Genomic DNA, 57,671 nt, shown 5'->3' on the forward strand with positions numbered 1-57,671 from the left:
CTCAAACAATTTATCATTGATACGATCGTAAGTGGAGATGGAGACGTACCATTATATCTCAAAATAGATGACGGAAATGCCGATGATAAAAGTGTCTTTGTAGAGAGATTAAAAGAATTTAAAAACCAGTGGACATTTGACGGAATCTGTGTAGCAGACAGTGCCTTGTACACAGCAGAAAATTTGTCAGCAATGGCAGGAATGAAATGGATAACAAGAGTACCATTAAGCATCAAATCAGCTCAAAATAAAATCTGCAACATTGAAGATAGTGACTGGGAAGACTCTCAAATAAAAGGCTATAAAATAGCAGCCCAAACGAGTGAGTATGCTGGCATCAAGCAAAGATGGCTAGTAATAGAAAGTGAAATCAGAAAGCAAGCAGATCTCAAAAAAATAGTAAAGCAAGTAGAGAAACAGTTAGAATCAGCCAAAGCCAAACTGCGTAAGCTATCCAGGCAAAAATTTGCTTGTATTTCCGATGCGGAAGCTGCCATAAAAAAGTTGTCAGAATCATGGAAATATCACCAGATAACAGAAATTAAATCCCAAGAAAAAACAGTTAAAGCAACAAAAAGCAATCTGAAAAAACTCGCTCGGACACAGACAAAAGTTTATCAAATTACGGGTGAAATAGAACCCCGAAATTCAGCGATTGAAGCGGAAAAAGTCAAAGCCGGGAGATTCATATTAGCCACAAATATCTTAGATGCTGAAGCAGTAACCAATCCACAGGTATTATCGGAATATAAAGCGCAGCAAAGTAATGAGAGAGGATTTAGATTTATCAAAGATCCGTTATTTTTTACTTCCAGCGTATTCGTGAAAAAGCCGGAGCGAGTTGAAGCAATCGGAATGATAATGGGACTGTGTTTGTTAGTATATAACCTGGCGCAAAGGAAATTGAGACAACAATTATCAGCTACCAACGAACGAGTGAAAAATCAGGTAAAGAAATTGACCGATAAGCCGACAATGCGCTGGATATTTCAGATGTTTCAGGCGGTACATTTAGTGACGATAAATGGAGCGAAGCAGGTCAGTAATTTAACCCAAGAGCGTCAAGATATCTTGCGGCATTTAGGAGAGTATTGCTGTCAATACTATTTAATATTTTCAAGTGAATAACGATTGAGATCGAGGTGTAGATATTTGTGAATAATTTTCATTAATTAGTCAAGACAATTTGCTCTTGACATAAGTTTTCTTGCTTCAAAATATGAGTGCTCAGGATAAAATAGCAACATGAATATATGAGAAAAAGTCAATTATTTCAACTAACTTAGTTTAGGTAAATTTGACAAGCTTCTGTAATGCTAAAACTGCATAATTTCATCCCAAAAGCGCTTCGCTTCCAAGTTTTCACAACTGATAAAAAAATCCGACCCACATCTGCGGAATGTGGGTTATAAGCTGCTGGCCCGTCGATCGTAGCATCTGCTTCGGCAATGAATTCGTCTAGGAAAAATAGGTAAGCCCACCAAGAAACTCTGGTTTCGGTACTGGTTCCGGTTTAGACGAGCGATCGCATTTTGCTATTTATCGCGCTACTAAAATTGCTTTGCTGCTATTCTTATCACTAAAAAAGCGACAGGTCAAAACCTGCCGCTAGCTGTATAAAGTCCGCCATGGCAGACTCTTAATTGCTATTTTTTACCGATCAGCAGAGCTCCGGGAAAGTAACTCAGAGCTTCACCAATTGCCAACGTACCGTTACTTTCTACCGCCTGATTTGTAATCGCATCTTTCCAAACCGACGGCATTTCCTCGGACAATTTCAAATTAGTATCTTTCCAGACTTCTTTGCCGAGCGGCATTTCTTCCGGTTTGACAATTCCCGCCAAAAACCGGGGAGCAATGACAATAGCTGTAGTATCTTCAAAGTTCCTGGCAAAGGCAACAATATTATCTTTTAACATACCCGCTGCTTGCAGGGGTCGATAGTCGCCTGATTTAAAAACTTGCAAGTATTTTTTTCTTGCTTCTAGCACTCTTGCCGTCAAAAACAACTTAATTCTAGCATCTTCCCGCGTCGCAATCAAATCTTCAACCAGTTGCAAAATATCCGTCTGAGCTTGCTCTTTAATTTCCTGCAAAACCTCGATTCTGCGAGCAAAATCAACGGGACGGCGGTTGTCCGGATCGACGTGACTTAAATCCCAGAATTCCGTGCCTTGATAAATGTCGGGAACGCCCGGAGCAGTAATTTTCAGCAGCGTTTGAGATAAAGAATTAAAAATTCCGTAAAGAGCTACTTTTTTCCAGAAAGGTGTAAATTTCTGGAGAAACTGATTTTGTTCGGAAGGTTCGAGAACGCTATCGACAAAGGTCATAAAACCAGTTTCGTAGTCGTTATCCGGTCTCAGCCAAGCTGTATAAACTTTGGCTTCGCGGACAGCTTTAATGACATAATCTTTCAGGCGATCGACATAATCCGTGTTTTCTATTCCCTCAAATGGAAAACTGCCGATCATAGTTTGGTACAAGAAGTATTCGTCATTAGTATCGGGAACCATTCGATTCACAAAGTTGACTTTCTTAGAAGAGTTTACCTCTCTCCAAGACCTGACTTGCTGTTCCCATTCATCGGGAAGTTCTGACAAAACGTTAATTCTAGCTCGCACATCTTCGCCGCGTTTGGTATCGTGGGTAGCTGTAGCATTCATTTTGTGCGGCCAAGCTGCTTGCTGCTGTTGGTTGAACTCGTGAAAATCCGCCAGCGGAACGCCGAACTGACTGGGGTTTCCTCCCACTTCGTTGAGGGATAAAAGGCGATAGTAGACGTATAAAAGCGTGTCTTCAACGCCTTTTGCCATCAAAGGCCCTGTCAACTGCTGGAGTTTCATGACAAAGTGCCGGCGCTGCTCTTTTTGTTCGGTTGTTAGGGTTTCTTCTTCTTCGAGCAACAGCACCGTTTCGATAAATTTAAGTTCCTTGAGGAGTCGCGGTACTTGTTCTTTGGCATGGGCGATCGCATATTTTACGTAAGTGCGATCGGACTCTCTCAAACCCTCTTGATTGATGTAAGTTCGGTACACTGGAAAAATTGTTAAAACAGCAGCCAGTGCTTTTTCCAAACCGGGACGAGTAAAGTCGTTTCCCTGTCTGGATTGACCGGAGATATTCTTCAATAGTTGAGCCAGATTGTCTACATCTCCCGCCAAATTTTTCTCAACAATCAGCCCTTTTTTATCTAAAAACAACTGTTCGTAGGGAACATTCAAGCGAGTAAATCTCTGATATATTTCGCTAAATTGCTGTTCGCGATCGCAGCGACAAAAAACGCCGTTTACGTAGTTCAAAAAGTCGTAGCCGCTCGTTCCCTCAATTGGCCAATATGAAGGCAAATCTTCTTCGTGTTCCAGAATCTTTTCAACAGTGATGTAAGTGTCTCCGGTTCTCTCCCGGAGGCGTTTCAAATATTCTGTCGGGTCGTACAGTCCGTCGATGTGGTCGATTCTCAATCCGGTAAACTTTCCCTCTTCAACCATGTCGAATATCAGAGCGTGGTTTTTGTGAAAAACTTTAATCTCTTCAACTTTTACGGAAATCAGTTCGTTGACTGTAAAAAACCTTCGGTAGTTAATTTCTTCGGCCCCCACTTTCCAGAAAGCCAGACGGTAAAACTGCTCGGAAAGCAACTCGTCCAGGAAATTAAAACTTTCGGCATTGCCCTTTTCTCCGTTAAAAAAATTGATATTTTCATCGATAAATTCCTGCACCATGGGATTTTGATTGTAGAGTTCCCACAGCAGTCCTTTGACAAAAGCTATCTGATCGTATCTGGCTTTACCTTTTGTTTCTGAAGGTGTATTTTTAATCAAATAAAGAATTCCCAAAAACTTGATAAAATCTGGATGGCGTCGGCCTAATTCTCTGGCTAAATGCCCCAAGTTATGACTGATAAATTTAGCATAAGATTCAATTTTTACTGGCAATTGTAAGCTATAATAATTGATAGTCAGCCCTATTTCGCTGTATTTGAGTTGAATCTCGCCATTTTCCAGACACTCTCCATAAAAATTCCCCAGCAACGGAGCCAGCACTCGACCTCTGAGATGTTCGTAAGCGTGATTCCATTCAATATCGAAGTAATCGAAATAGTCGGAATCCGGCCCGTGTTCCAATACGTCTAACAGCAGCAAGTTTTGAGTGTCGTAAGCCATGTGGTTGGGGACAATATCTTGCAGCCATCCCATGTTCCGTTTGTTGATTTCGTATGTGAGCGCTTCAAAGTTTTCTGATGTTCCCAATTCGGGATTGAGCTGATTTGAGTCAACGACATCGTATCCGTGACTGCTGCCTTTTCTGGCTTTAAATATCGGTGAAGCGTAAATGTCGGTAATTCCTAATTCTTCCAAATAGCTAAGAATTTGTTTGGCGGCTTCAAAGTTAAAACCTGCATGAAATTGAATCCGATAAGTTGCTGTGGGAATTCGCATCATGTTAATTTTACTCCTGGTTTTTTTTGTTTTCTCTTTTAATATAGGATGCAGAGCCTCCTGAACTGCATTCCCAGGCAGAGCCTGGGAACGAGAGAGGCTCTGCCTCCCGTTTCTTGTTCCTAGACTCTGCCTGGGAACGCGTGTATTTGAGGCTCTGCCTCGCGTTTTAATTACTGTAATTCATAGAGTGCGAAACTCTGCGGTTTAACGGTCAATTTTTGCTGTGAATTTATCTTTTCAGGCAAGCTAGAACCTGAACCCATCCATTTTTCATCAGCAGAGTCTAAAATTTTGTGACCGTTGCCTTGGGGAAGTGCAGCCGTAAAAGCTACATCTTGCCTGTTGAAGTTTAGAATGCAGAATATCTGGCTGTCATCTATCCAGCGACGTAGAAATAAGATTTTTTCCGCTTCAATGCTGGACACTTCTAGACTGTTTTTGTCGAGTTTTTTAAGGGCGGGTATTGTCCGCCGCAGTTGAATCAAATGTTGGTGCCATTCCCAAAGGATTTTGTGTTTGCCTTCGGTTTGTTTTTCCCAGTTTAACTTGCACTTTTGGAAACTATCAGGACTCTGGGGGTCTTGAAACTCGCCTCGCCCTTCAAAGATTTTAAATTCTTGTTGTTTGTCTTTGCGGATAGCTTCAATTAAGTTAGCGTCTGAGTGGGAAACGAAGTAAAAAAACGGTGCTTCTTCTCCGTATTCTTCTCCCATAAAAAAGAAGGGAATGTAGGGAGAAATTAAGACGGTGCCGGCTGCGAGTTTCAATCCTTCAAAGTCAACTATTTTGGATAGCCTGTCTCCCAAAATGCGGTTGCCGATTTGGTCGTGGGTTTGGGCAAACACCAGAAATTTATGGCCCGGTTCATCCTTAACAGAATTGCCGTGTTTCCGCTTTCTGTGGGGGGCGTACTGGCCGGAGTAAACAAAGCTTTCTTTGAAGGCTTTTTCTAAGTGTTCGCACTTGCCGAAATCTTGGTAGTATCGGTCGTTTTCTCCGGTGAGCAAGGCGTGCAGTGCATGGTGGAAATCATCGCACCATTGGGCGTCTAGTCCGAAGCCACCGAGTTCTTTGGGACGTACAGTGCGGACATCATTTAAGTCACTTTCGGCTATTAAGTAAAGTTTCCGTCCTAGTTCTTGGGAAATATCGGCTGTGGCATCAGATAATTCTTGTAAAAACGGTCTTGCACCTACTTCAAAGATTGCTTGAATTGCATCTAATCTCAGAGCGTCGATGTGATAGTCTCGAAACCAGTATAGGGCGTTTTCAAGAAAGTAGTTGCGCACGCCGTCGCTGTATGCGTCGTCGAAGTTGAGGGGATCTCCCCAAACTGAGCCGTATTTGGAGGTAAAGTAGGGGCCGAAGTCCCTGAGATAATTTCCTTCGGGGCCGAGGTGGTTGTAAACTACATCGAGAATTACTGAAATGCCGTGTTCGTGGCAAGCATTGACGAGTGTTTTGAAGCCTTCGGGACCGCCGTATGAGTTTTGAACGGCGTAGGGATATACGCCGTCGTATCCCCAGTTTCGCTCGCCGGGAAATTGGGCTACTGGCATTATTTCGATGGCGTTAATTCCCAATTCTTTGAGTCGGTTGAGCTGGGGAATTATTGCTTCAAATGTTCCGGCTTGGGTGAATGTGCCGACGTGCAGTTCGTAAATAATTATTTCGGCTAGCGGCACGCCTTGCCAATTTGTGTCAGTCCAAGTAAAGATATTTTCATCTATTACTTGCGACGGAGCGTGTACGCCTTGGGGTTGATATTTTGAGGCTGGGTCTGGTCGGTCGGTTTTTCCTTCGAGTTGGTAGGTGTAAAGGGTTCCTGGTTCGATGTCTGTAGCTGTGGTTTGCCAATAACCTTCTGCCGATTGTTGCAGGGGTATCAGGCGTTTTTTTGGGGAAACAATTTGGACTGCGATTTGTTTGAGGGTGGGCGCCCAAACGGTAAATTCACATTGGTTGTTGCCGAGGTAATTTGCTCCTATCTTCACTTTGAGTTGTTCTCCTTATAAAATAGGTTGGTGGTTCGATCGCCCGACGCGCTATCAAATGCTTTGCCTTTAACGTTCAGCGCCTGTTTAGACGGTAATATTACTTAATATAAGAAACAACTAACTTTAGATAGAGCCATCAAAGGCTAGAATTGTGTATGTGGCAAAAGTAGCGGTTGGTTATGTCTAAATTAGAGCCTGAATCTGCACGGGGGCGATCGCCAAATTAACGGCCTGCAAGCGTTAATATTTCTGGTTGATATCATGTCAAAAATCTACCTAAAGGTAGGTCAAAAATCAGCGCGAGTGTGGATTTTATGGTTATGGCTTTTGGACGGGAAATCTGCTGCAATCTCGACTCGGCGGAGTCTCGCGAGTGGTTGGTCACAAACGGGATCGGCGGTTACGCTAGCGGGACGATCGCCAATCTCCTCACCCGCCGCTATCACGGCTTGCTGGTAGCCGCCCTCAAACCCCCGCTGGGACGCACTTTGATGCTCGCCAAGCTGGACGAGACGGCTGTGTATAACGATCGCCCCTATCCGCTTTATACAAACCGCTGGGCCGACGGTACGATCGGACCTCACGGCTACAAATACGTCGAAAGCTTTCACCTCGAAGGCACGACGCCAGTTTGGAGGTTTGCTCTCGCCGACGCTATCCTGGAAAAGCGGATTTGGATGCAGCAAGGTGCTAACACAACATATATTCAATACCGCTTGCACCGCGCCTCACAACCGATCGCCCTCGCTGTCAAAGCCCTAGTCAACTACCGCGACTACCACCACACGACGAGCGCCGGCGACTGGCAGATGAGCCTAGAAACCTTGGAACGCGGGGTTTGCGTGACTGCATTTCCCAAGGCTGCACCCCTGTACCTGCTGACAGATGCCACACCAGAGGCCAAATTTCGAGTCTCTGCGCCCTTATACAATTGGCATTACGGATTGGATCTAGCAGCCGAAAAGCGCCGCGGATTGGATTGCTGCGAGGATCACTTGCACGCGGCGACTTTTCACATGACGATCGCACCGGGAAGTTCTCTCACATTGATAGCCAGCACCGAGAAAAATACCGAACTCAACGGCGGTAAAGCTTTAGAAGTGCGCCGCGCTTATGAGAGAGAACTGCTGCAAAACTGGTCAAAAGTGAGCGAATCTCCCGACTGGATCAATACCTTAGTGCTCGCCGCCGACCAATTTATCGTCAGCCGCCCGCTACCGGAGGAACCCGAAGGCAAAACGATCGTCGCCGGATATCCCTGGTTCAGTGACTGGGGACGGGATACGATGATTAGCTTGCCCGGTCTCACAATCTGTACCGGGCGATCGGAAATCGCGCGATCGATTTTGCGGACATTTGCGCGGTATGTCGATCGGGGGATGTTGCCAAACCGCTTTCCCGATGCCGGCGGCGCACCGGAATACAACACCGCAGACGCGACACTGTGGTACTTTGAGGCAATTCGCGCTTACTGCAAAGCCACCGGGGACGATCGACTTTTGAGCGAACTCTGGCCTGCGTTATGTGAGATTGTCGATTGGCACATCAAGGGAACTCGGTATAACATCCGCCTCGATCCCGATGACGGTTTAGTCTACGCGGGCGAAACCGGCGTGCAACTGACTTGGATGGACGCGAAAATCGGCGATTGGGTGGTGACGCCCCGGATTGGTAAGCCGATCGAACTCAGCGCGCTTTGGTACAATGCTATACAAGCAATGGCAAGTTTTGCTCGAAAATTGGGCAAGCCTCACTATGAATACGAGCAATTGGGCGATCGAACGGCCGCCGGATTTCCTCGCTTCTGGAACGCCTCAACCGGTTACTGTTACGACGTTCTCGACGGCCCCGACGGACAAGATAGCTCCCTGCGGCCCAACCAGATATTCGCCGTATCCCTGCCCCTAAACTCGATTTCTCCTCACTCCGCCAACTCCTTGTCAGCGGGGATGCGCCAGGAAACCCGCTATACACCGTTACTGACGCCCATCCAGCAGCGCGGCGTGGTTGACGCCTGCGCCCAACAGCTTCTAACTTCTGTCGGCCTCCGCAGCCTCTCGCCGCAGCACCCGCAGTATCGCGGCGCATACGGAGGCGACCAATTGCAGCGCGACAGCGCCTACCACCAGGGCACAGCTTGGGGCTGGCTGATTGGCCCGTTTGTCTTGGCGCACTTGCACGTATACAAAGACCCAGCACAAGCTCGCCAATTCCTTGAACCGATGGCACATCATATAATGGCCGGCGGAGTTGGCAGTCTGAGCGAAATTTTTGAGGGCGACGCCCCCCACTCGCCCCGAGGCTGCACGGCTCAAGCTTGGACTGTGGCTGAGGTGCTGCGTGCTTGGTTGGCAATTAATACTGTGGGTGTTTAAATGGGGAATGTTATGTTTGGTGGAAAAAGAGATTTATGGCATTATTATTAGCGGGCGATATTGGCGGAACTAAGACTATTTTACGCTTGGTGGAAAGGACTGTTAAGGGTGAAATGAACGCTCTTTACGAGTTTCGCTATCCGAGCGGGGAGTTCCCTGATTTAGTACCGATGGTGCGGCAGTTTTTGACGGAAGCTGCTATTAAGTTAAATTTTGCACCAGAACCTGAAAAAGCTTGTTTTGCGATCGCAGGCCCGGTGGTTAACAACACTGCAAAACTGACTAATTTGCCTTGGGTGCTGGATGCGAAGCGTCTGGAACAGGAATTAGGAATATCCCGCGTAAGTTTAATTAATGATTTTGTTGCGGTTGGCTACGGCGTTTGGGGTTTGGACGATCGAGATTTGCACACTTTGCAAGTAGGAAAACCCCGCGAACACGATCCAATTGCTGTGATTGGTGCGGGTACTGGTTTGGGAAATTGTTTTGCAATTCCCGAGGCAAATGGCATCAGAGTTTTTTCTTCGGAAGGGGGACACGGTGACTTTGCACCTCGCTCGGAGTTGGATTTTGAATTGCTGAAATATTTGTTAGCAAAACACGACATTCAAAGAATATCGATCGAGCGTGTGGTTTCGGGACAAGGGATTGTTTCAATTTACCAGTTTTTGCGGGACAGAAAGTTTGCTCCTGAATCATCGGAGGTAGGGGAAGTTATCAAAAAATGGGAGTCAGAAATCGGTAAAAGCGAGAAGACTGTCGATCCGGGGGCGACAATTGCACAGGCGGCACTCAAAAAGTGCGATCGGCTTTCGGAACAAACAATGCAAATGTTTGTAGAAGCCTACGGTGCAGTGGCAGGAAATCTGGCTGTGACACTTTTACCTTACGGCGGTTTGTACATAGCAGGCGGCATCGCTGCTAAAATTTTGCCGCTGATTATAGAAGGGGGTTTTATGCGAGCTTTTAGGCACAAAGGCCGGATGGATTCGCTGTTAGAAATGATGCCTGTTCGTCTTGTTTTGAATGATAATGTAGGGTTAATTGGAGCCGCAGTTTGTGCGGCCGGTCTTTAGGGGATTTCAAATATTTGGGGCGGGCAAGATGCCCACCCCACAAGCAATTTGTGCCACAGGCATCTTGCCTGTGGTATTAATTCCAGTTGCACTCAGACATGATAGGCAAGGACGGACACGGCAATGCCGTTTCCCTACCCCAAAATAATCATGAGCACGACCTGAGAGATGTAACCATCGCCAGATTAATTGTAGGGAAACGGCACTGCCGTGTCCTGACTGTGGGTAATATCAAATCTGTTGGCATCGGAATTATTCATCTCTCTTTTTTCTGACTCTGTGCTCTCTGCGTTCTCTGCGGTTTAATCATTAGATTCTCTCATCTTCAAAATCTTCTGTGCCGCACTTTCAGACACCGGCATCACCGATAACCGATTGCCTTTCCTCACCAGCAAAATCTCATCAGCGCTAAACTTTTGTTTCAGTTCATCCAAAGATATTAACTTAGCAAACTCCTCAACAAACTCCACTTTCACAGTTTGCCAGCGAGGCGCATCAAACTGCGATTTAGCATCATAATATTCGCTATTCATATCGAACTGAGTCGGGTCAGCAATCCCAGTTTCAACGACGCGCACCAACCCGACAATTCCGGGAATTTTAGTATTAGAATTGTAAAAAAATACTAAATCTCCCCGACTCATTTCTCGCAGAAAATTGCGAGCTTGATAGTTGCGAACGCCGTCCCAAGTACAAGTGCGATCGCCCTTCAAGTCCGCAATACTGTAAACATCCGGTTCCGACTTCATCAGCCAATAATTCATAGAATATCTTTCCGCTTCTGCAACCACAGAGTCAACATCAAATAAACGCAAATATGCACGCACAAAATACCCCAGTTCAAACCCAAGTTCTCCCACGTTGGATCGTAAACAGGAGTAGGCTCAAAGGGCTGAGGAAGTATGCTGCCGTCCGGTAATGTAGTAGGTGCGGGAACCATCCCATTCACATTAACTAAAGAGCCGTAAGCACCCACAGACCAGCGGCTTAACATCAACCAAGAAAACTTGCTCGCCGCACCTTCCATCTTAAACAACACTCCAGAAAAAATAATCTGAGGCAGCAATAATAGAGGCAAAGCGCTGTTAGCTTGAGAGCTATTTTTAACAATCGCGGAAACGACTAATCCGAGACTTATGCAGCTCATTAAAGTTAGGAATGTGGTAATACTTGCTCCCACAGGCCAGGAAATAAAACTCGGTTCGGGGGATTTAAAGGCACTCAGAATAACTCCTACTATTAACAGCGTTTGCAATACTGCCAAACCAGAAAGTATGAAAAACTTTGAACCCAAATAAGCAAACAATCCTAAATTTACCAAACGTTCGCGCAAATAAATAGCAGATTCTTTAACAATTTCTTGCAGAGAAGTTGCCAGTCCCACCCAAATAGCCGCGCAGGTAAATACAAACAAAACTCTGAGCGCCAAAGGTGCTAAAGTTGCCTCCGGCGCTCCAATTAACGGGTCTTTATCTCTGACGGCCAGCCGCAGCAAACTAATGCCGATCGGAGCCGTTAAAAGAGCTAAACTCAAGTTAACTAAGTCCCGCGAAATAAGCTGAAAATAGCGCTGGGCGAGCAAAAGGAGTTGTTTGACAAAAGATACAGATTTTGGCACAGAAGGTGCAGAGGGTGTTTTTCCACCGGGGTTGCCGATGCTGAAGTGGTTGACAATATAGCGCTGATAGTAGGGAGATTGTTTAAACTTTTCCGCCCAGATTAAAACGTTGTTTTCTCCTGTTTCTAATTCGTTGTAAATGTCTGCAAAATCGCCAGTTTTGACATCGAAAAAATCGAGCGCTTCCCTAGGCGGGCCGAAGTAACAGAGGCGTCCGCCGCGACCCATAAAAACGATACGATCGCACATCGTGATATTTGCCGTCGCGTGAGTCACCAGAATCACCGTCCGACCTTGATTTGCCAACTTTCGCAGCAGTTGCATCATCTTCTTATCCAAACCCGGATCGAGTCCTGAAGTCGGTTCGTCTAAAAAGAAAAGTTTCGGGTCTGCTAACAGTTCAACTCCGATACTGACCCGCTTCCGCTGTCCGCCGCTAAGTTGTTTTACTAAAGCCTTGCGGCGGTGAGTCATTTCAATATCTTCTAAAGTTTTTGCGACTACCTGATTGACATCTGTATCGGGAGGTAATCGCAATTTAGCTGCATAACTCAAGACTTCTTCTACTGTTAAATCTGCGTGAACAATATCATCTTGAGGCACGTAACCAATTTGATTGCGGTAAATATTGAAATTTTGGCGCAGGTTGTCGCCGTTGAGAAACACAGCGCCGTTAGTAGTTTTTTCAATACCTAAAAGCGTCCGCATTAAAGTAGATTTGCCAGCGCCGCTACCGCCGACTAAAGCTACAAACTGCCCCGGTTCGATCGCCAAAGTGATGCCATCCAAACGCTTCGGAATCACCAGACTGTCAGCATCCAAACGAATTTGATTGCCGGAGTCTTGCATCTCCAACTCACCGCTGCGGTAAGTTAGAGTAAACGGGCCGATCCGAATTGCATCTCCATCGGACAATTGTACGGAATTTGTGACTCGCTGACCGTTCACAAAAACCCCGTTAACGCTGTAGTCTCGCAAAATATAATTGCCGCGACTGTCTTGGTCAATTGTGGCGTGGCGTCTAGAAACAAGCGGCGCATCTAATTGCAGCGAAGCGTTTGGATCGCGACCCAACAAAACCGACCGATTCTTAAGAAGAATTGACTGCTTGCTAGGGACAGCAACCTGATTCGCCAGCGGATTAAAATAAGTCAGCAAAACTTGATTTTGAGGATCGAGACCGATTTTAATTTCTGTACCGTCTTTCAGACAATAACCGTCATTGGGAGTGATGCGAGTGCGATCGACAAATAAGCCATTAGTGCTCGGCCGCTGCCCGTCACCGTCGTAAATCCAGTAATTATCCCCAATTTGGCGCAAAACAGCGTGAACGCCCGAAACTGCGCGCCAGGGTTCGGGAATGACTAAATCAGCACGAGTGCGATCGCGCCCCAATACGTGCTGCTGCTGTTTTAACTCTAACTGTAAAACCTCCCCTTGATTGCTTAATACTAAATACGGTCGATCGCTTAAAGCAGTTATTTGTCCTATATTGCCGGTCATACTTCAATCGCGGTTTTTGCACTCACTTTTGTCAGCATATCAAAAGTAGGACAACAATACACTTATATTAAGCAAGTCTATTTAGCAACAACCGACAAACTACGAAGCCGATTAATTGCCGCCGCCAATTCAAACCGTCGAAACATGGCAAAATCGCCTTCAGGAAAAGGCGATAAAATATCCATCCCCTGCGCGTCAATATCTGCCATCACCAAATCTATGATTTCCGACAAAGTGCGTTTCCCGTCCATGTATTGCTGCTTAGCATAAACCATTGCCGCAGCGATCGCCCTTAACTGTCCGCTGTCCACAATTTGCTCAACAGCACCCAAATCAATCTCCTCATTTCCGAAAGCCAATTCATCAACATCCCGCACCTTCACCCGCACATCTCGCCGTCCCCGACTCGGATCTAAACTAGCAGGAACCGGCACTCTTTGACTAATCTCACCAAAATTTTCTCCCCCTTCAGCAGCACGGCTAATCAAGTAATTTTTAGCAATTTTTTTAGCTTTTTCCGTCACATTATATGCGTAAAAATTATCCATTGCAATCACAGTATCTGCCACATCAAAATAATCGCCGCTTCCGCCCATGACTAAAATAGTCGATACGCCATAATCTGCATACAATTGTCTCACTTTATCAATAAACGGCGTAATCGGTTCCTTATCGTTAGCGATGAGTTCCTGCATTCGGCGATCGCGAATCATGAAATTAGTAGCCGCCGTATCCTCATCAACTAATAAAACAGGCATTCTCCCCACTTCCAAAGCCTCAATAATATTAGCAGCTTGCGACGTGCTACCGCTCGCATTTTCAGTATAAAATTGTGCAGTATCTCTACCTTGCGGCAAGTGGTTAATAAAAGGCGAAATATCAACTCCCGCCACACTTCTCCCATCTTCCGCTCTAATTTTAACCGCCGCCGGATTAGTCACCACAAATTCCCGACCATCGCCCGGAATTCGGTTGTAAACTCCCAACTCGATCGCCCTGAGTAAAGTAGATTTGCCGTGATAGCCGCCGCCAACAATCAAAGTAATGCCAGCGGGAATACCCATACCGAAAATCCAACCGCCATTCGGACAATTAGCCGCAACTTGTAACGACGGGTGCGAGTGAAAAGCCACAGCATTATTTAACAAAGGGCGATGGTCAACACCGCTGCGGCGGGGTAAAATAGAACCGTCAGCCACAAACGCAACTAATCCGTTTTCAGCTAACTGCTGCCGCAGCCAGTCAGCATCGTCTACAGTTTCAACGTGACGGCGACATTCAGCAGCATTTAAGTTAGCATACTTCAGAGATTTGCTGACAATTTGCGGAATATCTTCGCACAGCATTTCAGCAGCTTGTCGCCCTAAGATACTGCGTCCGCCCGCTGGAAGTCCGACGGCAAATCGCAGTTCAACTCCTCCTAAATCTTCGATATCGGATGTATTTGAGGAAATGATAAATGCGGAAGTTCGCTCTAAAACTTCTTGTCCAAAACCAGTCACTGCAATCAAACCGCTTTTCCCAGTGCCGCGTTTGCTGCTGATGCTGTGTGCGGCTTTGTCAAACTGGCGAGTTAGGTAATCTCGCAAGGCTATTTCTCGACTGCGATAGTTGAAAAGTTCGCGGGGAATTTGAGCAATGTTGGGGGGAACTATGACTCTAAATTTACTGGGAGAAGCAAAGGGATCTCCCTGCACGTAATCAATAATTAATGTGAATTCAGAAAAGTCGTAGTTACCTTGAATGTCTTTGTAGGCTTTGTAGCCTCGATTGTCTAATTGCAGTAAATGCCGTTGCAGGCTTTCTTTGTTAGTCATTTGTTATTACTTATTAGTTATTTAGCTGGTTCCTAGGCTCTGCCTAGGAACCGATTTCCAGAGGCTCTGCCTCGCTTGCTTGGCGTGGGAAAATTTGAGGCAGAGCCTCCGGATATGCGTTACCAGGCAGAGCCTGGTAACGAGTAGAATTACCGATTATCAATTAGCTAATTTCCAATAATTTAGCCACGGCATTAACAACAATTTGAGCAGAACCGGCGAAAAAAGGTCGATCGATAGTTGCTAATGTATCGCTAGATTGGTGATAGTGGGGCGATCGCAAATTTGCAGTATCCGTCACCAACACAGCACCAATTCCTTTATACCAGAAAGGCGCGTGGTCGCTGCGTAAAACATCGGGAGTCAGCAACCCTTTGAGGGGAACCGGCAGCGCCACCACCGCAGGTAAATCGGCTTTTCCCGACTCCGCAAAACTTTTCAACAGCAGCGGATGTTCCGCATCCCCAATCACAGCGATAAACTCGCCTTTATCGGGAGATTTTACCCCCGATGCTTCTAGAAAAGGTTGCGCTGTCAATCCTTCGGGATATTGCTGGCATCCGGGCGTGCGGCAGGCATAACCTACCATATCCAGGACGATCGCTCCCTGCAAATTTTTTAACCGCGCCTCGCTACCGGTGAATGCTAAACTGCCTAAAAGTCCGATTTCTTCCCTGTCGAAAAATGCTATTTGCAATGTCCGAGGCGTGGGGCTGGAACCCAGCAATCTTGCTACTTCTAAAACTACAGCAACTCCCGTCGCATTGTCGTCAGCCCCGGGCGAGTTGGGTACAGTATCGTAGTGTGCTGCCACTAAAATTGCACCGGCGTTTGAGTCAGTACCTTTTCTCTCAGCGAAGACGTTGATTCCTCGATCGAACGGCTGCAAATCCGGGGAAAATCCTAATGTTTGCAGTTGTTGGGAAATGTAGTCTCTAGTAAAAGAGCGAGCTCGTTCTCCCTCGCGTTCTCCTGCTAAAGTTTCGACGTGTTTCCACAACCGGGACTGGTCAATTTGGGGCAAAGAAAAAGGATCTTTTTCAGCAGGAAGCGGTAAGGGAAAAGGGTTTTGGGAAGTGTGGATATTGCGATCGATCGAAACTTCGGGTACAGCCGACAACCGTTGCCACGAGTGAGAACCCCAACCCGCAGCCGTCACCGCAACCAGAATAAATAGCGCTATCCAAATCAATTGTTTCATCAGTAAGTCTATTTGAGATTTTAGACAAAGCTCACGCACTCCTCACTCTCATAAACCGCGTTTTTTAGAGTGAGCCAGGGCTGCAACGAAGTTTTTTCGTAGAACCCAGTTGATGCGTCCAGGACTGTTAGATTTTATATTTTATATTGACACCCTAGTTAAAAATAAACCTGTTTCAAAAAATGAGACTCAAGTTTTTTAACATTAGCTACAGCTAAGGCAGAACCAGGTTGTATACTTTTTGATTACAAGATAATAACCTAGGTAAAAACCTTTGAATTTCGCCGCCGCCTATCTTGCTTATTGGAGCCTTCGACGGCGACATCCAACCCTACTAATTCACCTTTAAAATTTACAGTTTAACACTACTTGTTTTCCCACTCAATCTCCTTATTTTCCAATATCAACCCGCTGCTGCTGGGGAAAGCATAAGGAATAGTTTTTGCAGAAAATTCAACTATTTGAGTGGGTTGTTGAAACCACTCGGAATAACTGGGATTGAGTTGATCGTACAGTGCTTTTAAAGCTTGGATCTCTGCCTCTAGCTGCGCTGCTGCTTGATTGATTCTGCGAGCTTGTGCTTGCAATCGTTTTTCCCCAGTTTGAACGTCGTTTTCTACTTCTTGCCAGTGCTGTCCAGCCAGCAAGTTTTCTAATTCACCTTGTTTGTAATTTAGTACAGCCTGTTTTTGTTGCAGTTGCTTTTCAATAATTTTAGTCTCTAGGTCAATCTCCTGGATTTGCTGCAACCACTGCTCCCCAAAAGCAGCATTTTGCTGGTGGAACTCGGCAATGGCCTCAGGAGTATTATTCTTGGGAAAACTGACTGCCACTCGGCACTCAGAGCGCTGTACGCTAAGTTGGTCCCGCGACTCTTGCAGGGCGGCAACTTCTGCTTGCAGCGCGCGGACTTCTTTTTGGAGTTCTGGGATCGTCTGACTCATTGGTTCAATTAGTGGGTGTCTGCATCGATTTTAAGCTAATTGTTTATTTTTATAACCAATCCCAGCCGCTTTCTTGCAGGAATTATATAATTTTAGCGCGCTCAGGGCCGGTGTCTAAGCATAATGGCTGAGAATTTGTGGCACAATGGCTGGTGACACATTTTAAATTAAGATTAAAATGATAATTATTTACGAAAACCAATATTTTGTTGTAAAATCAAATTAACCGCATAACCTTGGATATGTTTTGTTGTTTACCTCAAGTTAAGAGCGAGTTTTTTCAGATTTTTTACAGCGCAAAAGCATCTATTTAACATTAGGAACAGGAGCAAATGAAAATTAGATATCGATTAATTATGGGATATTTAACTGCTGCTATTTTTTGTGTGGAATGTTCCATTAATGCCAAAATATTGCTGCCAAGTGTAGGGGATAGAGACGGCCGCGCTCTAGGAGAAAGTTTGGTTGCGCCTGAGAAATTTAGCTATTTGCGATCGGCATCTCGCCCTCCTGCTTCTGTAAGCGCCGACTTATTTGTGGATAAATTATCCCACCCAGAACCAGTAAATTTACCCAGCCACAATTTTATACAATCTGAGGAAATTCCTGAAAAAGAACGTAGTTTTAGGTTAAAAATAATCGCTTATCTGGCTTTTATTTCTGTAGTAATCTCCTTATTAATCAGGAAGAATAGAGTAAATATCTTATCCAAGGCGATCGGGTTAGTCAAAACGAAGTCTGAAACAGGGAAGGACAGGTTACCAGAAGGAGAAAAACTGTTGCCTCCAAAAAAAGAACAGGATATCTGGGATACTATTACCACAATGACCCAAGATGTGCAGCAAACTGCCGAATATGCCCTCGATATTTGCGAGGAAATGAACGTCTCGATAATTGCGACTACCCCGGGCGGTCATATTCTGTCGTTAAACCAAGCTACCTGTAAACTTTTGGGATACTCTAAAAAAGAGTTGTTAGGCAAACCAATAGCCGGACTTTTTAATAAAACTGAATCACCTGCGCCCGAGTTAGAAGTAACAAATTTAACAACCGCAATTTCTGTCTGCAACATCGAAAAAGTCTACCTTTCCAAACATGGAAAAAAAATAATTGTACTGCTTTCTATTTCAACTATTCGCAATGGCAAAGGCGAGGTCAGCGGCAAGTTGTACATAGCACAAGATCTTACCGACAGCAAGCGGGCTGAAAGAAATTTGCGGCGCAGTGAAAAAAAGTTTCGGCAACTGATAGAAACTGTTAATGCAGCAGCATTGATCTATCACTGCAGACAGTTGCGCTATGTCAATTCTCAGACAGAAGCTCTGACTGGATATACTCGCAAAGAATTGCTAGGGTTGGATTTATACGACTTAATTCATCTAGATTTTATAGAAATAGTTAAAAACTGGGGTAAATCCAGCCAGCCACCAGCAAGCGCCGGCTCAAAATATGAAATAAAAATTCTCACTAAAACCGGAGAAGCCCGCTGGATTGAAGCAACTGTAGATATTATCAAATTTGAGAGAAAAGCGTCAATATTAATCACAGCGTTTGACATCAGCGATCGCAAATTAGCAAAGTTAGAACTAGAAACATCTATTTCCTTGCTTCAGGCAACCATTGAATCAACAGCAGACGGCATTCTGGCGGTTGACGGCCAAGGAAAAGTTGTCAGCTTTAACCGTAAGTTTGCCCAAATGTGGCGGTTGCCAGATTTCCTACTCGATTTGAGAGATAACAACCAAATTTTGGGTTTCGGAATCAACCAGTTAAAATATCCGGAAATCTTTCTCAACCGCGCTAAAGAATTGTCCGATCGCCCGGCAGCAGAAAGTTTCGATATCATCGAGTTTAAAGATGGCAGAATCTTGGAACGCTACTCGCTGCCACAGCGCACGGGAGACAAAATTACTGGTCGAGTATTCAGCTTTCGGGATGTAACGGAACGCTTGCAATCCGAAGAAAAGCTGCGCAAAAGCGAAGAACGCTTTCACTTGCTGACGCGAGCGACAAATGATGCTGTATGGGATTTTGATTTGTTAAAAAATGAGTATTGGTTGAGTAAAGAGTTTGAAAACGTTTTTGGATATAAACTCAACGAAACTCAGACGATAGAATTAGAATCCTGGTGGCTAAATATTCATTCTGAAGAACGAGAAAAAGTGATGTTAAGCTTCAACGAAGCAATGAACTCAGACGCTCAATGTTGGTCAGAGGAATACAGCTTCCACCGTGCAGGCGGGGGATATGTTTTTGTGCTCGATCGCGGGTATATCATCCGCAATGAAAGTGGCAAAGCAGTAAGGGCGATCGGCACGATGATGGACATCACTCAGCGCAAGCAAGCTGAAGAAATTATCCGCTATCAAGCTGTTTACGACCAACTCACCGGTTTACCGAACCGGATACTTTTTAACGAACGGCTGCTGGTGTCATTAAAAAAAGCTAAAACAACAAAAAAAATGCTAGCTGTGATGTTTTTAGACTTGGACAGATTCAAAAAGATTAATGATACACTAGGTCACGCTGCGGGCGATCGCCTGTTAGAAGGTTTTGCCGGACGCATCAGCGACACTTTGCGATCGACTGACACGGTTGCCCGCTGGGGAGGCGACGAATTTACCGTACTGCTTCCCGACATCAATTGCTTAGAAGATGCAGTTAAAACAGCTCAAAGAATACTCAACAATTTAAAGCCAGCATTTAAACTAGAAGAACAGGCGTTTCACGTCAGCAGCAGCATCGGCATAGCCCTTTATCCCGATGATGGTGAAGATGCCGAAACTTTAGTCAAAAATGCCGATGCCGCCTTGTACCGCGCTAAAGAAAAGGGAAGAAATAACTATCAGTTATATACTTCAACAATTAATCCCCAAGGCAGCCAGTTGCTAACTATAGAACACAGGCTGCACGAGGCTCTAGAAAAGGGAGAATTCGAGGTTTTCTACCAGCCAAAAGTCAACATCAGTACTTGGAAAATTCAGGGTATGGAAGCCCTGCTGCGCTGGCAACATCCAGAATTAGGTTTAGTTACTCCCGCTACATTTATCCCGATCGCCGAAGAGAACGGACTAATTGTATCCATTGGGGAATGGGTGCTGCAAACTGCCTGCACTCAAAATAAAGCTTGGCAGGATGCTTTGCAGCCAGATTTGCGGGTAGCCGTCAACGTTTCGGCTCGGCAGTTCCAGCAATTTAATTTATTAGAAATGGTAGCGAACTGCTTGGAAAAAACTGGTTTAGCACCCAAGTATTTAGAGTTAGAAATTACCGAAACTACAGCAATGCAAGATGTGGATTATACCACAACAGTTCTGAGGGAGTTGCAGAATATGGGAGTGCAGATTGCGCTGGACGATTTCGGCACGGGTTATTGTTCTCTAAATTATCTCAAAAAGTTTCCCTTGAATATCTTAAAAATAGACAGGTCGTTTGTCAGCGAACTGACGACCGATCCGTGCGAACGGGCGATCGCCAATGCTGTAGCGACCCTGGGGCGAGATTTGAACTTGAGTGTTGTAGCCGAAGGAGTAGAAACTAAAGAGCAGTTGGAGTGTTTGCGATCGCTCCACTGTCAAGAAATCCAGGGTTATTATTTCAGCCCTGCACTATCAGCCAATGATGCTAGCAAGCTATTGGTAAATTCTCAGTTGCGACAAGTAAAAACTGCTTAATTAGTCATTAGTCATTAGTCATTAGTCAATTGTAGGGTGGGTGAGGCGCGGTTCAAGATTTATGTATTGCTGACAAGAGTTAATCTGCGCCCCTCACCCACAAATAGGGATCGTGTGCTTCGTGCGCACCCGAAAGTTATAGTTCTTGACCGCGAATCTTAGTCTCCCGACTTGTTTTCCTTCGCTGCACCCCCAACATCATCACTGCTAGAGCGCTTCGGCGGGCCTAAGTTGTCGGGCAATTCGTTAAGATTCTTGCCCAAAGCGTGATACAGCGCTTTAACTTGAGGAATTGTCAGCTCAGGGGCCTCAAGTCCTCGCTCGGGCCACCGCAGTTAAAAGCTTAGCTGGGGTAGGGACACGGCACGGCGTCGTTTCGATACAGATGGTCGCCCGCGCTTGTTAAAACTTAAAATAGTGTGCAGAATAACGGACTTGTACCTAAAGACAGAGGAAAATATCGCTACTCCAACATAAAAGCTTTGTCTATGCAGCCGATTCGCACATTTAACGTTTCCCCCTCGCTACCGACAATTCTCGAACCCCTGCGCAAGCTTGCCTACAATTTGCACTGGGACTGGAACGTCGATACCAAAGACCTCTTCCGCCGCCTCGATCGAGACCTGTGGGACTCCAGCAACCAAAACCCGGTGCTGATGCTCGGAACCATATCTCAAGAGCGACTGCAAGAAATGGCAGAAGACGAAGGCTTCATTGCCCAAATGAACCGAGCAGCCCAGCAGTTAGACGATTATCTCAAAAATCGCCCCTGGTACCGCAAACAGCGCGGTACAGAGCAGCAAGAATGCTACGCTTACTTTTCGATGGAATTCGGCTTAGTTAAAGCCCTACCGATCTATTCCGGCGGTTTGGGCGTGCTCGCGGGCGACCACCTCAAATCAGCTAGCGATTTGGGCTTGCCCTTAGTCGGTGTCGGCCTGCTTTACCAAGAAGGCTATTTTTCGCAGTATCTCAACGCCGACGGCTGGCAGCAAGAACGCTATCCGCTCAACGATTTCTACAATATGCCGCTGCACCCAGAACGCAATCCCGACGGTTCGGAATTGCGGATTGAGGTAGACTATCCCGGCCGCAAGGTGTATGCCCGGATTTGGCGGGTACAAGTGGGAACGGTTCCTTTGTACCTGATGGATACAAATATTGAACCTAACAGCCGCTACGACCAAGATATTAGCGACCAACTGTACGGCGGTGACAAAACTCTGCGGATGCACCAAGAAATCATGCTGGGCATCGGCGGCGTGAAAATGCTCAAGGCATTGGGGCTGACAGTTACGGCTTATCACATGAATGAAGGCCACGCGGCTTTCATGGCTTTGGAACGCATTCGGATGCTGATGGAGGAATATCACCTGAGTTTCGTGGAAGCGGAACAGGTGGTGGTTTCGAGCAGTATGTTTACGACTCACACGCCGGTGCCTGCTGGGTTTGACTTGTTCGAGCCCGATATGGTGATGCACTATCTCGGTCAATATCCCAAGATGTTTGGCTTGTCGCAAGATGAGTTTCTGGGATTGGGCCGGGAGAATACTCGCGATTTGTCCGGGCCTCTGAATATGGCAATTTTGGCTATTAAAATGTCGAGTTTTGTCAACGGGGTGGCGGCTTTGCACGGTGTGGTGTCGCGCCCCATGTTTCAGGGATTGTGGCCGGGTTTGCCACAGGAAGAAGTGCCGATTACTTCCATTACCAACGGGGTTCACGCTCGCAGTTGTGTGGCGAAGTCTACTCAGGAGTTGTACGATCGATACCTCGGCCCGGACTGGGAAATGACCGGTAAGGACGATCGTCTCTGGGACAGGCTTTCGTCGATTCCTGATGAGGAACTGTGGCGCAATCACGAACGCTGTCGATCGGAGTTGGTGGTGTTCGCACGGGAGTGGCTGCAAAAGACTTTGCGCGAGCGCGGTGCGGCCCAAACGGAAATCGAACACGCGCGGGAAGCTCTCAATCCCAAGGTGCTGACGATCGGGTTTGCACGCCGCTTTGCTACTTACAAGCGGGCGACGCTGTTTTTGCGCGATGTCGATCGAATTATGCGGATCATGCGGGATCAAAATCGCCCGGTGCAGTTTGTGATTGCTGGGAAGGCTCACCCGATGGATATTCCGGGTAAGGAATTGATTCGGGATATCGTTCACTTCATCCGCGAGCACGAGACGATGAGTTCGATGGTGTTTTTGCCGAACTACGACATTAACGTCGCTCGGATGATGGTGTCGGGCTGCGATGTGTGGCTGAATACGCCGCGCCGCCCGCGTGAGGCTTCCGGTACTTCCGGGATGAAAGCTTCGATGAACGGTTTGCCGAATCTGAGCATTCTTGACGGATGGTGGGATGAGGCTGATTATGTTCGTACCGGTTGGCCGATCGGACATGGGGAGTTTTACGAAGATACTAAGTATCAGGATGAGGTCGAGGCGAATGCTTTGTACGACTTGATGGAAAAGGAAGTTGTACCGCTGTTTTACAACCGGGATGATGACGGCATTCCCCGCGGTTGGACGGCGAAAATGAAGGATTCTATTCGCTTGAATTGTCCTTTGTTCAATACTGCTCGCATGGTGAAGGATTACGCGCGGCGGGCATATTTCCCGGTGAGCGATCGATTCCACACCATGACTTCGGATAATTGCGCTCCGGCGAAGGAGTTGTCTCACTGGAAGAAGCACGTTCTCGCGAAGTGGCAGGATATTAAGATTGAGGCTGTTGATATTTCCCAGGATAAGGAAGTTAAGGTCAATCAGTCGATCGCTGTTAAATCTCGCATTAATCTGATGGGATTGACGCCTGCGGACGTGCAAGTCGAACTTTATCAAGGTTCGGTTGATGCTAACGGAAATATTGTCGGCGGCGTGCCGGTGGTGATGGAGTATTTGGGAGAAGATTCTCACAATGCCAGTCTTTATACGGCTGACATTACTTATACTTCTAGCGGTTTGCAAGGTTTGTCGTTGCGGGTTTTGCCCAAGCACGATAATCTCAGCAGTCCTTATGAAGCTGGCGTGATTCTTTGGGCACATTAGTCAGTTGACTGTTGACTGTTGACTGTTGACTGTTGACTGTTGTCATGCCCTATTCTGTCATTCTTCCTCTCGTGTTATCGAAGTTGGGGAATGACGATGTAGCCGGTTGTGCGATCGCCCAAAACCAAATTTCGCTCTATTCCCCAGTACCACCAGTGAGCGCCGATATAAGCGCAGAGCAAAGCATCTAGCTGGTCTTCTAAGGCTTTGAGGGTGGCGATGCTGGTGGGAATTTCTAAGGGAATTAAACCGCCGAGACTCACAGGCATCTTGCCTGTGCCACAAGACAGATTTAGAGAGGGTTCAAGGCTCGGTAAAATATCTATAATATACTGGCAGAGTTTCATCAATTCTAGTTGACGTTCTGCCAGTTTTCCTTTTTTGTATTTGATGATTTTGTCTAATTTAAATAAGTTTATTGTGGCTGGATGAGGATAGACTTCTATTTGATATCTGCCTAGTTTTTGAGATTCTATTATCGGTGCGTGGACAAATCCTCTGGCTTCTAAACTGAGGCCGAATTCGATTGTTTTTTGGGCGAAGGGGCGGGAAAGATTGGCGGGATAGCAGCCTGCGTGGTAGCGCCCGAAGTGTTTGTGGGTGAGTTTGTCGGCCGCGCGCATTCCGGTTAGGTTAGCGATGATTGTGGGGGCGTCTACGGCGACGATCGCACTTTCGGTTGGGGAGACTTGGGTATCGATCCAGGTGAGGATGTCGTTCAGGGATTGTTGGCGATCGCACTCTATTAATTGCAGTCGATCGTTTTCCCAATTTAAGCAGCACAAACCGCTTGCTCCTGAACTCCAACCTAAGTCTATGCCGATAAATTTCATTTAGTATTATTGAACCGCGAAGACGCGAAGGACACGAAGGAAGAAGAGGGAAGAAGAAGGAAGAAGTAGATAATGTTCTACCGGGAAGGGAGTAAAAGATCGATCGCACGAACCGCACTCAACTCTTCTCCTGCTTCTCATCCGATGGCGGGGGCTGTTGTTTCATTTCCTTTTGACGTTCTCTGGCTGCTTGCTCCAAAATGAATGCTGACAAGCTGCTGACTGAACGGCGTTCATCTTTTGCCCACTCTTCAAGGATGTCATAGATTCCATCGGCTAAATAGGTCGCTAAGCGTTTGGTCATCAGAGATTGATTATTTTTTAGTTTAAGCCGATCGTAATTGTGCTGTATCTGGACCATCCTGTCGAGTTTGGCTCATTTAAAGCATTTATGTGTGCTATATCTATGCTATAGTTTCAAAAAGTCAAAGGACTTTAGTCCTCCCTCTTTTTGAGAGATCGCACGAACGAACAGCACTCAACTCTTCTCCTGCTTCTCATCCGATGGCTGGGGCTGTTGTTTCATTTCCTTTTGGCGTTCTCTGGCTGCTTGCTCCAAAATGAATGCTGACAAGCTGCTGACTGAACGGCGTTCTTGACTTGCCCACTCTTCAAGGATGTCATGGATTCCATCAGCCAAATAAGTGGTTAAGCGTTTGGTCATCAGAGGCTCAGTATTTTCTTGTCTACGGCGATCGTCATTGTGCTGTATCTGGGCTATCTTGTCGAGTTCACGTCATTTACGACACATATATGTAGCGCTTAAGTGGTATAATCTGAGAAAGTCAAAAGCCAGCGAGATCCCTAGGAAAGTTCGTCGCTGGCTGATGGCTCCCTAAATACGTAAGGAGACTATTTCTATGGTAAAGCCTGTGAGCGACGGGAAGGAATATAACCGCGGCTATCAACAAGCTTTAGATGATTTTGGTATCACGCAACTGCTGTCGGGTATCCGCAGCTACTCTGATGAGGATTTTGAGGCCGATGGCGCGCGCATGACTGGGCCAGAGCTCGAAAGCTTGGCGGTGTTTCTGATTCTGCGCGTCGGGGCGAATCTCAAAGGAAGTACGATCGCCCGCTACCTCAACACTCTCAGAAAAGCCAATTCTCCGACGATTTCCGATCGCAGGGCGATCGAACTCAACTCAAATTCGCGAGGGAAAACACCTGAAAACTCAAAGCAGGGCGATCGCAATTCTTGGGCGATCGTCCGAATTTTACCGAATGCTGAGCACTATACGATCGCGCGTTTTGTCAATCGCCAAGATGCGGACGATCGCCGGAGGGCTTTGTGTCGGTTTATTCCAGGGGGTGTGTTTGAAGTTGTGTGCGATCGACCCTAATCAATAAACACAAATGACGATAACAATTGTAGCGACTCCGTATTAAGTCCGTCGGGGGTTTTAACCTCCGCTTAATAGCAAAAGTCCGTCGGGGGTTAAAACCCCCGCCTCATAGCAAAAGTCCTCTTAAGAGGACTATAAATGACTCTTTCAGTCGTCTGAAGACGACTTCAGCTATGAGACAGGGGTTTCAACCCCTGGCAGGCTTCTGGCGGGCTTCGGGAGAATGAAACAGCCCTGAGGGTTTAGGGGGATATACACTTGGATACAAACGAGAGATACAGATAAGTTGACACCAATGAATACTCTTATCTCCCGATCGCACATTTTCACCTAAACTCTCTGCCATAAAGCCAATCCGCCGCCCCTGCCCCTAGCCGCAATTATCCCACTTTCTACCAGAAAATATGCAAAAAATGCCTGCTTCCCCACACTCAAACTAAAAAATTCCGCCTCCCGCCCTTCTCCACCGCGAATAACTCCTTGATACACAGTTTTACCCAACAATTTCACAGTAAGTCTGGTAAAATCAAAAGCTAAAATATTTTTATTAACCAAAAACTTAGTCGGCCCCGAAAGAGTTAGTGCGATCGCCCCAACTTGCACCGAATTCTCCACCCTGCCGATTTCGCTATTCTCTTCCCCTTCAGCAACAGGTTCGACCGAATAAGCAATTTGAATTTTCGCAATCCACTGAGGGATGTAACGTCCAGCACCCAAGACAATCCCCGCTTTTTGTCGAGTCTTTTTGGTGCCGGTGATAAAGCAGAGTTGCCAGTTGCCGATTAATTGCTCGAAAGAATAGCGAATTTTATTTTGTTTCGCGTTTTTCTCGGCTTCTAGGAGAGCTGTAACTACGGCGGCGGGAGATGGTTTAGTATTCGATTTAGTGGCTTGTTCTAGAACAGATATGTTTTCCATTTAACTAACAATAACATACGAATAGGTGCAGCAGACTCGCTTTTTACTGGATTTTTTTGATGAATTGTACCGCAGAGGGCGCAGAGGGCGCAGAGGGAGATGGAAAGAGAGGGGTTCGATCGTAATATTAGGTAGGGACACAACATTGTTGTGTCCTGTATTTAAAAGTTGTGTCCTGTATTTGAAAGTTGTGTCCTATATTTGCAAGTTGTGTCCTGTATTTGAAAGTTGTATCCTATATTTGCAAGGTACGATCGCACATTAGCAGCCCGGATTTCCAATCAGCGGATTTTCAACCGATTTTCAAATTCGCTTTCAAAACTTTGATACAATCGGTCAAATACGACCGATATCTGTCAGCATAGAAATAGATAGTTCGATCGCAAAGAGGCCACCGTGCAACCCGTAGACTTTACAACTTTAACCGCAGCTTGCAGCGAACTGCGAGCCCAATGGCTGCCAGCGCGCTTAGAACAAGTCTACCAGCGCGATCGATTTACCGTTTCCCTGGCCCTCCGTACCATGAAAGGGCGCGGCTGGATTGACCTTTCCTGGCATCCTGTCGCCGCCCGCATCTGCGTCGGCGACCCCCCGCCCCGCATTCCCGACACCTTCACCTTCAGCGAACAACTGCGGCACCAACTCAGCGGTTTAGCCTTAGTTTCCATCGCCCCCGTTGCATCCTGGGAAAGAGTCATCGACTTGCAATTCGCCAAACGCCCCGGAGAACCCCCCCTCTGGCACCTCTTTGCCGAAATCATGGGCAAGTACAGCAACGTCATCCTCACCGCCCAAGACAACCTCGTTGTCACCTGCGCCCACCAAGTCAGCGCCAAACAGTCCACCGTTCGTCCCATCCAAACCGGGCAACCCTACGAAATGCCCCCGTCTTTGACCGATGCAGTCCCGAGTCTGAGCGAATCTCAAAACCGCTGGCAATCGCGAATTAGCCTGGTTCCCGGTCAATTAAAGGGCAATCTGCTGAAGAATTACCGAGGAATGAGTAAAGCCTTAGTTTTGTCAATGATTCGATCGGCAAATTTAGACCCCGAACAATCCACCGACAGCCTCAATCCCGACGACTGGCAGCAACTATTCCAGCGCTGGCTATACTGGCTGCAATGCCTAGAAAATTCCAAATTTCACCCGAGTTTTACCGCCGAAGGCTACACCGTCATCGATTGGCCGACACCGGATATAAAAGAGGCAGAATCTCGAAACGAATCTAACTCCTCTGTTCCTTCTTCCTTCTCTTCCGTTCAAGAAATACTTAACAGCTACTACACAGGCGAAATCAATCAACAAGTATTCGCCCAACTGCGGCATCAGCTTACCCAAAAACTCAACAACGTCCTGGCAAAACTGCGCCTCAAAGCCAACACATTTAAAGAACGCTTGCAGCAATCAGCAGACGCCGACACCCACAAATCCCAAGCCGACTTGCTGATGGCAAATTTGCAGCATTGGGAACCGGGAATGAAATCGATTTCTCTCCCCGACTTTGAAACCGAAAAACCAGTTATCATTCCCCTAAACCCGGAAAAAAACGCCGTTCAAAACGCTCAAGCCCTCTACAAAAAACACCAAAAACTTAAAAGAGCCCGCATTGCAGTAGAACCTTTGTTAGCCGCCGTACAGGAAGAAATCGACTATTTAGAACAAGTTGAAGTCGCACTTTCAGTCTTGGAAACCTACCGCAACACCCAAGATTTGCAAACCCTCGCCGAAATCCGCGAAGAACTGATCCAACAAAAATATCTAGACGTACCAGATTACCGCAGTACCGACAAAAATGCTGCGATCGAATTTCACCGCTACCAAACCCCCAGCGGCTTTGAATTATTAATCGGGCGCAACAATCGTCAAAACGACCAACTCACTTTTCGCACCGCCAACGACTACGACTTGTGGTTCCACACCCTAGAGATTCCCGGAAGCCACGCTTTGCTGCGTCTCAAACCCGGTACTGTGGCTGAAGAAACTGATTTGCAATTTGCCGCTGACATGACTGCTTACTACAGTCGCGCCCGCAACAGCGAACAAGTCCCGGTGGTTTATACAGAACCGAAATATGTATACAAGCCGAAAGGCGCGAAACCGGGTATGGTTGTATACAAGCAGGAGCGGATTGTCTGGGGCAGACCGCAGCAAGCTCCGGCTTGATTTATACAAAGTGTGAGAATGGTCGATCGGCAATCGAAACCTCGTTCTTACGCAAAATAACCTGTTTGGAACCGATAAACCTACGCAGAAACCGGATTTTTGAACTCCGGTTTGATTATACAAAGTTACCGGGAGTGCGATCGTCCCCTCATAATTAAAATTCGCCTGTAATGTAAACTTTTATTACAGAAAATTAAATTTTGTTGTTATAATACCGCTTAAGAGAGATGATATTTCTTTTAGAACCCTTTGCAAAGAAACGTGCAACTTGGGTTTCCTCACTGTGAGAACAACACTGTGGGAACACAACGGATTTAACTATTTGTGCAGACCAGCTTTTGCTAAAGCTGGTCGTTTCTGTTTAAAAATTAAACCCGCTCCTAGAAAGTAAACGTCGTTCTGATCACCCCAATCACCAAATCAGAATTATCCTTATTGTGGTCGGGAGCAGTCAGCCAAATCAGGCCAGGAGTGATAGAAATATTGTCGCTCAACTTAAACTGATAAAAACCTTCAAGGTGCAGCGAAGTATCCTTATCTTCCGGCAAAGTCCGATTAGTAGAATTCGTCACCCTGGGTTCCATACCTACCAGAATTCCCGCCACATTTCCTTCTTTCAACAAATCGGGAAAAGCCAAAGTAACTGCCCAGTTCCAGATTTTTTGATCCCCCCGCTGCACAGAACCGGTAGGAGTAGCCAAGTTGGATAAAATGCGCTGGTTGGTGTAACCCGCCCAACCGCCAATTGCAAATCCCCGGTTCAACTGCCACGAAGCTTGCGCGCCGTAGGAATTGCTAGAAACCGGGAGAGTGCTATCGCTGTCGAACCCGAAGGAACCGAGACGCACCGGGAAATTAGAAGCATTGCTGCCGGTACCGGTAACAAAGTTGTAGGAATTAACGTAAGTTAAACCTAAAGCCATGTTATCGTTCGGTTTGAAAGTCAACTGAGCCAAACCGCCGTAAGAACCGTTGAACAAACCGTTACCCCGCGTCGGGCTCGCGGCATTGCCGGCCAAATATCCTAAACTCAGCTCCAGTTTTTCCCCAAACTGATGCCGCAGAGCGATGCCAGAACCGCCAGTCAAATGGTAAATCGGGTTGCGAGTACCGAAGTTAGAAAGAGCGCCGTAGCCGCCGTCTCCGTCAAAGTAAGGGTTGACTGTGTTGGTAAAATCGTCAGCCGCGCCGGCGTTGGCTTCTAGAATTACAGTAGTGCTTTTGCCGAGAGGGAATTGGTAAAGCAGCGCATCTAAACCTACAGTATTGCTAGCCTCGCCAAAAGGCCCGGCATTAAACCGCAATTCCCCTTCAGCGGTTTTCGTATTATTAGTAGAAAACGAACCCAAATTTAAAACTTGCAGTCGAGTTCTCAGCAAATCTTCGCCAGAGAAACTCGTGTCGAAATTGATCCGAACCCTGCTGCCAAAAGCCGTCGTTTGATCAGCTTCGCGACCCTCGGCATCATCTCCTCTGGCGATTCCAGTCAAAGCAAATACCACTTCGCCGTTGAGTTTAGTTGTAGTTGAAAACTGATTTGCTTCTAATTCAGAGGCGCGCGCTTCCAAAGCATCGACGCGGCCACGTAAAGTTGCCAATTCCGCCGCAAATTCTTCTTGCAACCTTTGCACAGAAGCCAAATCTTCTCGCGTCGCCAGATTTCTGGAACCGCCTTGAATCAGCTCGCTAACTTTATCCAAACACGCATTTAAACCTGCTGCAAACTCGTAGCGAGTCATCGCCCGGTTGCCGCGAAAAGTGCCGTCAGGATAGCCAGCTATGCACCCGTAGCGCTCTACTAGGGATTGCAAAGCTTGGAACGCCCAATCTGTGGGCCGAACGTCGGAAAGTTGCGAAACAGAGGTGACTTGGCCTGCCGCATCTTCGCTGCTACTGTCTTCTGCGCTGTATTGGTTGATTTGTTCTAAAACATTTGACTGTGCTTGAGGTTGGGCACTTGGATTAGTCGATTGGGAAATCGGCTCGGGTTGTGCGACGGATTTTTCCGCGCTTAAATTAGCTGGTGCAACGGCGGGTTGCGTTTCGCTTAATTTTGCGGGCGCGACTGCGGGAATTTGCTCCGCGACAGGTTGTTCAACACTTAAATTGGCGGGCGCGACTGCGGGTTTGGTTTCGCTTAAATCTGCTGCTGCAACTTCCAATGCTTTTGCCTGTTCGGCAACTGGGGCGATCGGATCGTTAGCGAAGGCCTCGTAGAGGTTCGCACTTTCTTTCTCAATAGTATCAACAGTCAAGTTGCTAGCTACTGACGCTGTTTCGGCCGTAACCGCTGCTATCTCAGACTTTTCCACCTCGGTGGCAGCACCTGCTAATTGCAATTGATGAGCTTGCTCGGTCGCGGCAATTTCTACAGGTTGCTCTGCTGCTAGCGCCCTCGAAGATACGACTAAACTTGCTGCCAATACTGCGGGACTAACTAAAAGTCCCTTCCACAAAATTCTTGACATTTTTACCTCACACCACATTGAGCCGATCGCCCGTTCCGAAGATTTAGGCGCTCGCAAATCACCTTCAGTATTCCGCCTAATAGTATTTCTTGTCAACAATTGGGGAAATCACTGCCGGAGAGTGCAGTTTTGCTGTCGCTGAATTTCACAACAACCCCGTTTATTCCCAAAATCCTTGGTTCGATCTAGATATCTACGTAGAAACCTGCTAGATGCCTGGATATTGCGTAAGTGCTCCCTCAGTAAGATTAATATTGACAGAACTGGCGCTAACACATCGTTCGATCGGCTACATAACAAGTGAAAAAACTCAAATACGCCCTAGTTCACGAATGGTTGACGCCCTTAGCTACTGGCGGTTCAGAACTCGTAGTGCAGGAAATCCTCAAACACGTAGACGAGGCAGATGTCTATGCCCTCATCGACTTTGAATCAGCTAATCCCGAAAGCTATCTTTTCCAAAGAAAGATTGGCACAACATTTTTGCAGCACTTTCCCGGAGCCCGCAGCGGTGTCCAAAAATATTTGCCCTTGCTGCCGATCGCGATCGAACAACTAGATTTGCGAGAATACGACATCATCCTCTCATCATCCCACGCCGTCGCCAAAGGCATCCTCACCAGTCCCCAGCAACTGCACGTCTGCTACTGCCACACGCCCATGCGCTACGCTTGGGACTTAACTTTTGACTATTTGCGCAGCAGCAAAGCCGGACGGGGCATCCCGGGCCTGCTGACGCGATATTTGTTGCACCGACTGCGGCAGTGGGACGTAATTTCCGCCAACCGCGTTGATTATTTCATCGCCAACTCCCAACACACGGCGCGCCGAATTTGGCGGTGTTACCGGCGGCGGGCCCAGGTGATTTATCCGCCGGTAAACATCGATCGATTTTCCTTGATGCGGCAAAAACAAGACTTTTACGTCACAGTTTGCCGGTTGGTAAGTTACAAAAACGTTAGTGCGATCGTCCAAGCATTCAATCAACTCGGGCATACTCTAATTGTTATCGGCACCGGGCCAGAATTAGAAATGATTCGGCAAATAGCCAAACCCAACGTGCAAGTGCTCGGCTGGCAGCCCGCCGAAATAGTTGAAAAATACATGGCAGAGGCGAAAGCCTTTGTATATGCAGCTTGTGAAGATTTTGGCATAGCTTTGGTAGAGGCTCAAGCTTGCGGAACGCCGGTAATTTCCTATGCAGCAGGGGGCGCTTTGGAGACAGTGCTCGACATTCGCCAACACCCAGCGACTGGGACAGGTTTATTTTTTTCCTCCCAAACCGCAGCAGCATTAGTCGAAGCTGTCGAAGAATTTGAGCAGTTGCAAGGTAAATTTGGACCAGAAATCTGCCGGTTGCGCGCTGAACAGTTTGCCCCCGAAGTCTTTGGGCAACGCTATCTAGCTTTTGTGGAACGCTGCTATCAGGAATTTCAATCCCGCGATTTTTTTACCAAGTCTGGGAGTTGAGAGAGTGGGAGAGGGGGAGAAAGCCGGAAGGCCAGAAGGGGCAAATCTGCCTTCTGCCTTGTGCCTTTTGCATAAGTGCCTTCAGAAGCCCTCTGTATAAGTGCTTTGTGCCCTCTTCACGCTTGACGGCTTCCATCGGACTTTTTCCTTCAGAAGCCTTATGCCTTCAGCTTCCGCTGCCTTCAAAATAGCTGCATTCTGCCTTCTCAAGTATTCAGAAGGCAGAAAATTGAGTATTTGAAACATAATTCAGAGAACAAAGCGTCTTGAGGCTTTATGATCAGGACTGTGTGTGGTGTGAAGTGAAGGAGTAAGATGACTGCCGACAGCCAACTAATCTCCGGCAAGGTAATTCGAGCGATCGCAAGACGCGGTTTTCAGCCTGTCCTGCAAGGAGATAGACGCATAAGTCGTTCTCTACAGAGCCTCGACGGAGAACTTTTCAAGCGGTTATTTGACATCCTGTTTTCCTTATCGGTTCTGATCCTGTTTGCTCCGGTTTACCTGCTTTTGGCTTTCTCGATCGCCTTAAGCTCGTCCGGGCCTATTTTTTACGTACAGGAACGAGTAGGCAAAAACCGTAAAAGGTTTTATTGCCTTAAATTCAGAACGATGGTGGAAAATGCGGACGACATATTGCTGGAAATCATGGAAAAATCTCCGCATTTGCGTCAAGAGTTTGAGGACAATTTCAAGCTGAAACAAGACCCTCGAATTACCTGGATTGGAAGATTTTTACGAATGACAAGTTTAGACGAATTTCCCCAGTTTTGGAATGTTTTAAAAGGAGATATGAGCGTCGTCGGGCCGAGACCTTTAGTTGAAGAAGAACTGCCGAGATACGGCCGTCACATCAACAAAATTCTCACCATAAGACCTGGAATTACAGGCTTGTGGCAAGTGTCCGGTCGCAACGACATTCCATATCCCCGCCGAGTCCAAATCGACCTCTATTACGCAAATGACAAAAACCTTTGGATGGATATGTGGATTGTTTTCAAAACAATTGGAGTTGTGATATTTCCCAAAAATAACGGCGCATATTAATTTTTGTCCGCAGTCAGCAATCGGTAGTTAGTTTTATTTGTTACTGACCACTGATGCTGACTACTGACAGCAAGCGACAAACTCTTTGTCAAAACTAAACAGTTCCTTGATGCCGATCGAAGGATTGTGAGTTAACGTAGAGTTTGAGAAGAGGACCGACAGGCAACAACAGCCTCTGCCCAGAAAGTCCGAAGTGAATTAACACAGCCTGTCAAAGGAAAATCAGATGACGCAACGCAAGCGAGCGCTAATAACAGGTATTACAGGTCAAGACGGCTCCTACTTGAGCGAATTACTGTTAGAGAAAGGATATGAAGTTCACGGCATTATCCGGCGCAGTTCGAGTTTCAATACCGATAGAATTGACCACATCTATGTAGATCCTCATAGCGAGGGCGCGCGGTTGTTTCTGCACTACGGCGACTTAACCGACGGTACTACTCTGCGCCGGATATTGGAAGAAGTTCAGCCGGTAGAAATTTATAACTTAGGCGCTCAATCTCACGTTCGAGTCAGTTTTGACTCGCCGGAATATACGGTTGACACAGTAGGAATGGGAGTATTGCGCCTGCTAGAAGCAATTCGGGACTATCAGCGCCGCACCGGCATAGAAGTGCGGTTCTATCAAGCAGGTTCTTCGGAAATGTTTGGTTTGGTGCAGGAAGTTCCGCAGAAGGAAACAACTCCTTTTTATCCCAGAAGTCCTTACGCCTGCGCCAAAGTTTACGGTCACTGGCAAACAGTAAATTATCGCGAATCTTACGGACTTTTTGCCTGCAACGGCATCTTGTTCAATCACGAATCTCCCCGCCGCGGCGAAACTTTTGTAACTCGCAAAATTACTCGCGCCATTGCCAGAATAGTCGCCGGCAAGCAGAAAAAAATTTACTTGGGAAATCTCGATTCCAAGCGGGACTGGGGCTATGCTAAAGACTACGTGCGGGCGATGTGGCTGATGCTGCAAAAAGACAAGCCTGACGATTATGTCATTGCTACTAACGAGACCCATTCCATTAAGGAATTTCTCGATTTGGCTTTTACTTACGTCAATTTAGATTGGCAAAAATATGTGGAGTTTGACGAACGCTACTTGCGTCCGGCAGAAGTGGAACTGTTGATTGGCGATTCGACTAAGGCGCGCCAGCAATTAAATTGGGAACCTTCTGTAACTTTTCAGGAGTTAGTACATTTAATGGTAGATGCTGACATGAAAGCTTTAGACCAGCAAGGTCGGGGTTCGGGCAACGGATTTGATTGAGTAGCTAAACAAAGCCGTCAGTGCTAACAATTTGTAGGGGTAGTGTCCCGTGTCGACCCCCTTTCGCGAAAAGCGCGCACCGGGGGGTTGCCCCTGCACACAGTTCATAAAGGATTAGAGGATTGTGACAGCTAAGTAGGTGGCAACAAATAAACATTACATGGGAGGACGGGTGAACTCACTGCTCTACTCGCTTGTATCTCGCGCTCTTAACCCGTACTCGCCCCTACAATATACTATGGTTTTTTTCGAGCATCTACTCATTAGCGCGATCGGCATTCAAAGAACCAGCTTAATTGCTCGCAAAATTTTCAGATGTACGGGCTAACAAAAACATTAAAATGATAGTTGAGGACTCGCGGCTCATAAATCTAACTTTAGGGTGTGCACGGCTCACATTTTCCCTATCTGCAGCAGCTAAAACTGATTTGTGGGCAACCGCGTTCTGTAGCTGAAAGCTTTTTTTGCTAAAGCAACAATTTTAGAATTGGAATTGTCGATAGACCCTTATTCAAAATCCCGAGGCTAAATTTATGACAAGCTTGGATTTAAGCAGCAAACGCATTCTAGTCACGGGCGGCGCCGGTTTCTTGGGCCGTCAGGTAATCGACCAGTTAGTGAAAGCAGGGGCCGATGCTGATAAAATTTCGGTGACTCGATCAATCGACTGCGACCTCCGCGTCATGGAAAACTGCAAGCGCGCCGCCGACAAACAAGATATCATCATTCACCTCGCCGCCCACGTCGGCGGCATCGGTTTAAACAAAATCAAGCCCGCTGAATTATTTTACGACAATTTGATGATGGGCGTGCAACTAATCCACGCCGCCTACGAAGCAGGAGTCGAAAAATTTGTCTGCGTCGGCACTATTTGCGCTTATCCCAAATTCACCCCTGTTCCATTCAAAGAAGACGACCTCTGGAACGGCTATCCTGAAGAAACAAATGCACCTTATGGAATTGCCAAAAAAGCTTTATTAGTGCAACTGCAATCCTACCGCCAGCAGTACGAATTCAACGGTATCTACTTGCTACCAGTAAATCTGTACGGCCCGGAAGATAACTTTGACCCCAAGAGTTCCCACGTCATCCCCGCATTAATTCGCAAAGTCCACGAAGCACAAGCAAGGGGAGACAAAACACTGCCAGTTTGGGGCGATGGCAGCCCTACCCGTGAGTTTTTGTATTCCACAGATGCCGCGCGGGGAATTGTGATGGCGGCTCAATCTTACAGTGAATCTGACCCGGTAAATTTGGGAACGAATAGCGAAGTTAAAATTCGCGATTTAGTGGAAACGATTTGCGAATTGATGGGATTTGAGGGAGAAATTGTTTGGGAAACAGACAAACCAAACGGTCAGCCGCGCCGCTGTTTGGATACGGAAAGGGCTAAGCAAAAGTTTGGTTTTGTTGCGGAGGTAAAGTTTAAGGAAGGGTTGAAAAATACGATTGATTGGTATCGAAAACACGCAGTTTGAGTATGAAAACCCCGGTTTCTTGAAGAAATCGGGTTTTTTTAGTTATCAACCTCTCGGCATTCTGAATCTGGTTTTCTTGATTGGTCTACCTTTAGTAGCTTGGCGAATTGGTGTATGGAAACTATTGTATGGTGTACCTGCCATAATCATTGGCTTGCTTTATATTCCACCGTGACTACTGGCATGACTTTGGGATTACCCACATTTACTGTACTGGCTTGGAAAAACAAGAATTGGTCAGTTGTAGATCGATCGCACTACTCATTGATTACGCTAGCGGCGCTGGCGTTCATTCCATGTTCATTGGGCTTTGAAGAAGTTGGAGGCGCGCGATCGCGATCGCACATCTGGCACAGTCTTAGGTTAGCCATCCAAAAATAACTTATGTATACAGACTTGGTAGCAGATTAACTGTTGATATCTCAGACTAAGCAATATTTATTAAATATCTATAAGTATAGGTGTAAATGCTGAACAACCATTGTCGAAAAATGTTGATTGCCAGCTTATAAGTTAAGGTATAAAAACGATATAAACATAATATTATATCGTTTTTTATAAAAATTATAATATTATATTATTGAATTAAGTGATTTGATGTAAGCGTTGGTGATTTCCGTTATGAAACGCTAAATATGCAAGTCAGAGAAACCAGTATCCACAAAGCTTCTGGATGTTAAACTTATTTTTTTCAGACCCTGATTAAAGAACGCCAGATTTGGGAGTGATCTAACTCACGAACGAGTTCTTTGAACAGCAAATTGACCGCTTTAGGCGTTAGACGCGATCGCACTTACCTGTAATTTTGCATAAGTTCGATCGCCCCCAACAAACTGGGCACAATCCAATTACTACCGGATCGTCGCTCAAAGTACCCGAGATCGACTACAGTAAACACAAAATATTATTGGCGGTGATTTGAGTGATTGAGACTTTAGCAACAGGAATCGCAGCAGCCGGTTCGCTGCTAGCATTGGGCGGATTTGGCCTAGAGTTGAACTATCGCCGGACAGGGAGTGCAAATAAACTAGAACTAACAGCCGGAGAATGGCACTTAGCCATCTCCGAACCCAACCGCTATCTTTTAGTCGGGGAAATGGAGTTCCGCAACCTGACACAGCGCTTTGAGATTATGTTGCCGGAAGTGCGGGCACAGGTGAAACTGTTGTCAGACGGAAGTTTAGATGGCGTTACTTCCCAGACAAAGGTGATTCCTTGCCACAAAGACGCAGCAGCCAGAGCAGACGATTACTGGTTCGGCTATATTGTTAAAGCCCAAAAAAACACGAAAATTAAAGTATCTGTAGACATTCAAGGGCAAGATTTAACCAAATTGCAGTCAGCTTGGGTGCAAGTACACTTCGTCACCTACGGCCCCGGCGGGCGCATCCCCAAAGTCCGTAACGTAGTAGTCCCGCTGCAATTTCCGAACTCGGACACCGTACCCATAGCCAGAAATGTCGGAGTTGCAGAAGTCTTGCCGATTCGCACTCACATACTGGCGGAACTGGACAATCCAGTCGAAATTGTCAAGCGGTACGTGCTGCCGCGCGCCCAGAAAGGCGATATTGTCGCCTTGGCAGAAACTCCCCTAGCTTTGATGCAGGGACGCTACCGCCATCCCAGCGAAGTCAAACCCGGATGGGTGGCAAAGCGAGTGTGCTTGTTTTTCTTGCCCATGTCGAGTTTGGCCACGGCTTGCGGGATGCAGACGTTGGTTGATGTAGTAGGCCCTTGGCGCGTAATAGCAGCATTTGCGATCGGCGCTGTGGCGAAAATATTCGGCAAACCGGGAGTCTTTTACCAACTTGCAGGGGAACAAGCAAGGCTGATCGACGACGTTACCGGGACTTTGCCTCCCTTCGACCAATTTATTGTCCTCGGCCCAGACAATCCCCAGCAAGTTGTAGAAGAAATTCAACGAGAAACCGGACTTGCGGCGGCGATCGTAGACGCTAATGACTTGAAAGCAGTTAAGATATTAGCAGCGACCTCCGATTTATCGGTAACATTTTTAGAGCAAGCCTTGCGCAGCAACCCCGCCGGGAATGCTGACGAGCGCACACCAGTCGTTTTAATTCGACCTCTGCCACAAAAATCTTGAGTTGAAAACAGAAAATTAAAAATTCAAAAAGATGATTTGAAATTTTTAATTTTCGATCGAGCAAGAAAGGGAGAAGAATCAAAAGTTCTAAGTTTTGAACTCAAAATATACGCTTTCAAAACTCAAAACTTCTCTAACTCTTCCCCTTTCTGAATTTTTATTTTTAAATTTCCATTCCCCACTTTCATGCTATGACTTCATTTCCCTCCCAAAACCAAAACCAGGTTGTGATTCGCCCGTTTCAGTATCGCGACATCGAGGCGATGGAACAATTGTGTGCGGAAACAGCCGACGAGCCAGAAAACCGCAAGGGCGCAAGCTGCGACTTGGTACTAGGTAGAAAGTTGCAGCAGATTCGTCGCTGGTACGGACTGCTAAAGATTTTTAGCTGGTTTCCCAACCCTTGTCAGTCCCTGTTCCGTGCCCACGTTGCCGAAGAAGAGGGGAGCGTTAAGGGCATAATTCAGATTTCTCCTTTCAACCGCACCCGCAGCACTTGGCGGATCGATCGCATAGGAGTAGACCCGGAAGCCCGCAGCAAAGGAATTGGTTCCATGCTGCTGCGGTACTGCTTTGAGGCAGTCTGGGAGGCGCGGACGTGGCTGTTGGAAGTGAATGTCGGCGACACAACTTCCCTAGCTTTGTACCGGCAGAACGGGTTTCAGCCTTTGGCCCAGATGACATACTGGACGATCGCCCCAGAACGCCTGCAAGAAATGGCTAACTCGACCCCAGATTTGCCCAACCTGCTGCCTGTTAGCAACGCCGACGCTCAGTTGCTCTACCAACTGGATACCGCGTCTATGCCACCCCTGGTGCGCCAAGTATTCGATCGCCACATTCAAGATTTCAAAACCAGTTTTTTCGGCGCTTTAGTCGAAGGTGCCAGACAGTGGCTGGGCAAAACAGAGGTAGTCAGCGGTTACGTGTTTGAACCGCAGCGCAAAGCCGCGATCGGCTATTTTCAGGTGCAGCTATCCCGCAACGGCCAAGGGCCGCACGTTGCCCAGTTAACCGTACACCCGGCCTACACTTGGCTTTACCCGGAACTGCTGTCCCAGATGGCGCGCCTCGTTCAAGATTTCCCGGTTCAAAGCCTGCAACTGGCTTCCGCTGACTATCAGCCGGAACGGGAAGCTTATTTAGAGCAATTTGGAGCAGTGCGCGTGGAACACAGTTTGCTGATGTCTCGATCGGTGTGGCACAAATTGCGCGAGTCCAAGTTGGTCTCTCTCGAAGGACTCCAGCTATCAGAAATGTTGCAAAGCTTCCAGCCAACTCGCAAACCCGTACCGGGCAGGATGTCCTGGCTCGGCCCGATGGCTGGGGAAGCGACAGCAGGGCCCCCGTCCTGTGAGATTAAACCCCTGTTGGCTGACTCAGGAAACAGCCAAACAAATCAAGTTAACCCCTTGAACTTCCAAAATTCCGAATCAGCAGCAACAGATAGCAGCAGCATTTTGCCTCTAAAATTGCCTGAATTGCCTCTAGACGGCGGCTGGCCCGGAGAACTCAATTCTTAATAAGTGAAAGCAGAAGGTAGAAGGTAGAAAACCGAAAAAAATAGAATTAATCATCCAAAAAGTTCCTTTTTTCGGTCATAATCCCAAAATATCCCTTCTGCTTTTGATTGAACTCAACTTAAGATTACCTATTTTCTTCTTACTTTCTTCTCTTCTTTCTTCGCGACAAGAGCGCTTACGCGCCGCTTCGCTAACGCGTCTTCGCGGTTCGTAAAAAAAATATTCCGGTAATAAAAGAATTAAATCTAAAATCTAAAATCTAAAATCTAAAATTGAATGTCCAACGATAAATTATGGATTTCTGCTCTGGGATTGGATATCGGCCTCAAACGAGTCGGCATCGCCGGGTGTGACGGCACCGGTTTAATAGCTACGGGCATTACAACTCTGGTACGATCGTCCTTCGATCGAGACGTAGCTTATCTCAGAGAGCTCGTCCGAGAGCGGAGAGTGCAAATTTTGGTTGCAGGCTTGCCCTACTCCCTGAGCGGAGAATTGGGCGCTCAAGCCCGACAGGTGCAGAAATATGCGAATCGCATCGCCGGAGCCTTAGAACTCCCCCTAGAGTACGTGGACGAGCGCCTGACTTCGGTTGAGGCAGAGGAATTGATGAAAGCAGCAGGGATTTCGCTGTCGCAAAATAAGGGTGCGATCGATCGCAAAGCAGCGGCCCTGATTTTGCAGCAGTGGCTAGACGAACGGAGGCAAAACATCTGCGCCCTTCCCAATCCTTGATAGCTTGTAACAAAGGCGTGATATCCTGGTTGTGCAAGTTTGCTACGCACACCTGTAACCCTTGACAAACTGGAGAAAATTCTGCTGTACCCTAGGTACTGAAGAAGCACAAAATCGTGATTTGTCCTCAGTGTCGCTTGCGGACTCGACTGAGATTTAAACGCTGCACTCCTCGCCTGTGGAAAAGGCCGCGAGTCTCGCGGTTTAAGCTTGTGGACTGGCGATAGTCGCCCACTTAGCCAGAATATCGCCACGAAAATTCCCAATTGTCAAGCAAACGTTACTGAATTATTGACGGAAAATTAAGATACACGCGATGTCCTCATCCCCATACCGCAAAAAAGAGAATGGCAATTCCAACGAAGAGTCCGTCACCCTGACGGATGAAGTTGGGCGATCGCTGACTTGCAACATAGAATATTCTATGAACCTAGAAGGTCAAGAATACGCTTTGCTGCTTCCGATTGACTCACCCGTAGAAATTTTTACTTGGCAGGGAGACGATACCGATGAAGCAGCAATTCCTGTAGAAGACGAGACCGAAATTGACAAAATTTTTGATACAGCTAAAGTTGTCCTGCAAGAGCAGAACTTGACCCTTCGACGCACGGCGGTGACGCTGACTGTGGTTGGCGAATTGCCGGAATTTCCCGAAGAGGATATGGCATCCGATGTCGATCCGGATGAGGAGTCCGAGTTTGAGGAGCTGATGTGGCTGACCAGCTTCTACCACGAAGAACAGGAATATGCGATTTATACGCCTCTCGACCCGTTCTTTATCTTGGCTAGAATGAATGACGACGGCAAGCCAGAATTGCTCTCGGAAGAAGAGTTCCAAAGGCTGGAACCGATGCTGCCTCTGCTGGAAGACCAGTTTTTTGACGAGCTTGATTAAATATTAATTGAAGGCAGAAGACCTGACGGCAAAAAGCAGAATGTTTTACTATTTTATAAAAAAGTAAACTGCTTGCCCGATCGAATTTTTTCGAGATTGTGCCTTCAGCCTTTACGCTCGGGCTTTTGAATTGGGCCGCGTGAATTGGGTCTTTTAAATGGCTTGTATCCGTAACTTTTCGGTCATCAATCGCAGGTCATCAGTCATTAGTCGCTAGTTAATCGCCACTTATCCAGGACAACGGACTATGAATAAAGAACAAATGACAAAAGGCAGCGCGCGCGAGGGCCGAAAAGGTACTCCGCAAGTCTCTAAATGGTTGTTTTATCTGGCGTTGGTGCCGGCAATCTGGGGGATTTGCGCTTGGCAGGGCTGGGCTTGGTGGAGCTGGGCTTCTGCCCCGCCTAAAATAGCTGAAACGTCAACTTCCCCGGCAGAGGATGCTGCTGTTTCTATCCAAATCCCGGAGGGTACTCCCAGTCAAAAAATCGGCCGGGATTTAGAGGCCGCAGGGTTGATTCGATCGAGCTCGGCATGGAATATGTGGGCCCGCTGGCTGACTCTGCAAAACCGCGATGGAGGTTTTCAAGCGGGAACTTACCAACTGTCGCCGACTCAGCCTCTGAGTGCAGTTGCTGATAAAATTTGGAAGGGCGAAGTTGTACAGCAGAGTTTCACGATTCCAGAAGGGTGGTCGCTGCAACAAATGAGCGCTTATTTTGAAGCGCAAGGTTTTTTCCCCGCTAAAGATTTTATTGCGGTGGCGAGTCAAGTTCCCTACGCTCAGTACCCTTGGCTGCCGAGCGGCTTACCTCATTTGGAAGGGTTTTTGTACCCGGATACTTATCAGCTAGACGGCGATGCAATTAGCCCGGAAGCTGTCATCAAGCAAATGCTCGGTCGTTTCGAGCAGTTGGCTTTGCCGATATATCAAAAGAATCAGAAGAATACTAAGCTGGATTTGAAAGAGTGGGTGACGCTGGCTAGTATTGTGGAAAAAGAGGCTGTAGTTGCTTCCGAGCGCAATCGCATTGCTGGGGTGTTTACCAGCCGCTTGAATAAGGGCATGAAGTTGGGTTCAGATCCGACTGTTGAATACGCCCTCGGCATCAGGCAAACGAAGGAGAAACCTTTGACTTTTAAGCAGGTGGAAACGCCTTCTCCCTACAATACTTATGTGAATGTAGGGCTGCCGCCAACTCCGATCGCATCTCCGGGAATAGCAAGTCTGGAAGCGACTCTCGCTCCGGAAAATACAGAATATCTGTATTTTATGGCGCGGTATGACGGCACTCACATTTTTAGCCGCACGCAGGCGGAACACGATGCTGCGATTGCTAAAGTTGACCAGCAGTTGCGATCGACCCAATAGATAGGTAATGACTAATACAAAAGTAAAAAGTCAAAAGTAAGACAGCAAAAGCAATAATTATTCACTTTTGATTTTTTACTTTTTTAATCTTTAACTTCCAATTTCTTATTTCTCAATCTAAAACCTAAAATCTAAAATCATTATGACTTGGGGTAAAATACTACAGCCTGACTTAGTTCTAGGCGATTCAGTCATGAAGTTAACGGCTGAGATTCTGCAAAAATATAATATTAAAGGATTAGTGTTGGATGTGGACGAAACTCTCGTTCCCATTACAGCAATGAATGCTTCTCCTGAACTCACCTTGTGGGTGGAAGAAATAAAACCGGTGGTATCGCTGTGGTTGGCGAGCAATAATGTAAACCAGACTCGGATCGGTCGGATTGCTGAGTCTTTGAATCTACCTTACATCACGGGTGCTGCTAAGCCGTCGCGCCGCAAGTTGCGAAGGGCTATTAGTGCGATGAATTTACCGGTGGAACAGGTGGCGATGGTGGGCGATCGACTTTTTACTGATGTTTTAGCTGGCAATCGTTTGGGTATGTTCACTATTTTAGTGGAACCAATGGTTGATGCTGGGTATGCGCTTCGCAAGTATCCGGTGCGCTCTTTTGAAGTTTGGATTTCTCAAGCTTTGGGGGCTTCTCTGAAAATTAAAGATTAAATTGGGCATAGGGCATAGGGCATAGGGCATAGGGCATAGGGCATAGGGCATTGGTAACTAATGACAACAAACAACAGTCAACAGTCAACAGTCAACAGTCAACAGTCAACAGTCAACAGTCAACAGTCAACAGTCAACAAACCAATGACTAAAACTATTGTTGTTAAAATAGGAACTTCGACGCTGACTCGATCGACTACGGGAAACTTAGCTCTTTCAACTATTGCTGCATTAGTCGAAATTTTAGCCGATTTGCGGCAGCAAGGCCATCGAGTAGTTTTGGTTTCTTCGGGTGCGGTTGGGGTGGGCTGCGCGCGCTTGGGCTTGACGGAACGCCCGCGAAATATCGCTCTCAAACAAGCTGTGGCGGCCGTGGGCCAAGGGCGGCTGATGCGGGTGTACGATGACTTGTTTACTACTTTGCAACAGCCGATCGCTCAAGTATTGCTCACTAGGGGCGATTTAGTGCAGCGCAACGGTTATGTTAACGCTTACAATACTTTTCAGCAACTGCTCAGATTGGGCGTGATTCCGATCGTCAATGAAAACGATACTGTGGCGGTAGACGAGCTCAAATTTGGCGATAACGATACGCTTTCGGCGCTAGTAGCGAGTTTGGTAGAAGCAGATTGGTTGTTTGTGCTCACAGATGTCGATCGGCTGTATTCCGCCGATCCGCGCAGCAATCCAGACGCGCAGCCGATCGCCCTAGTCCAAAGTATGGCACAGCTCACAGAATTTCAGGTGCAAACAGGAGACTCCCGCAGCGGTTGGGGAACGGGCGGAATGGTGACAAAAATTGAAGCCGCGAGAATAGCAACTGCATCGGGAGTACGCACAGTCATCACTGACGGCTGCTTTCCTGGTAATATCGAGAAAATACTCAACGGAGAGTCGATCGGCACTCAATTCGAGCCTCAACCGCGCCCTGTAAACGCTCGCAAACACTGGATAGCTAACGTGCTAATTCCGGCAGGAAAACTATATTTAGATGCGGGTGCTGTCAAGGCAATTTCCCACGGCGGAAAATCGCTTTTAGCTGCGGGTATTGCTCAAGTAGAAGGACAATTTCAAGCTGATGATTCCGTGCAGTTGTGCGACGCAACCGGCAAGCAAATTGCTAGAGGACTTGTGAATTATAGCAGTTTAGAATTGAGACAAATCCAGGGCTGCAAGTCCGATAAAATTGCTGAGATTTTAGGCTATGCGGGTGTAGAAACGGCGGTACACCGAGATAATTTAGTGATTGTTTAAACTAACACATATCAAGACATTCGATCGCGCAATGAGCGAATGCAGAAATTGAGGATACTTGCAGCACAGTATTGCAAGAATTTGTTTGGCTGTGTCGGAACAGCTCGTTCATCGCTTCTGTAAACACTTCAAATACATTTTTTGCTAATTCTAAAGCTGCTTGGCGTTCCGCATTAGTAAGGTTGATCTCTGCTAAAACTTGCAACATCTCTGGCGTGTTTAAAAGGTGATAATTTTCTAAACCCACATAACCTCCTCCAAAATAAACATATTCTTTTTGGGTAATTTGCTGTAATTCCATTACCACTGCTAGCGCCGCCTCAAAAAAAACTTTAGCTGTGCCTTCGAGGACTTGCACTAACACCAGTTTCTGAATCGGAGAGGCTTTCCAAGCGTAGCGTTCTAGCACTGAAAACAGCGATCGAGTTTTTTTAGTTTCTTCACCCCAAAGCAGTCTGAAGTCGCCGTAACTCATTAATTGGTTTAAGCCTAGTTCCTCTAGGTATTCTAGATAGTCGTGCCAGTAATAGTTTTTTTTATAAGTATATTTATTAATGAGTTCCTGAACTTTGTTATTACTAGAAGATTCTCGCAGTACATATTTATTTAAATCGCTCAATCCCACAGCCAAAGGAGCGAGTACAGGTGCAAAAATTAATCGTTGATTCGGGTGAATGTGTTGATTGGCTAGAAAGTCAAACAAGGGCAAGTTTGCAAACTCTTGCTTTTTTGGTTCAATGAATGCTAGAATCGCTTTCATACTTTTTTCGCCTAAATAGTTGCTGTCAAGATCATCTTCCTACCTCCGTTAATTATCTATATTTTCGAGCATAAATAATTGTGTTTATTATCATACATATTTGTATTTGACATCATAGGTAAGAGTGTTTGCAGTCACAGGAAATTGTGACTTGCATCATATTGTGCCAGGAGTGCGAGCATCTTGCTCGCTAGAGATAAGCTGTTATACATTTAAATTGCATATTTCGGGCGTAGCTCAAAGCCACCCAAGAAGAGTTTGAGTATTTATTTACAGCTAATTTAAATGCTGATTAGCTTATATAGGCAACTGAGCATCCTGCTCGCATTCCTAAAAAATGCTTTTTACAAAATCGGGATGCTCCCTGCAAATCAGTTCTAGACGCATAGGAGTCTAGAAACCGGGATTCTTCGCAGATTCATCGCTGCTAAACAAAAATTTTTCTGAGAAACCGGGTTTCTTTAACCCTTGCTTTTATTGCTTCTTCCCTCTTTCCTCTGCCCTCGGACTTCTTCCTTCTTCCTTTTGCCATAAGTCTCAAAATGACAATTTCCAACTCCCAGAATTGCCTTTAGGTACGTTCTGAGTTACTCTATCTTTTGGATCAGTTAAGAAAATTATAGGAGTTAATCTTGGAACGGACTTTTTTAGCGATTAAGCCCGACGGCGTACAGCGCGGACTCGTCGGCGAAATTATCGGTCGTTTTGAAGCCAAAGGCTTTAAGCTAGTTGGCATGAAGCTAATCACGGCGAGTCGCGAACTTGCCGAACAGCATTATGGCGTACACAAAGAAAGACCCTTTTTTGCGGGACTGGTAGACTTCATTACTTCCGGGCCGATGGTGGCGATGGTGTGGGAAGGCGACGGCGTTGTGGCCTCGGCGAGGAAAATGATTGGCGCAACAAATCCTCTGAATTCAGAACCGGGGACAATTCGCGGCGATTTGGCTGTGAATGTCGGCCGCAATATTATTCATGGTTCTGATGCTGTGGAAACTGCCCGTGATGAAATTAGTCTCTGGTTCAAGGAAGATGAATTGAGTGCTTGGACACCTTGTTTAACTCCTTGGATTGTGGAGTAGTTTTGATATTCTCCCGATTGATTAATCGGGAGATATAATACTTATCGCCCTCTTCGCCACATTTCTCGCCCGTTGAGAATTTACGGTCAAAACTTAAAATTATTCTCAGTTCTATCAACACGACAAATTATCAACAATTAGGAAAAGCGATAGAGTTTGAGATTTATTCTGGTTACCAGGATATTCCTCGTAACAAGAAGAAAAAACGTTAATCGGAACTTAAAAACTCCAAATAATTATCAGTCAATTCTTTGACTGCTAATTCGTAAAACTGCTGACCGTGTTCGGGCGTTGCTAAGCCCGGATTTGAACCCATTCTACCGTCTGGAAATCGGCGGCGGAAATCAGCAGCACCGTAAATTTTGTGCCCGGAAGCGACTTCTTCCGAAAGCGGAGCTTGCTTGATTGCTTCTGGATAAAGGTACTGGGTTAAGGCGATTTCGCTGGGGGTGGCGTGGGAGCCTTCTTGGTTTCCGTACAATTCTTTTGCTAGTTTGTAGACTGAACCGCACATGAACCAGTTGCCGATTTGACACTGGATTCGATCGGCATTCGGTAAATTCAAGTCCGACAAATGCGCGTAAGTCTCGGAAAATGCTGCTTTCATCGTGGCAATGTTGCCGCCGTGACCGTTAATGAAGAAATATTTTACAAATCCCGCTTTTGCCAGAGATGTGATATAATCCCTGATTACGAGTATTAGGGTCTGCGGTCGGAGGGTGATTGTGCCGGGAAAGCTGGTGTGGTGCAAGGCCATGCCTACATTAATTGTCGGGCCGATTAAGGCATTGGCAGCTTCGCCGACACCGCGGGCGATCGCACTCGCAGCAATGGCGTCAGTGCCGATCAAGCCGGTGGGCCCGTGCTGTTCGGTGGAGCCGATCGGGATAATTATGCCTCGGGAGCTATCGAGATAAGCTTCTACCTCGGGCCAGGTACTCAAATGCAGCAACATGATAGGCAGTCTACAGAATTTTTACTTGCTATCGTCGATCGTAGCCGGCACGGGAAAAAAAGGACTTTGGGCCAACTTATTATTGTATTCTTAAAAAAACCTTTACAGTGCGAGCGCAACTTTACAGTTATATTACTTAACCTTAATAATTTAACCAATTGATTACCCAAACTTTACCTTTTAATAACCTTTTAAGAGTAGTATAACAAGCATCTCCCTATAGATTGGGTGTTACCTGGTCAATTAACAGCGGGCAATGTTTTATGAAATTAACACCGACCCCTAAAAATGACCAGACTTCTGAGGCCAGGACGCAGGCAGACAGCGCGGCTCCGGCAACTGCTCTACTGTTGTATTCCTTGCACGAGCAAGTAGCAAAGGTCGAGCGCGTGTCTGTGGGATGGACTGGAGAAGGATTCTAAGCGATCGAACAAATGACGATCGTACAAGCGATCGCAGCGCGAGAGTGCCTCAGCTACTGAACAAGGCCCCTCTCGCTAGCCACATACAAACATAACTCCCACGGATATTTATGTCTTCTGCTGAATTAAGCGAAAGTCCTTCGAGGTTGGCTGTTGGACAAGCCGGCCGAATCTTGTTATTGGAAGGTGAAGACCTGTTGCGGGAAATGCTAGCTTTAGCCCTTAAAGAACAGGGCTACGAGGTGGTGGTTACTAGCGACGGGCGCAACGCTCTGCCTTCTGTACAGGCTTCTTCTTCATACCACGGTGAATTTGCCTTTAACCTGTTAATTATGGATTCCATTAACGGTTTGGATCTGTGTCGAATGTTACGGCATCAAGGAAATCCCGTCCCTATTTTGATTATCGGTGCTAGAGGAAGTGCCAACAATTGCGCTTTTTACTTAGAAGCCGGATCGGATGATTATCTGACCAAGCCTTTTGGAATGCGGGAGTTTATCGCTCGGTGTCGGGCGCTGATGCGGCGCCAGCGCCTCGGTCAGTTGCCGCAACCGATGATGCTGCAATATAAGAGTATAACTCTGTATCCTGAAGAGTGCCGGGTGTTGGTTCGCGGTGTGGAAGTGAAATTTTCTCCAAAACAGTTTCGCTTACTAGAACTATTTATGAGTTATCCCCGGCGAGTTTGGTCTCGCGATCAATTACTGGAAAAAATTTGGGGTCAAGATTTTATCGGAGACAGCAAAACAGTTGATGTTCACATCCGCTGGCTACGCGAAAAGTTGGAAATAGATCCGGGCCAACCGGAATATATCATTACGGTACGCGGGTTCGGCTATCGATTTGGTTAATGTTAAGTAAGTTCTAGGGTGGCAAGTTGCAATCGAATAAACGTAGGGACACAACAATGTTGTGTCCTTATTGGTCTATGCAGGGTTCGCAATGCAAGAGCTTGAAGGCTCAACCAGTAGACCTATTGTAGCGACCGTTGCCGTTATCTTTTACCCTTGGCGATCGGTATAAACTCACATATTGCAATTTTCAAGAACAGGCAAGATGCCTGTTCCACAAAGAATTTTCTCGCTTCACAGGCCGGAAAGCCTGTTCATAAAAAGCTGATTGAGAATGGTGCAACATCTCAGTATAAATCACAACTCCCCTGTCCACTGCCAACAATCAAGTTTCCAGCAATCTCCTGCAACCGCAACAGCCGCCACCATATCTGAACTCGGCATTAATTCAATTAAAGACCATCTTGATGCTTCTTCGGGGTTTTCTTCAACATTTAACAGCGCTGCAGGTTCTCCTGGTGCGAGGCTGACATCAAACTGATTCAGGGGAATAGAAAGTCCTTTTCCGACTGCTTTAATATAGGCTTCTTTGCGAGTCCAGCAGGTGAAAAAAGCGCGGGGTTGGAGATGCTCTGGGAGCGAAAGCAACACAGAGTGTTCTAAGGGTGAAAAAAACTTTTCAGCAATCTCCAGACAAGGAAAGTTGGGATTGATGCCTTCAATATCGACACCAATCTCTCGATTTTTGGTAATAGCAATTAGAGCCATTCCGCCAGAGTGAGACAAATTGAAACGCAGGGTATTTCCACCTTGGGCGGCGATGAGAGAAGGTTTGCCATAGGAATTGTAGTCAAAGCGCAAAATGTGAGAATTTATGTTAAGATAGCGACTCAGAATGGCTCTCAGCGCGCCACGACTCACAATAAATTGCGATCGACCTTTGGGAAAGTGAAAACCCTCGGCTTTTGTCCGCTCGTCGGTAGAGAGAGTCTCTTGTAAACTCTGCAAGCAAGATTCTGTTTGAGCCAGAGACACGCGCCAAACATGAATTTCGCCCAGATTCAATGTCAAGTCTAGCGGTGGAGAATTCCACGAATCAAAAGCAGCAATCATGTATTTATCTTCTCTTATGACTCACCTCATGCAGCATTCCCAGAAACCGGCAAGATGCTTGTTATACTTGGAGAAACCGGCAAGATGCTTGTTATACTTGGAGAAACCGGCAAGATGGCTGTTCTACAACAGATGAATTGCAATCCCAAATTTTAATAAATCCAGGTTTGTACAACTTTTCCTGCTATTTTTTGTCCCAACCAAGGCGTATTTGCCGATCGCGATTTCAGACTTTGCCCGTCAACAGTCCAACTCATTTCCGGATCGAACAAAATCAGCTCAGCAGAGACTCCCGGCGCAACCGTGGCAGGGGTTTGTCCGAGACAAACGGCAGGCCCTGCGCTCAACACTCGCCACAGTTCTAAAGCCGAAAATTCGCCTGTTTCTACCAGTCCGTGCCACAGCAAAGGCAAAGCTAATTCCAAGCCGATCGCCCCGGGCGGACTATCAGCAAAAGCCACAGTTTTCTCCTCATAAGTATGCGGATTGTGGTCGATCGCGATCGCATCAATTACGCCATCTTTCACAGCTTGAATCAGCGCTAATTGGTCGCTGAGATTTCCCAACGGCGGTTCTAAGTGTAAATTCGGATCGTAGGCGAAGGAAGCAGTCAGAGCATTTTTCCCGCCGGAATTTTTAGAGTTTCCTGAAATTGCCCCGACATTCAACAACAAGTGCATCCAAGTCGCACTCGCAGTCACCGGCAAACCCCGCGCCTTCGCATCTCGAATCAATTCCACGCTGCGCGCCGTAGAAACGCGCATAATGTGCACTCCTGTGCCCGCAGATGCCACCAACTCAAGCAAAGCCGCCAAAGCCGAAGTTTCCGCACTCGCCGGAATTCCTGGCAAACCCAAGCGCACCGACACCGCACCCTCCCGCGCCGCGCCATTTCCTGCCAAAGTTCGATCGCACGGCCACAAAGCCACAGACTTGCCCAAAGGCTGGATATACTCAAGCAAACGCCTCACCAGAGCCGGATTAGACAGCGGCAAACCGTCCGCAAAACCCACCACCGCAGAGGAGACCAGCTCGCCCAACTCAGCCATCTGCTGCCCTTTAACGCCCGCTGTCAGCGCGCCCCAAAAATACAAGCGGGGCCCCCCGGGCGACAAATTGCGGATATGTTGCTGCAACAAAGCTAAACCGGCCAAATTGTCAACAGGCGGCGACGTATCCGGCAAAATCGCCAGCCGCGTAAAACCGCCAGCCGCCGCAGCCTGCATCAAGGATTCCAGCGTTTCCCGATCCTCAAAACCCGGTTCTCCGCTGTGGCTGTAGATATCAGTTAACCCCGGCCCCAAAATCAGTCCCTGGCAATTCCGCACTTCCGTGTCAGCGGGAAACTCAGCAATTTTTTCTTCGACTGTTTTGATATCACCTTCAGCAATCAGAATATCAGCGATGCGATCGCTCCCTGAAACTGGATCTAGCACTCGTACATTTTGTAGCAGTTCGCGGCTCATATAACAGAAGGAAGTTCGGCAACGGATTTTGTAACGGATTTAACGGATGTAACGGAGGTTGGGAAGAGGGAAGTACGAACCGCGAAGACGCGAAGTACACGAAGGAAGAGGCAAAAAGGAATAAGTAATAAAAGCAAGGGTTTCAGTAATTAAGAATGCTTGATGGTTGCTATCAAAATTCAGACATTTGTTAGGCGGGCGAAGTGTAGCAGAGGGGATTTCCTCTGCTACACTTCGCTGAACACTTTACTAATTACAGTGCTCCGGCTGCTGTTTGGTCAAAAACGCCGCCGCTCAAATGAGTTGTCACATTCATCGCTTGTAATACCGGCAAACCATCGGGGCCGTGGGGATAATCAATCACGCTAACGGCTCCGTTTCCTTGTTTGAATTTCCAGAAATGTTCTGGTTCCAAACCGAATAGGTGGCAGAGAATAGCTTTGTTAATGGCATCGTGAGCAACGACAATCCCAGTACCAGAAACTGATTGTACGATTTCTCGCCAAGATGCGATCGCCCGAGTCCAAACTTGCTGCAAATTCTCTCCTTCAGGCATTTGGACTTTTTCAGGAGATGTTTTCCATTCTTCTAGCAAACCCGGATAGGATTGTTCTATTTCTGATTCAAACTTTCCTTCCCAAAGTCCGTGGCTGATTTCTCTTAGCTCATCGCGCAGTTCCAGTTGCAAACCGCTGTGATATTTGAGAATTATTTCCGCAGTTTCTTTCGGGCGCAGCATCGAACTGCTGATCGCAAAATCTAATTTTACATCCTTGAGAAATTCTGCCGCCCGCCGGGATTGTTCGCGACCGTTATCGTTGAGAGGCACGTCAATTTGCCCCTGAAATTTACCTGCTTTATTCCAGTCGGTTTCGCCGTGACGTACCAGCAACAAGCGCGGGCCTCGGTGTCCGTCCCTCGGTTTGGGAAAAATTTCCCCGGTATGGGAGGTTAAATTCAGCGATTCTAATTGAACTGCAACTTTCTTTTTTGGCTGTCCTAGTTCGTCGTTAGTAACAGGAGAAGTTCCAAAATTAATGACGCTAATTCCGCAATTTGACTGTTGAATTGATTGATAGTAATCCGGGGTAATTTCCGACGCAGTGGCGATGAGAGCGCGGTTGATTCCGTTGTGACCTACTACTAGAATTGTGCCGTGCTGGTGACGCGATAAAAGTTCTTGCCAAAAATGACGGGCGTTAGCAAAAATTGCCAATACGGGAAAGTGTTCGATGTCTCCGTCAGCAGATGGCAGTTTCATGGAAAATTTGTCTGGCTGTCTTTGCCACTGCTGATATGCTTCGGGGAATTTGTCGATCGCATCTTGGCGCAACATTCCTTCCCACAGAGGCAAATCGATTTCCATCAAATTATCAGTTGGCTCGAGTTGTGGCGGATTTGTCAAGCGCGACAGGATGATTTCCGCTGTTTCTTTGGCTCGTTGCAGGGGACTGGTATAGGCTGCATCAAAGGCGATACTGCTGAGTGTGTCGCCTACTTGCAGGGCGGCGCTGCGGCCTGCTTCTGTCAAAATCGATTTATCCAGGCGGCCTTGGATGCGGCGTTCTTGATTGTAGGTGCTTTTGCCGTGACGGACTAAGATAATGCGAGTCATTCGATTTTAGATTTTAGATTTTAGATTTTAGATTTAGCCTGCTACCCCGCTGCGGGTGTGCAGTACGCACCTTACCCATACATGGCGGGTCAAGGATTTGTGGCGTAAGTCTTGTTGAGGCGAGTCAAAAAGATGAGCCAGTGAAATTTTACCAGTTGTCGGGATACTCTCGTCTGCAACGACCTATGATTAAAGACGGAAAAGATTTAGCCACGGATTCGCGCGGGACGGAAAAGCAGGAATGACATTGAAGCGGGTGATTTTAGGTATTTTAACGGCGATCGCGATCGCCCTGGTCGGTTTATCTTTAGTTGCTAGTTGGAACCAGCCGCAAATTCAAAGTCGGCTGGAACTCTACCAGACAAATTTGCTGCTTCACGCCTCCGAGTGGCAAGGAGAAAATAATCAGAGTGCTAATTTAAGTTCGGCGCGCAACAATATTGTCGGTGCAGATCCTTTAAATACGGCTTTGACGCAATATCAAGAAGCGCGAGACTCGACTCGCAAAACTCTCGAAACAACTCAAGCACAATTTAAAGAAATTCAGTCGCCCGTCGCCTCCAAGTCTGATGATAATACTCTGAATTCTGCTCAAACTAAGGCTTTGTCAGAGTCGATCGAGCAACAGTCAGCGCTGCTAAACGAACTTGACTTGCGCTTAGGAATTTTGCAGGCAAGCAGCGGGAAAACTCAGGCGGCGATCCAAACTTGGAAAAATTTAGTTGAGCGGTACAACACTCAAATTGATTACGACGCTTCGGCGGTAACTGCTAAAGTTTTAACGGGAATTTGGAGCAATCCGGCTCAACTGCTGCCGGATGCCGAGCCGAGCATTCAAAAGTCTTTGGATGGCTGGTTTCGCTATCGCGCTCTGGCTCAACTTTACAAGCTGCAAGAACGTTCTAAAGAACTGGTGGCGCTGCAAGCAGCAGAGCAAGTAACGGCTGAGCAAGCTGTAGAAAAGTTGGCAATTATAGTTGGCGTTCCGGCGATCGCACTTTGTATTGGTACGGTTTTGCTGGTTGGTTTGACCGTGCAGTGGCTGTTGCAGCGGAAGCATTTAGATACAGCAGGTTCCGGCCCGGTGTTGGCGCGAAATGCGAGCTTGACTTGGGATGTGCCTTGGGATGGTGAGATTGTTTGGCAGGTGCTTGTGGTCGGCTTTTTCTTTGTCGGGCAAATCTTGATTCCCTATTTGTTGCTGCCGGTTTCTCTGGCTGTTTTAAAACTCAATCCTGCTACTTTTGACCCGCGCGACAAGGCTTTTTATATCTTTGCGACTTATTTGTTGCTGTCGGCTGGGGGGCTTTCGGTACTGTATTTTTCGGTCAAGTCTTTTTTGCCTTTGCCGGAAGGTTGGTTTCGGATTAATTGGCGGGGAAATTGGTTTTTGTGGGGTTTTGGCGGCTATTTTGTTGCTTTGCCTTTGGTAGTTTTGGTGTCGCTGATCAATCAGCAATTCTGGCAGGGACAAGGTGGCAGCAATCCGATTTTGCCGATCGTTCTTGAAGGTAGGGACAACGTGGCTTTGGCGGTGTTTTTCGGCACTGCTGCGATCGCCGCTCCGGTTTTTGAGGAAATCGTGTTTCGGGGCTTTCTGCTGCCTTCTCTGACTCGCTATTTGCCTGTTTGGGGGGCGATCGCAGGTTCTGCTTTCTTGTTTGCCGTGGCTCACTTGAATGTGTCTGAGATTCTGCCTTTGGCGACTTTGGGTGCGGTTTTGGGGTTTGTGTACACGCGATCGCGCAATCTCCTGTCTCCTATGCTTCTCCACAGTCTTTGGAACAGCGGTACTCTCCTGAGTCTGTTTCTTTTGGGCGGCGGCGCGAGTTAATTCGGGCGGTTGTTAATAATTGTGAATTAACCGGTTTATTGTGACAGTGCTCGTGCGGCCGATCGACTCTTGCCAAAAACAGCAGTAGGGTGCTCGGTGCGCCCCTTATATCTAGTCCGGTAAAATAACCCGAATTCCAGTATGGGCGGGTTCACCCTAATCTGTAATCTCAGCAACAGATCCAGATCGACCCGCCCCGGTCGCTTACTTTAGCGGAAAAACTTGGTTTAACATGGAAGTAATATCTTGTCCGCTGATGATTGAGAGACTGACCCGGGCGATCGCACCAAGCGGAAGTTGACAATCCGACCAATTTCTAGCTAAATTTTAATTTAGGATGAGGGTTAAACCCAATGAGCAATTTTAACAGCCGCAAGTTAGAGGGAACGCCGAGTTGGATGCGTTTCGCACCCTACGCAGCCCTAGGCATTTTAATATTTTCTCTCAATTCAGGCAGCGAACTCAATTATTTCTTGAGAGGCTACTTGGTCATTCTAGAGGCTCAAGCCGGTATAGTTCTGCTGTATTTTGCGATGTCTAAGTTTCGCAAAAACCCAAATAAATGAGTAAAAATTAGTAAGATTACTTAGCTCGATCGTTTAAGGTCGATAGTTAAAGGTCGAGCGCGGAAGTTCAAATAAAAAAACTGGGGAAAGTAAAAATGGTAAAAGATAAAACCGTAGCAGTTGTGTTAGCTTTCTTTGTTGGAGGTTTCGGAGTTCACAAATTTTATTTGGGCAATAACTTAGCAGGGGTATTATACTTGCTATTTTCTTGGACATTAATTCCGTCACTGATCGCATTTTTCGATTTTATCGGCCTGCTGTTGATGTCGGAACAAGCTTTTCAGGTACAGTACAATGGCGGAATGTTGCCGTCTGGCTATGTCCTCAGAGCGGCAAAAGATGTAACAGGGGCGATCGGCGAATTGAAAAAACTTTACGATATGGGCGCAATTACGGCCGAAGAATATGAAGAAAAACGCCAAAAATTGCTGCGAGAATTGTAATTAAGAAGTAAGTTCGGCAACGGATTCTGTAACGGATGTAACGGATGTAAAGGATAGAAGGAAGAAGTCCGATGGAAGTCGGAAGAAGGAAGAAGGAAGAAGGAAGAAGTCCGATGGAAGTCGGAAGAAGGAAGAAGAAAGCCCACTATTAAAAAAGTGGGATTGAAATAAGTAAGTGTGAGATCACAGCTATTTAAGGATAAAATTAAAGTGTCTCAAGATTTATACTGGCTGCGTCAAACTCCAAACTGGGTGTGGTATGCTTTTATTCCCTACTTCGGCGGATTGGCGATCGCCTATGCAGGCCAAAAGTCAAATATTCGCAGTTGGATGGGATGGGGTGTTGTCATTACTTTAGCAGCACTAGCGGTATCTTCTTCAGTTAATTTGGGTACGCTCGTTTGGATCGCTCAAATTGTCACTGCTTTTAGTTTGAAAAAGCGCTATCTGATCAAAACCGCACCCAGAGGTTTACTGGTTCCGGCAACTGCAACCAATGCCGAAGAACTGGCAAACGTGCGCGGCAAAATAGATATTAACGAGTGTACCAAAGACGATATGGTCAGAATCTTGGGTTTGCCGATCGTCTACGCCAACGATATTGAATCTTTGCAAAACGAAGGCTACATTTTTACCCACGCCGAAGAGTTATCAGAAATAGCCGGAGTTCCCGAAAGTCACGTCAGACGCATCGCCCCGATGATTTGCTTCAGCTACAATTATCAAAAAGAATTGCAGTTTACTTGGAAACGGTTAAATATTCTTTCGTCGGAAGAGTTAATCGCCAGCGGTTTAGATCGGGTTGTTGCCGAAAAAATAGTTAGAGAAAGGCAGAGAAAAGGCGCTTACAAATCAGTTGTCGAAGTCAAGCGGCGGACGGGACTGCCTTTTGATTCATACCGCCATATTTGTTAATTTGCCGTTGTTAGCACAAACAACTTATGACAACAAAATTAGAAGTTGACAGACAAAAATTGTATGATACAGATTACCTCCGATGGATTGAAATCACTGTGGAAAAGTTGCGGGTTCGCGACTATTCAAACATCGACTGGGAAAATCTAATTGCAGAAATAGAAGACATGGGGCGAAGTGAACGCCGGAGTTTAGAAAGTAATCTGGTGGTAATTCTCCTGCACTTGCTCAAGTGGCAATTTCAACCGGATCAAAGAAGCGGTAGTTGGAAAGGCAGCATTGTCGAACATCGCAGACGCATTCGCAAAGCTCTGAAAGATTCCCCCAGTCTCAAACCCTATCTTGAAGAGGTCTTAGTTGAATGTTATGCGGATGCAGCAGAACAAGCAAGTGCTGAAACTGGATTGCCTGTAGAAACGTTTCCGCAATTATGTATGTACACTTCTGTCGATGTTCTAGATTCTGACTTTCTGCCAGATTTTCT

General features: G+C 46.7%; 44 protein-coding genes (1 of these 44 running past the window's edge). 27 read left to right on the forward strand and 17 right to left on the reverse strand.

The features are described 5' to 3' along the window. The coding region (locus QUA78_RS13490; protein ID WP_333398863.1) for an IS1634 family transposase at positions 1–1,128 on the forward strand (1,128 nt) is incomplete at its 5' end. A gap of 518 nt (positions 1,129–1,646) precedes the next feature. On the opposite strand, the gene treY is transcribed toward QUA78_RS13490, so the two are convergent. Then, positions 1,647–4,442, reverse strand: coding sequence for a malto-oligosyltrehalose synthase (gene treY, locus QUA78_RS13495; RefSeq protein ID WP_333304072.1), 2,796 nt, complete (start codon positions 4,440–4,442; stop codon positions 1,647–1,649). Between the two features lie 173 nt (positions 4,443–4,615). Continuing rightward, complete coding sequence (treZ, locus tag QUA78_RS13500) at positions 4,616–6,439, reverse strand: malto-oligosyltrehalose trehalohydrolase (RefSeq protein ID WP_333304070.1); 1,824 nt, start codon at positions 6,437–6,439, stop codon at positions 4,616–4,618. A 317-nt stretch (positions 6,440–6,756) separates the two neighbouring features. Here treZ and QUA78_RS13505 point away from each other — a divergent pair, with 317 nt between their 5' ends. Next, positions 6,757–8,817: an amylo-alpha-1,6-glucosidase gene (locus QUA78_RS13505; protein WP_333304069.1), complete on the forward strand. Its 2,061-nt coding sequence runs from the start codon at positions 6,757–6,759 to the stop codon at positions 8,815–8,817. A gap of 35 nt (positions 8,818–8,852) precedes the next feature. After that, positions 8,853–9,893, forward strand: coding sequence for a glucokinase (locus QUA78_RS13510; RefSeq protein ID WP_333304068.1), 1,041 nt, complete (start codon positions 8,853–8,855; stop codon positions 9,891–9,893). A gap of 302 nt (positions 9,894–10,195) precedes the next feature. Here QUA78_RS13510 and QUA78_RS13515 read toward each other — a convergent pair whose 3' ends face one another. The 5 genes from QUA78_RS13515 to QUA78_RS13535 all read right to left on the reverse strand — a co-directional run bounded on the left by QUA78_RS13515 (position 10,196) and on the right by QUA78_RS13535 (position 16,976). Next, positions 10,196–10,657: an EVE domain-containing protein gene (locus QUA78_RS13515; RefSeq protein ID WP_333304067.1), complete on the reverse strand. Its 462-nt coding sequence runs from the start codon at positions 10,655–10,657 to the stop codon at positions 10,196–10,198. Next, complete coding sequence (locus QUA78_RS13520) at positions 10,654–13,014, reverse strand: FHA domain-containing protein (protein WP_333304066.1); 2,361 nt, start codon at positions 13,012–13,014, stop codon at positions 10,654–10,656. The genes QUA78_RS13515 and QUA78_RS13520 overlap by 4 nt, the downstream gene beginning before the upstream one ends. A gap of 77 nt (positions 13,015–13,091) precedes the next feature. Continuing rightward, entirely contained in the window at positions 13,092–14,831 is a 1,740-nt protein-coding gene (locus QUA78_RS13525; protein WP_333304065.1) for an ABC-ATPase domain-containing protein, read from the reverse strand. A gap of 163 nt (positions 14,832–14,994) precedes the next feature. Continuing rightward, the gene (locus QUA78_RS13530; RefSeq protein WP_333304064.1) at positions 14,995–16,032 is read right to left on the reverse strand and encodes a M20/M25/M40 family metallo-hydrolase; all 1,038 of its coding nucleotides are present in this window, start codon (positions 16,030–16,032) and stop codon (positions 14,995–14,997) included. 365 nt (positions 16,033–16,397) lie between these two features. Next, positions 16,398–16,976, reverse strand: coding sequence for a hypothetical protein (locus QUA78_RS13535; protein WP_333304063.1), 579 nt, complete (start codon positions 16,974–16,976; stop codon positions 16,398–16,400). Positions 16,977–17,308: 332 nt separating this feature from the next. Between QUA78_RS13535 and QUA78_RS13540 the strand changes: the two genes are divergently transcribed. Together QUA78_RS13540 and glgP are read left to right on the forward strand one after the other, a co-directional pair. Continuing rightward, the gene (locus tag QUA78_RS13540) at positions 17,309–20,650 is read left to right on the forward strand and encodes an EAL domain-containing protein (RefSeq protein ID WP_333304062.1); all 3,342 of its coding nucleotides are present in this window, start codon (positions 17,309–17,311) and stop codon (positions 20,648–20,650) included. 488 nt (positions 20,651–21,138) lie between these two features. Further along, positions 21,139–23,697, forward strand: coding sequence for an alpha-glucan family phosphorylase (glgP, locus tag QUA78_RS13545; protein ID WP_333398869.1), 2,559 nt, complete (start codon positions 21,139–21,141; stop codon positions 23,695–23,697). Positions 23,698–23,771: 74 nt separating this feature from the next. Here the strand turns inward: glgP and QUA78_RS13550 are convergent, their stop codons facing one another. The 3 genes from QUA78_RS13550 to QUA78_RS13560 form a co-directional block, all read right to left on the reverse strand. After that, positions 23,772–24,530 carry a DUF429 domain-containing protein gene (locus QUA78_RS13550; protein ID WP_333302032.1) on the reverse strand — a complete coding sequence of 253 codons (759 nt, stop codon included), beginning with the start codon at positions 24,528–24,530 and terminating at the stop codon, positions 23,772–23,774. 118 nt (positions 24,531–24,648) lie between these two features. Continuing rightward, positions 24,649–24,891: a ribbon-helix-helix domain-containing protein gene (locus tag QUA78_RS13555; protein ID WP_333398864.1), complete on the reverse strand. Its 243-nt coding sequence runs from the start codon at positions 24,889–24,891 to the stop codon at positions 24,649–24,651. 117 nt (positions 24,892–25,008) lie between these two features. After that, on the reverse strand, positions 25,009–25,194 hold the full coding sequence (locus tag QUA78_RS13560; protein WP_333302030.1) for a ribbon-helix-helix domain-containing protein: 186 nt from the start codon (positions 25,192–25,194) through the stop codon (positions 25,009–25,011). 196 nt (positions 25,195–25,390) lie between these two features. On the opposite strand from QUA78_RS13560, the gene QUA78_RS13565 reads away from it, so the two are divergent. Further along, complete coding sequence (locus QUA78_RS13565; RefSeq protein WP_333302029.1) at positions 25,391–25,873, forward strand: hypothetical protein; 483 nt, start codon at positions 25,391–25,393, stop codon at positions 25,871–25,873. Positions 25,874–26,206: 333 nt separating this feature from the next. On the opposite strand, the gene QUA78_RS13570 is transcribed toward QUA78_RS13565, so the two are convergent. Next, a complete protein-coding gene (locus tag QUA78_RS13570; RefSeq protein ID WP_333302028.1) occupies positions 26,207–26,794 on the reverse strand; it encodes a hypothetical protein in 588 nt (195 codons plus the stop codon). A 396-nt stretch (positions 26,795–27,190) separates the two neighbouring features. Between QUA78_RS13570 and QUA78_RS13575 the strand changes: the two genes are divergently transcribed. After that, positions 27,191–28,957, forward strand: a complete 1,767-nt coding sequence (locus QUA78_RS13575) for an NFACT RNA binding domain-containing protein (RefSeq protein ID WP_333302027.1) — start codon at positions 27,191–27,193, stop codon at positions 28,955–28,957. A gap of 380 nt (positions 28,958–29,337) precedes the next feature. Here QUA78_RS13575 and QUA78_RS13580 read toward each other — a convergent pair whose 3' ends face one another. Continuing rightward, a complete protein-coding gene (locus QUA78_RS13580; RefSeq protein ID WP_445302450.1) occupies positions 29,338–31,425 on the reverse strand; it encodes an iron uptake porin in 2,088 nt (695 codons plus the stop codon). A 300-nt stretch (positions 31,426–31,725) separates the two neighbouring features. Between QUA78_RS13580 and QUA78_RS13585 the strand changes: the two genes are divergently transcribed. From QUA78_RS13585 to proB, 12 genes are all read left to right on the forward strand, one after another. Continuing rightward, the gene (locus tag QUA78_RS13585) at positions 31,726–32,895 is read left to right on the forward strand and encodes a glycosyltransferase (RefSeq protein ID WP_333302025.1); all 1,170 of its coding nucleotides are present in this window, start codon (positions 31,726–31,728) and stop codon (positions 32,893–32,895) included. 315 nt (positions 32,896–33,210) lie between these two features. Then, positions 33,211–33,942, forward strand: a complete 732-nt coding sequence (locus tag QUA78_RS13590) for a sugar transferase (protein ID WP_333302024.1) — start codon at positions 33,211–33,213, stop codon at positions 33,940–33,942. A gap of 226 nt (positions 33,943–34,168) precedes the next feature. After that, complete coding sequence (gene gmd / locus QUA78_RS13595) at positions 34,169–35,200, forward strand: GDP-mannose 4,6-dehydratase (RefSeq protein WP_333302023.1); 1,032 nt, start codon at positions 34,169–34,171, stop codon at positions 35,198–35,200. Between the two features lie 533 nt (positions 35,201–35,733). Beyond that, positions 35,734–36,678 (forward strand): GDP-L-fucose synthase, encoded by a 945-nt coding sequence (locus tag QUA78_RS13600; RefSeq protein WP_333302022.1) that lies wholly within the window; start codon positions 35,734–35,736, stop codon positions 36,676–36,678. A 114-nt stretch (positions 36,679–36,792) separates the two neighbouring features. After that, the gene (locus QUA78_RS13605) at positions 36,793–37,059 is read left to right on the forward strand and encodes a hypothetical protein (protein ID WP_333302021.1); all 267 of its coding nucleotides are present in this window, start codon (positions 36,793–36,795) and stop codon (positions 37,057–37,059) included. A gap of 541 nt (positions 37,060–37,600) precedes the next feature. After that, positions 37,601–38,782, forward strand: a complete 1,182-nt coding sequence (locus QUA78_RS13610) for a F420-0:Gamma-glutamyl ligase (protein ID WP_333302020.1) — start codon at positions 37,601–37,603, stop codon at positions 38,780–38,782. Positions 38,783–38,973: 191 nt separating this feature from the next. Further along, the gene (locus tag QUA78_RS13615; protein WP_333302019.1) at positions 38,974–40,305 is read left to right on the forward strand and encodes a GNAT family N-acetyltransferase; all 1,332 of its coding nucleotides are present in this window, start codon (positions 38,974–38,976) and stop codon (positions 40,303–40,305) included. 276 nt (positions 40,306–40,581) lie between these two features. Further along, a complete protein-coding gene (ruvX, locus tag QUA78_RS13620; protein ID WP_333302018.1) occupies positions 40,582–41,040 on the forward strand; it encodes a Holliday junction resolvase RuvX in 459 nt (152 codons plus the stop codon). Between the two features lie 316 nt (positions 41,041–41,356). After that, a complete protein-coding gene (locus QUA78_RS13625) occupies positions 41,357–41,935 on the forward strand; it encodes a DUF3727 domain-containing protein (RefSeq protein WP_333302017.1) in 579 nt (192 codons plus the stop codon). Between the two features lie 247 nt (positions 41,936–42,182). Next, a complete protein-coding gene (gene mltG, locus QUA78_RS13630; RefSeq protein ID WP_333302016.1) occupies positions 42,183–43,307 on the forward strand; it encodes an endolytic transglycosylase MltG in 1,125 nt (374 codons plus the stop codon). A 142-nt stretch (positions 43,308–43,449) separates the two neighbouring features. Next, on the forward strand, positions 43,450–43,971 hold the full coding sequence (locus QUA78_RS13635; RefSeq protein WP_333302015.1) for a YqeG family HAD IIIA-type phosphatase: 522 nt from the start codon (positions 43,450–43,452) through the stop codon (positions 43,969–43,971). A gap of 144 nt (positions 43,972–44,115) precedes the next feature. Continuing rightward, entirely contained in the window at positions 44,116–45,225 is a 1,110-nt protein-coding gene (gene proB / locus QUA78_RS13640) for a glutamate 5-kinase (protein WP_333302034.1), read from the forward strand. Position 45,226: 1 nt separating this feature from the next. Here the strand turns inward: proB and QUA78_RS13645 are convergent, their stop codons facing one another. Beyond that, the gene (locus QUA78_RS13645; protein ID WP_333302014.1) at positions 45,227–45,985 is read right to left on the reverse strand and encodes a hypothetical protein; all 759 of its coding nucleotides are present in this window, start codon (positions 45,983–45,985) and stop codon (positions 45,227–45,229) included. A gap of 632 nt (positions 45,986–46,617) precedes the next feature. Here QUA78_RS13645 and ndk point away from each other — a divergent pair. Beyond that, positions 46,618–47,067, forward strand: coding sequence for a nucleoside-diphosphate kinase (gene ndk, locus QUA78_RS13650; RefSeq protein ID WP_333302013.1), 450 nt, complete (start codon positions 46,618–46,620; stop codon positions 47,065–47,067). A 208-nt stretch (positions 47,068–47,275) separates the two neighbouring features. On the opposite strand, the gene QUA78_RS13655 is transcribed toward ndk, so the two are convergent. After that, the gene (locus QUA78_RS13655) at positions 47,276–48,022 is read right to left on the reverse strand and encodes a creatininase family protein (protein WP_333190816.1); all 747 of its coding nucleotides are present in this window, start codon (positions 48,020–48,022) and stop codon (positions 47,276–47,278) included. Between the two features lie 263 nt (positions 48,023–48,285). On the opposite strand from QUA78_RS13655, the gene QUA78_RS13660 reads away from it, so the two are divergent. Together QUA78_RS13660 and QUA78_RS13665 are read left to right on the forward strand one after the other, a co-directional pair. Further along, entirely contained in the window at positions 48,286–48,444 is a 159-nt protein-coding gene (locus QUA78_RS13660) for a hypothetical protein (RefSeq protein WP_333302012.1), read from the forward strand. Between the two features lie 110 nt (positions 48,445–48,554). Beyond that, positions 48,555–49,295, forward strand: a complete 741-nt coding sequence (locus QUA78_RS13665; protein ID WP_333302011.1) for a response regulator transcription factor — start codon at positions 48,555–48,557, stop codon at positions 49,293–49,295. Between the two features lie 297 nt (positions 49,296–49,592). Here QUA78_RS13665 and QUA78_RS13670 read toward each other — a convergent pair whose 3' ends face one another. The 3 genes from QUA78_RS13670 to QUA78_RS13680 form a co-directional block, all read right to left on the reverse strand. After that, entirely contained in the window at positions 49,593–50,348 is a 756-nt protein-coding gene (locus QUA78_RS13670) for a 4'-phosphopantetheinyl transferase superfamily protein (RefSeq protein WP_333302010.1), read from the reverse strand. 152 nt (positions 50,349–50,500) lie between these two features. Continuing rightward, the gene (locus QUA78_RS13675; RefSeq protein WP_333302009.1) at positions 50,501–51,814 is read right to left on the reverse strand and encodes a dihydroorotase; all 1,314 of its coding nucleotides are present in this window, start codon (positions 51,812–51,814) and stop codon (positions 50,501–50,503) included. 253 nt (positions 51,815–52,067) lie between these two features. Beyond that, complete coding sequence (locus tag QUA78_RS13680) at positions 52,068–53,429, reverse strand: histidine phosphatase family protein (RefSeq protein ID WP_333302008.1); 1,362 nt, start codon at positions 53,427–53,429, stop codon at positions 52,068–52,070. 241 nt (positions 53,430–53,670) lie between these two features. Here QUA78_RS13680 and QUA78_RS13685 point away from each other — a divergent pair, with 241 nt between their 5' ends. The 5 genes from QUA78_RS13685 to QUA78_RS13705 form a co-directional block, all read left to right on the forward strand. Beyond that, positions 53,671–55,263, forward strand: coding sequence for a CPBP family glutamic-type intramembrane protease (locus QUA78_RS13685; protein WP_333302007.1), 1,593 nt, complete (start codon positions 53,671–53,673; stop codon positions 55,261–55,263). A gap of 353 nt (positions 55,264–55,616) precedes the next feature. After that, positions 55,617–55,829, forward strand: coding sequence for a hypothetical protein (locus QUA78_RS13690; protein WP_172188922.1), 213 nt, complete (start codon positions 55,617–55,619; stop codon positions 55,827–55,829). Between the two features lie 95 nt (positions 55,830–55,924). Next, entirely contained in the window at positions 55,925–56,272 is a 348-nt protein-coding gene (locus QUA78_RS13695; protein WP_172188925.1) for an NINE protein, read from the forward strand. Positions 56,273–56,482: 210 nt separating this feature from the next. Beyond that, positions 56,483–57,187, forward strand: a complete 705-nt coding sequence (locus QUA78_RS13700) for a helix-hairpin-helix domain-containing protein (RefSeq protein ID WP_333302006.1) — start codon at positions 56,483–56,485, stop codon at positions 57,185–57,187. A gap of 26 nt (positions 57,188–57,213) precedes the next feature. Further along, positions 57,214–57,671: the 5' portion of a DUF29 domain-containing protein gene (locus tag QUA78_RS13705; protein ID WP_333302005.1), read on the forward strand. It continues 25 nt past the right edge of the window; the window shows 458 of its 483 coding nt (coding positions 1–458); it begins with the start codon at positions 57,214–57,216; its stop codon lies beyond the right edge, outside the window.

Source organism: Microcoleus sp. K4-B3 (genome assembly GCF_036704615.1).
In the GTDB taxonomy this organism is placed as follows: Bacteria; Cyanobacteriota; Cyanobacteriia; order Cyanobacteriales; family Microcoleaceae; genus Microcoleus.

What these genes read in the sequence shown, in the direction of transcription:
- treY (WP_333304072.1), bottom strand. Translation starts at nt 4,442, where the DNA reads ATGCGAATTCCCACAGCAACTTATCGGATTCAATTTCATGCAGGTTTT.
- QUA78_RS13505 (WP_333304069.1), top strand. Translation starts at nt 6,757, where the DNA reads ATGGTTATGGCTTTTGGACGGGAAATCTGCTGCAATCTCGACTCGGCG.
- QUA78_RS13510 (WP_333304068.1), top strand. Translation starts at nt 8,853, where the DNA reads ATGGCATTATTATTAGCGGGCGATATTGGCGGAACTAAGACTATTTTA.
- QUA78_RS13515 (WP_333304067.1), bottom strand. Translation starts at nt 10,657, where the DNA reads ATGAATTATTGGCTGATGAAGTCGGAACCGGATGTTTACAGTATTGCG.
- QUA78_RS13520 (WP_333304066.1), bottom strand. Translation starts at nt 13,014, where the DNA reads ATGACCGGCAATATAGGACAAATAACTGCTTTAAGCGATCGACCGTAT.
- QUA78_RS13525 (WP_333304065.1), bottom strand. Translation starts at nt 14,831, where the DNA reads ATGACTAACAAAGAAAGCCTGCAACGGCATTTACTGCAATTAGACAAT.
- QUA78_RS13530 (WP_333304064.1), bottom strand. Translation starts at nt 16,032, where the DNA reads ATGAAACAATTGATTTGGATAGCGCTATTTATTCTGGTTGCGGTGACG.
- QUA78_RS13535 (WP_333304063.1), bottom strand. Translation starts at nt 16,976, where the DNA reads ATGAGTCAGACGATCCCAGAACTCCAAAAAGAAGTCCGCGCGCTGCAA.
- QUA78_RS13540 (WP_333304062.1), top strand. Translation starts at nt 17,309, where the DNA reads ATGAAAATTAGATATCGATTAATTATGGGATATTTAACTGCTGCTATT.
- glgP (WP_333398869.1), top strand. Translation starts at nt 21,139, where the DNA reads ATGCAGCCGATTCGCACATTTAACGTTTCCCCCTCGCTACCGACAATT.
- QUA78_RS13550 (WP_333302032.1), bottom strand. Translation starts at nt 24,530, where the DNA reads ATGAAATTTATCGGCATAGACTTAGGTTGGAGTTCAGGAGCAAGCGGT.
- QUA78_RS13555 (WP_333398864.1), bottom strand. Translation starts at nt 24,891, where the DNA reads ATGGTCCAGATACAGCACAATTACGATCGGCTTAAACTAAAAAATAAT.
- QUA78_RS13560 (WP_333302030.1), bottom strand. Translation starts at nt 25,194, where the DNA reads ATGACCAAACGCTTAACCACTTATTTGGCTGATGGAATCCATGACATC.
- QUA78_RS13565 (WP_333302029.1), top strand. Translation starts at nt 25,391, where the DNA reads ATGGTAAAGCCTGTGAGCGACGGGAAGGAATATAACCGCGGCTATCAA.
- QUA78_RS13570 (WP_333302028.1), bottom strand. Translation starts at nt 26,794, where the DNA reads ATGGAAAACATATCTGTTCTAGAACAAGCCACTAAATCGAATACTAAA.
- QUA78_RS13580 (WP_445302450.1), bottom strand. Translation starts at nt 31,425, where the DNA reads ATGTCAAGAATTTTGTGGAAGGGACTTTTAGTTAGTCCCGCAGTATTG.
- QUA78_RS13590 (WP_333302024.1), top strand. Translation starts at nt 33,211, where the DNA reads ATGACTGCCGACAGCCAACTAATCTCCGGCAAGGTAATTCGAGCGATC.
- gmd (WP_333302023.1), top strand. Translation starts at nt 34,169, where the DNA reads ATGACGCAACGCAAGCGAGCGCTAATAACAGGTATTACAGGTCAAGAC.
- QUA78_RS13600 (WP_333302022.1), top strand. Translation starts at nt 35,734, where the DNA reads ATGACAAGCTTGGATTTAAGCAGCAAACGCATTCTAGTCACGGGCGGC.
- QUA78_RS13605 (WP_333302021.1), top strand. Translation starts at nt 36,793, where the DNA reads ATGGAAACTATTGTATGGTGTACCTGCCATAATCATTGGCTTGCTTTA.
- QUA78_RS13615 (WP_333302019.1), top strand. Translation starts at nt 38,974, where the DNA reads ATGACTTCATTTCCCTCCCAAAACCAAAACCAGGTTGTGATTCGCCCG.
- ruvX (WP_333302018.1), top strand. Translation starts at nt 40,582, where the DNA reads ATGTCCAACGATAAATTATGGATTTCTGCTCTGGGATTGGATATCGGC.
- QUA78_RS13625 (WP_333302017.1), top strand. Translation starts at nt 41,357, where the DNA reads ATGTCCTCATCCCCATACCGCAAAAAAGAGAATGGCAATTCCAACGAA.
- mltG (WP_333302016.1), top strand. Translation starts at nt 42,183, where the DNA reads ATGAATAAAGAACAAATGACAAAAGGCAGCGCGCGCGAGGGCCGAAAA.
- QUA78_RS13635 (WP_333302015.1), top strand. Translation starts at nt 43,450, where the DNA reads ATGACTTGGGGTAAAATACTACAGCCTGACTTAGTTCTAGGCGATTCA.
- proB (WP_333302034.1), top strand. Translation starts at nt 44,116, where the DNA reads ATGACTAAAACTATTGTTGTTAAAATAGGAACTTCGACGCTGACTCGA.
- QUA78_RS13645 (WP_333302014.1), bottom strand. Translation starts at nt 45,985, where the DNA reads ATGAAAGCGATTCTAGCATTCATTGAACCAAAAAAGCAAGAGTTTGCA.
- QUA78_RS13655 (WP_333190816.1), bottom strand. Translation starts at nt 48,022, where the DNA reads ATGTTGCTGCATTTGAGTACCTGGCCCGAGGTAGAAGCTTATCTCGAT.
- QUA78_RS13660 (WP_333302012.1), top strand. Translation starts at nt 48,286, where the DNA reads ATGAAATTAACACCGACCCCTAAAAATGACCAGACTTCTGAGGCCAGG.
- QUA78_RS13665 (WP_333302011.1), top strand. Translation starts at nt 48,555, where the DNA reads ATGTCTTCTGCTGAATTAAGCGAAAGTCCTTCGAGGTTGGCTGTTGGA.
- QUA78_RS13670 (WP_333302010.1), bottom strand. Translation starts at nt 50,348, where the DNA reads ATGATTGCTGCTTTTGATTCGTGGAATTCTCCACCGCTAGACTTGACA.
- QUA78_RS13675 (WP_333302009.1), bottom strand. Translation starts at nt 51,814, where the DNA reads ATGAGCCGCGAACTGCTACAAAATGTACGAGTGCTAGATCCAGTTTCA.
- QUA78_RS13680 (WP_333302008.1), bottom strand. Translation starts at nt 53,429, where the DNA reads ATGACTCGCATTATCTTAGTCCGTCACGGCAAAAGCACCTACAATCAA.
- QUA78_RS13685 (WP_333302007.1), top strand. Translation starts at nt 53,671, where the DNA reads ATGACATTGAAGCGGGTGATTTTAGGTATTTTAACGGCGATCGCGATC.
- QUA78_RS13690 (WP_172188922.1), top strand. Translation starts at nt 55,617, where the DNA reads ATGAGCAATTTTAACAGCCGCAAGTTAGAGGGAACGCCGAGTTGGATG.
- QUA78_RS13695 (WP_172188925.1), top strand. Translation starts at nt 55,925, where the DNA reads ATGGTAAAAGATAAAACCGTAGCAGTTGTGTTAGCTTTCTTTGTTGGA.